The sequence below is a fragment of the Leucobacter sp. cx-328 genome (assembly GCF_014530035.1).
GTDB lineage: Bacteria > Actinomycetota > Actinomycetes > Actinomycetales > Microbacteriaceae > Leucobacter.
On record NZ_JACVMX010000004.1, the window covers coordinates 56,974 to 112,927 of the forward strand.

Sequence of the window (55,954 nt, forward strand, 5' to 3'; positions counted from 1 at the left end):
GCATCACGGATCTCAGCGAGGCGGTCACGGATCAGCTCGGGCTTGATAGGAGCCGAGTAGAGCTCGCGCATGCGATGCACTGCCTCAGTCTCGTCATCAATGCGTGCGATCTCCTCGAGCAGGGGCTCGGGGTTCTCGTGACGCGTCCAGAGGCCCTCAAGGTTCAGTACGCCGAGGCCACCCAGTCGGCCCAGCTCAATCGCCGTTGCGGGCGACATTACCGAGTCCATAGGGGCGCCGAGTACGGGAATCTCGAACTGGAATGCGTCGATCGACCATGCGGTCGACACGAGCTCTGGGTCGCGCGTACGACGGGTCGGCACAACGCCGATTTCGTCGAAGGTGTACACGCGACGGGCCCGCTTGCCCCGGCCGATCTCGATCTCGTTACTCACGATCACTCTTTCTTTCCGCGCCGCAGCGCCGGTGAAGTATTACTACTTGTAGTTCGGTGCTTCGACAACCATCTGGATGTCGTGCGGGTGCGATTCCTTGAGACCCGCTGCAGTGATACGAACGAACTGGCCGCGCTCCTTGAGCTCGTCAATCGTGCGTGCACCAACGTAGAACATCGACTGGCGAAGGCCGCCGGTCATCTGGTGTGCAACTGCGCCAACCGGGCCGCGGTAGGGCACCTGGCCCTCGATGCCCTCAGGGATGAGCTTCTCATCGCTGGGAACGTCTGCCTGGAAGTAGCGGTCCTTCGAGTACGAGGTACGCTCGCCACGGGTCTGCAGCGCGCCAAGCGAGCCCATACCGCGGTAGCCCTTGTACTGCTTGCCGCCGATGAACACGAGGTCGCCGGGGCTCTCGTCGGTGCCCGCCAGGAGCGAGCCCATCATGACAGCCGATGCACCAGCAACAAGTGCCTTCGCGATGTCGCCAGAGTACTGCAGACCGCCGTCTGCGATCACGGGAACGCCCATGGGCGTTGCAGCCTTCGCAGCCTCGTAGACTGCGGTGACCTGGGGAACGCCAACACCAGCGATCACGCGCGTGGTGCAGATCGAGCCGGGGCCAACGCCAACCTTGATCGCGTCTGCGCCTGCCTCGGCAAGGGCCTTTGCGCCTGCGTAGGTCGCGACGTTGCCGCCGATGACGTCAACGCCGGCGAATGCGGGGTCGGCCTTGATCTTTGCGATGATGTCGAGCACACCCTTGCTGTCACCGTTTGCGGTGTCAACAACGATGACATCGACGCCTGCGTCAACGAGCTGACCAGCACGCTGCCACGCATCGCCGAAGAAGCCAACAGCAGCGCCAACACGAAGACGACCAGCGTCGTCCTTGGTTGCGAGCGGGTACTGCTCTTCCTTATCGAAGTCCTTGACCGTGATGAGTCCGGTGAGCTTGCCGTTCGCATCAACGAGGGGGAGCTTCTCGATCTTGTGCTGACGGAAGATCTCCGCAGCGGCCTCACGGGCGATGCCAGCGGGAGCGGTGATAAGGGGCATGCGGGTCATTGCGTCACCGACGCGAACCTGTGCACGATCCTTTACATCGATGAAACGCATGTCACGGTTCGTGATGATGCCGAGCAGGATGCCTGCTGCGTCAACAACGGGGAGACCCGATACGCGGTACTCGCCGCAGATCGCGTCAACCTCGGCAACAGTTGCGTCTACCGTGGTCGTCACCGGGTTGGTGATCATGCCAGCTTCGCTGCGCTTTACGCGGTCAACCATCTCTGCCTGATCCTGAATAGACAGGTTGCGGTGCAGGATGCCGAGGCCGCCATTACGAGCCATGGCAACAGCCATACGGGTCTCGGTAACGGTGTCCATTGCCGCCGAAATGAGCGGAATGTTCAGGCGAATGCGACGGGTGAGCTGGGTACCAGTGTCAGCCTCACTCGGAATCACGTCGGTGTGCGCAGGCAGGAGCAGCACATCGTCGTAGGTGAGACCGGTGAACGCGAAGGGGTCACGCTGTTCCATAGAACCTCTCTCAATTGTGGCCAAGACTCGGGCCGATTTAGGAGGCTAATATGCACTCCTCACCTGTATCAGTCTAAACGACTCTGGCCTGTGCTCGGCTGGGCGTCCGCCAAGGGCGTCCTTCTGGCTTTGCGAATCATGTCCGTGACCAGGAGAACAAGCGCAATCCAGACGCCGATAAAGCCAATCCAGCGTCCGAGCGACACAGATTCGTGCAGCACCAAATAGCCGTATAGGAAGCCAATAATCGGCGTAATAAATTGCAGGAAGCCGACGTAGGTAAGCGGCAGCCTCCGTGTAGATTCGCCGAAGAGAATGAGCGGTGCAGCAGTAAAGACACCACTGATCAGCACGAGTGCAAACATACCGGCGCCATGCGAGAAGACGTTCAGGCCAACGGTCATCGCGAGAATGATGCCCTGCACGATACCGATGGGCGCCGAGATGACCGACTCAGCAGCGAGCCCGGTAATACCATCGACCGATTCAATGCGCTGATGTACGACGCCGTAGAGTCCGAACGACAGCGCAAGTCCGAGCGAGATCCAGGGGAATTTGCCGTAGGCGATTGCCGACACAACAACACCCACAAGCGCGATGGTGATTGCTGCCCATTGCAGTCTGGTGAGCTTCTCTCGCCAAAAAATCACGCCAAACAACACCGTGAGTATGGGGTTAATGAAGTAACCGAGTGACGTCTCAAGCACGTGACCAGTTACGACGCCGATGACGAAAATCTGCCAGTTCGCATACAGCAACAGTGCCGACAGCGTGTACATGCCGAGAAGTTTTGGTGTTTTGAAGATCCGCGCAAACTCTTGCCACTTACGGGCAATCGTGACCAACACAGCGCACACCAGGAGCGTAGATAATACGCGCCACGACACAATCTCGAGCGGTGAAACCACCGAGATGAGCGTGAAGTACAGGGGGAAGGCTCCCCACAACAGGTATGCGCCGATTCCATATGCTATTCCTCGGCGCGTCTCATTCACTGCACCAGTCTATAGAGGCTCTGAGTGTGCAGGTGTGGTGGAAAACATACAAAAGGCGGGGCAGTCCCACTCCGGACTGCCCCGCCTTTTAGCGCGAGTGTGCTTAGCGCTCGATGATCGCGAGAATGTCGCGCGAGTTGAGCACGAGGTAGCTCTCGAGACCAACCTTGATCTCGGTGCCGCCGAACTTCGCGTAGATGACCTTGTCGCCTACTGCGACGTCCATGGGGAGGCGGGTGCCAGCGTCAGAAACACGACCGGGGCCAACTGCCACGACCTCACCCTCAAGGGGCTTTTCCTTTGCGCTGTCAGGGATGACAAGACCCGACGCAGTGGTCTGCTCTGCCTCGACCTGCTTGATGACGATACGATCCTCGAGCGGCTTGATAGCAACCGACACGGTTGACCTCTTTCTCCAATGGAAGCGTGGTTAGTACGCTGCGCGCCCCGGAAGGAGCTCGCCTGGTAATGAGTCTACGGGCCGAATTGGCACTCTCGCAAGACGAGTGCCAATGATTCAGAGCGCGGATCGCGGACAGCGAACGACACCCCCTCGATAGAATCGAGGATCCGCATTCATGCACGCGCAGCACTGACCGAAAGAGATGCCATGTCACACACGACCACATCTGCCCCCGGCTGGCACGAACTGGCTGAACCTGCGGGTCTCAATCTGCTCGCTCGCATCGCAACTGCACACTCGGCCGGCAGCTCGCTCGACGCCATTGGTCAGCGCCTGCGCAAGGACAACATCGAACCGAGCATGATTGCCGCGGCACTCACCCAGACTGACTTGCGTGCGAAGGCCGCCGGCAAGTTCGGCCCAGTTGCGTCAGAGTTGCTCTTCACTCGGGCAGGCCTCGAACAAGCGAGCCGTGCCATCGTGAGCGATCTGCATGCGGCACGCTTCGCTGCGGCAGGCTGCACAACCGTCGCAGACCTGGGCTGCGGTCTCGGCGCCGAGTCGGTTTCATTCTTGCGTGCTGGACTTGACGTGCGGGCGGTGGAAATTGACCCGCTCACGGCGGCCTACGCCCGCCATAATCTGGCCGTGGTTGCCGCGGAACCCGGGTGCGGATCAGCAACCGTCACCGAGGCTGATGCTGAAAGCTCCGACCTCGCTGGCATTGACGCCGTGTTTCTCGACCCGGCTCGCCGCACGGCCGGACACCGCGATACGCGTCGAGTATCGCCCGATGACTATTCCCCCTCGCTCGACTTTGCTTTTGAGGCGGCACGATCCGCAATCGCGGGCGGCGTGAAGCTCGGCCCGGGTCTCCCCCGCGAGCTGCTCCCTGACGATGCGGAGGCTCAATGGGTGTCTGTCGAAGGCGCGCTCGTTGAGACGGGCGTCTGGTTCGGCGCGGCAGCGCGGCCAGGCATCCGCCGCGCTGCAACCATCATTCAGCGCAACGAGGTGCATGAACTTACCGGCGCCGAGGATGCGGCTGATGCCGAGGTGCGCGAACTCGGCCAATTTGTCTACGAGCCAGACGGTGCGGTGATCCGCGCTCGCCTGATAGGAACGCTTACGACCCAGCTACATGCCGGCATGGTGCGCGAAGGCATCGCGTACCTCACGGGTGATGCACTCGTACCGACACCGTTCGCCACAGCATTCCGCGTGCTCGAAGAGCTCCCAGCCGGTGAGAAGCAGCTCCGCAAGGAACTCGCCGCGCGCGACATCGGCACACTCGAGATCAAGAAACGCGGTGTCGATGTCGACCCGGCAAGCATGCGGAAGCGATTGAAATTGCGCGGATCCCAGTCTGCGACGATCATTCTTACGCGCGTGGCAGACCGCCACGTTGCGCTCCTTGCAGAGCGGGTGCGCTAGAGATACGCAGTCGGTGAGTGTAACTTTACGAAGCGGCCGGTTCAGCACACATCGGCGGTGAACTCGTCAGTGCAAGTACGGCAGCGCGCACGCGTGGCTCTGGCGTGATGGTGTCTCGCAGGACCGTTGACAGGATCGGCAGACCGATCAGCAGATCAAGCAAAAGGTTCGCGTCGGTGCCAACGGGAAGCTCGCCGCGCTCTACTGCGCCATTCACGATCTGCAGACCCTGCTTGCGCCGACCCGCGCCGATGCGTGCGATGTACAGCTCGAGCACATCCGGGCTCACGATGAGCGCCCAGATAGACAGCCGTGCGGTGTCACCGATCTCACGCGGGGGCGCGTTCCGCATCGTGTAGGTCACGAGGTCTTCAATGAGGTTGCCAGTGATTTCCATGGGTTCAAAGTCCGTGTAGAACTCGAGCACATCGTAGGCGAGCTCAATTTTGCTCTCCCACCGACGATAGATTGCACTGCGGCTGGTCTGTGCAGCATCAGCAACTCGATCGAAGCTCAGTGCTTCGAATCCTTCTTCAAGCATCACGTCGCGCGCAGCAAGCAGTGCACGCTCAGTGAGCTCCTGGTCCCTGGGTCGCCCACGTGTCATGCCACCCATGTTAGCCACCCCGCGAGGATGAAATTTGACGCCTAATGGTCGTTAGGAATAGAATCCGCAGCCGAACTCAGATTCGAATTCATTTCGATTCTCCCCTGAAAAATCTGAAACCACAGGTATCCACCGCAAGATCTCGCCGATTTTTCAGATATTCGGGACACTAAATCCTATAAGTACCAAATGTTTTAGATTGGTACAACCCTTGCGACACCCGTGACAATGATTTCACCACCTTCAGCGCGTCGTCGCGTCACAGCTCGAGTTACGAAACGCGAATTTCCGTAACTGGCAGCGTCGAATCGGCGCTGAATTTCAACTCCGAAGGTGCGTGGCCCGCCATCACTAGCTGCGCGCCAAGTGACGCGATCATCGCGCCGTTGTCAGTGCAAAGCGAAAGCGGCGGAACACGCAGCTCAATGCCGGTCGCTGCGCATCGCTCCGCTGCAAGCTCGCGAACCCGCGCGTTTGCGACAACGCCACCGCCGAGGAGCAACCTCGGCACGCCATACTCCTTGCACGCGTCAAGCGCCTTTGTGAGCAACACATCGGCGACTGCCTCGCGGAAGCTCGCTGCAACGTCAGCGACGGGCACCTCAACTCCCGCATCTGCTTGCTGCTCAACCCAGCGCGCAACCGAAGTCTTCAGACCAGAGAATGAGAAGTCAAAGCGATGGCGCTCGAGATCCTTCTTCTTAGTGAGTCCGCGGGGAAAGCGGATCGCGTTCGGATCCCCCTCAGCTGCTACACGGTCGATCTGCGGGCCGCCGGGGTACGGCAAGCCGAGCACACGTGCCACCTTGTCGAACGCCTCGCCTGCCGCGTCATCGATCGTCTCGCCGAGCAGCTCGACATCGCCGACCAGGTCGCGCACGAGCAACAGTGACGTATGCCCGCCAGACACGAGCAGCGCAATCGTCGGAAGCTCAAGCTCGCCAATTTTGCCCTCCATGCCGACTACGCCGCGGAGACCTTCGCCCTGCAAGAGATCGGCACCAACGTGGCCCACGAGGTGGTTGACACCGTACAGCGGCTTGCCAGTCGCAACCGACAGCGCTTTGGCCGCCGAGATGCCCACCATGAGCGCGCCAGCGAGGCCAGGGCCAGCAGTCACCGCAATCGCGTCCACCTCATCGAGGGTGAGGCCCGCCTCGGTGAGCGCCTGCTCGATCGTCGGCGTCATCGATTCGAGATGAGCGCGAGCCGCAACCTCAGGCACGACGCCACCGAATCGCGCGTGCTCATCCATCGACGAGGCAATCGCGTTTGCGAGCAGGGTGCGCCCGCGCACGATGCCAACGCCGGTCTCGTCACAGCTCGTTTCGATGCCAAGGACGACGGGCTCTGCCACGTTTGCTACGCTCTCCACGCTCATTTTCCTGTCATTTCCAGACGCATCACGATCGCGTCTACATTGCCCGGCTGGTAGTACCCGGGGCGCACCCCGATCTGCTCGAAGCCGAGTGATTCGTATAGTTTCTGGGCGACGGAGTTGTCGCCCCGCACCTCAAGGAAGATTCGCTCAACACCGCGCCTGGTGGCTTCTGCGAGCAGTTCGGCCATGATCCGCCGCCCCTGCCCGGTACCGCGAGCTGATGCGTCAACAGCGATGGTCTGAATATCGCCGTCGGGACCGACCGCGAGGAGGCCGCCATAGCCGTAGACGGTCTGTGCGTCGTCGACGAGCGCGAGGTAGTGCCGATACTCTGACTCGAGTTCGTCACGCATCGCGCTCTCGCTCCAGGTCTCCCCCGCAAACGTTGCATGCTCGATGCGCATGATGCCTGGCAGATCGGCGACGGTTGCCACGCGCAGCGTCAGCTCCCTCGGTGTTGCGAGCGCCTCGGTCACGCAACGACCCGCTTCGGCGCCGATGGCTCCTTCACGTCAGGCGCACGGAGATACATCGCACGCTCAGTCTCAAACGTGCCACCGCCAGCGAGCTTGCGGGCCGCGAGCTGAATGAGCGCGCGCGCGGGCACCACGGCGGGGACGACATCGTTCTGCTGCGACACGAGATCTGCGCGGGCGATAAGGTGCGGATCAGCGCTCCGCTCTGGCACTCCCGCCCAGTCAAGGCCGCTGTACTCGGTAATGAAGAGCTCGCGACGCTTTGCGTCTTGCACCACGCGAACGCCAGCCTGAGCTCCAGCGCCGTCAAGCGCGGCAAGCGCGACAGCATCATGGCTGCAGAGCGGCAGCAGTGGGACACCGCGGCCGACAGCGAAGGCCTGGGCGGCCGCCATGCCAACACGAAGACCGGTGAACGGGCCGGGGCCGACGCCCATGACGACGGCGGTGACCTGCTCGGGCGAGACCCCGGCATCCGCAAAGACGGCGGCGATGAGCTCGCCGATCCGCTCAATGTGGCCACGCGGATCTTCACTCGTCAACTCGACTATCCGTCCGTCACCGGTGCTGAGCGCGACGCTCGTGCCGAGGGCGGTGTCGATCGCCAGCACCGCGCCATCCTGCGGCTCAGACTGTGACACTTCGTTCCGCTCGACTCCCGCGATTTCCAGCGCGCTCATGCGATTGCTCCCTCTGCCCAGCGCGGGCCATGCCCGGTGATCGTAATGGTTCGTGCCTCGACGAGATCGTCCTCGTCCTCGTCTTCGTCATCGTCATCGACGGACCCGAGTACGGCCGCGCCTGCGCCCGGCGTACTCCCATCGGACGCACCACCGATCGGGCGTTCAATCACGATGTCGAGCCACGATTCTCGCTCACCAGCGAGCGCCGCACCCCACTCGGCAACGACGACCGAACCATCAAAGTCAAGGTCAAGATCTTCAATCTCTGCCGCATCGCCAAGACGATACGCATCAACGTGCACGAGCGGTGCGCCGCCAACGAGCGACGGGTGAGTGCGCGCGATCACAAAGGTCGGGCTCTGCACCGGACCCCGCACCCCAAGGCCCTCACCGATGCCACGTGTCAGTGTCGTCTTCCCTGCGCCGAGCGGGCCGGTGAGCAGCACGAGATCTCCCGCCCGCAACACGCGACCGAGCTTGATACCGAGTTCGTGCATGTCATCAGGTTCGGGGACTTCGATCCGCTCTGAGAATTGTTCGCTCACGCCTCGCCCCCTGCAGTGTCGACATCAACCGCAACCCGCACAACGCGGGGGCCGATGCCGGCGATGATTTCGTAGTTGATGGTGCGCATGAGGCCCGACCAGATTTCGACGGGCGGATGCCCGCGCTCAGGGTCACCGAACAGCACCACCGAATCACCGAGTGACAACCGGCCAGCGAGCGGGCCGACATCGACAATGAACTGGTCCATGCCGATACGGCCGACAATCGGCCGCGGTTCCCCCGCAACGGTGACCCATGCACCCGCGCCATTGAGCGCGCGCGGCATGCCGTCTGCATAGCCCATGGGCACGAGGGCGAGCGTTGTCGCGGTCTCGCACACGTGGTTGTATCCGTACGAGACCCCGGTGCCAGCGGGAACCCCGCGCAGTGCGACAATCTCTGACCGCAGCGTCATCGCGGGAACGAGCCCCAACTGGGCCGAAGTCTTGTCTGCGAACGGACTCAGGCCGTACGCGGCGACGCCGACGCGCACCGTGTTGTACCGGAGGTGTGGCGAGCTGAACGATGCGGCACTCGCCGCGAGGTGTTGCATTTCAGGGTCTACCCCGTGCTCCGCAAGCAGCGCGATTGCGCGCTCGAAACATGCCGCCTGGCCGCGATCATTCTCGTCACCCGCGTTTGCGAGGTGGCTGAAGATTCCGCGCACTCGCAGAGTGCCAGCTGCTTCGAGTTCGGCCGCACGCGCGAACATTTCAGGCCAGTCTTGCTCCTGCACGCCATTACGGCTCAGGCCGGTATCGACCTTGAGGTGTACCGTCGCCAATTTTCCGGTGTCGCGAGCGGCCTGCGCGATCGCATCGAGCTGGCACAGGCTATTCACACCAAGTTCAATTCCGGCGTCGACGCCGGCAAAAAAATCAGTTCGCGGGCCGTGCAACCAACACAGCAACGGGTCTGCAAAACCCTGCTCACGAAGCGCGAGCGCCTCCTCGAGATCAGCAACTCCGATCATGACTGCGCCCCCGGCCATTGCAGCTTCGGCCGCAATGAGCGCTCCGTGACCGTAGCCACCTGCCTTCGCCACAACGATGACGTTTCCGCCGGTGAGTTCTCGCATGCGCGCAACATTGTGGCGGATCGCATACGTCGAAATCTCAGCGACTCGCATCGAGCCTGTTCTCATTCGTCGTCTCCGTCCGAGTCTTCAACTGTGGGCAGCTGCCCACCCTCCAAGACAACAAATGCGGTGGCCATGCCACCGTCGTGTGTCAGTGAGAGGTGAACCGTGTCGGCCCCGCGCTGGGCCAGTACGCGGTTGAGCCCCGCCGTTCGCGTGAACGTCGGGGCCGTCTTTGGAATGCGTGGCACTTCAAGGTCGTGCCACGAAAGGTCATGCGATCCGCCAAGCGCTTTGATCAATGCTTCTTTGGCAGCGAATCGCGCTGCGCGCGAGGCGAGTTCTAGCTCCTCCTCGCGCGCAGTGAAAAGACGAGCGTTCAGTTTCGGCGCCCGGTCAAGCTGCTGCTCGAAGCGAGCAATGTCGACTGTGTCGACGCCGATGCCCTGAATCACTCGTCTCTCCTTTGCGTGGATTACTCGACCGTAACCGACTTCGCGAGGTTACGCGGCTGATCTACGTCCAGGCCCTTCGCGGTCGACAGTTCGAGCGCGAACCACTGCAGCGGCACAACCTGCAAGATCGGGTCAAAGAGCGCGTCCGACAGCGGAATGCGGATCACGTCATCAGCAAACGGCAGCACCGCGGTGTCACCAGTCTCAACGATTGCGATCACGCGTGCCCCACGTGCACGGATCTCCTGAATGTTCGAGACCACCTTCGCATGCATAAGCGGCGACGTGCGCGGGCTCGGCACGAGCACGAACACCGGCTGACCGTGATCGATGAGCGCGATCGGGCCGTGCTTGAGCTCGCCAGCAGCGAAGCCTTCAGCGTGGATGTAGGCGATCTCCTTGAGCTTCAGTGCACCCTCGAGTGCCGCGGGGTAGCCCACATGGCGACCGAGGAAGAGCACCGAGCGGGTGTCTGCCATCCAGTGTGCGAGCTGTGCGATCTGCTCGTGCGTCGCGACTGCTTCCCGCATCTTCTCGGGAAGCGCCTCGAACTGCGCGAGTGCTTCAGCCTCGTCAGCAGCACTCAGCGTGCCACGGATGTGACCAAACTGCAGACCAATGAGGTACAGCGCGGTGATCTGCGCAACAAATGCCTTCGTCGAAGCCACTGCGACCTCGGGGCCGGCGTGCGTGTAGACCGCAGCGTCTGATTCACGGGGAATCGTCGCACTCTGGGTGTTGCAGACCGAGACGGTCTTTGCGCCACGTTCAATGGCGTACTTCACTGCCATCAGCGTGTCCATGGTCTCACCCGACTGGCTCACCGAGATGACCATCGTGTTCGGCGTCAGGACAGGGTCGCGGTAGCGGAACTCGTGGCTCAGCTGCACCTCAACCGGGATGCGCGCCCACTGCTCGATCGCGTACGCGCCGATCATGCCAGCGTACGAAGCCGTACCGCAGGCGATGATGATGATGCGATCGACATTCTTGATGACGTCTTCGCCGAGCGCAGCAATCTCAGGGATCTCAACGTGACCGGTCTCAATGCGGCCGCGGAGCGTGTTCGCAATTGCCTCGGGCTGCTCATGGATTTCCTTCGCCATGAAGGAGGACCAGCCGCCCTTGTCAGCGGCGTTCGCGTCCCACTCAACCTCGAACTCACTGAACTCAACCGGCTTGCCGGCGAAATCGGTGATACGAACCGCGTCTGCGGTAATGATCGCGATGTTGTCTTCATCTACCGCGACTGCACGACGGGTGGACGACACGAACGCTGCGACGTCAGAGCCGAGGAAGTTCTCTCCCTCGCCAAGACCAACGACGAGCGGCGAGTGATGGCGTGCTGCCACGATCTTGCCCGGCTCGTCCTGGTGCAGCGCCAGAAGCGTAAAGGTGCCGTGCAAGCGCTTTACGACCACGCGGAACGCAGCCTCAAGATCGTGCTGGCGCTGGTACTCAAGACCGAGCAGTGCAGCGACGACCTCAGAGTCAGTCTCGCTGGCAAGCTCGCAGCCTGCTTCGAGCACCTCTGCGCGAAGCTCCGAGAAGTTCTCGACGATGCCGTTGTGAATCAGGGCGAGACGACCGTTGTCGCCCAGGTGCGGGTGTGCGTTCACATCGGTGGGGCCACCGTGGGTTGCCCAGCGAGTGTGACCGATGCCGGTCGAGCCTGCAGCGAGGGGATCATCTTCGAGCACCTCGATGAGTCGAGCAAGCTTGCCCGACTTCTTTCGCACTGACACACCATCATCTGCATCGATGACAGCGACGCCCGCGGAGTCATACCCGCGGTACTCAAGACGACGAAGGCCGGTGATCAGTGCGTCGACCGTACTATTTGGTCCGACGTATCCAACGATTCCACACATACCGTTATTTTAGTGGCACGATGGTGAACAATGAATGAGCACGCACACCCGAGAACCAAGCCCATCGACGTGAGCTTGCATACCCAGGCGCTGATCCGCCCGGATCTCACCTCGCCATTTACTGAAATTGGGCGCGCGGAGTGGGCCCGCCTTGCTGGTGAAACCAAGCTACCGCTTACCCAGGAAGAGGTCGATTCATTTCGTGGCCTCGGTGAGCCGCTCGACCTTGCGGAGGTCGCAGACGTCTACCGCCCACTCTCGAGACTCATAAATTTGCACGCGATCGCCGCGCGCGAACGACACAAATTGACACGTCAAGCATTCCTGCATCGTGAGGAAGAGCAGCCCACACCCTTCGTCATCGGCATCGCTGGCTCGGTCGCTGTCGGCAAATCGACCGTTGCGCGACTGCTGCGTGAGCTCCTTGCCCGCTGGCCAGAGACGCCGAACGTCGACCTCATCACGACCGACGGATTCTTGTACACCAACGACGAACTTGAGCGACGCGGTATCGCGGATCGCAAGGGCTTCCCCGAATCCTACGATCGTCGTGCACTGCTGAAGTTTGTCACTCAGGTGAAGGCCGGCGTTCCTGAGGTCAAGGCCCCGCACTACAGCCACCTGATCTACGACATCGTCCCCGACGAATTTACGGTCGTGCGTCAGCCTGACATCCTCATCGTCGAGGGTCTCAATGTGTTGCAGCCTGCAACGATGCGTCACCCGCTTGCGGTGAGTGACCTGTTCGACTTCTCGATTTACGTCGACGCGCGCACGTCTGACATTCAAACGTGGTTCCGCGATCGATTCTTGAAGCTTCGCGAAAAGGCATTCTCTGACCCTCGTTCACACTTCCGCCCATTCGCAAAGGTCGACGACGCAACCGCGCACGCGCTTGCTGATTCCTTTTGGAAGGACATCAACGAGCCAAACTTGATGACGAATATCCGCCCGACTCGCGCACGCGCCACACTCGTGCTCCGCAAGGAGCGCGACCACCGCGTGCAGAAGGTGCTGCTGCGAAAGCTGTAGGGATCATTCGCGTTATTTGCGCTGTGTGTGGGCAAACCCCTCGAGATTGGCCAGTTTTCGCGAGATTGCCCGTTTCACACGCAAGAAAGGGGCCGTTTCGAGAGAAACGGCCCCTTTCGAGGTATCGAGCACCAGAATGGCGCCAAAATCGCAAGCGCCAGGCTAGATAGCGAGGCGCTCCTTCACGACAGCGGCAAGATCATCAGCGAGCTGATGAGCCTGCTCCTCTGTGGTTGCCTCAACCATCACACGCACGACGGGCTCAGTACCCGACGGTCGCAACAGCACACGGCCTTCGCCGGCGAGGATGAGTTCAGCTGCGCGAACTGCCTGCTGAACCACTTCATCGCCAGCAACCTTCGCGCGGTCAACGCCACGAACATTCACAAGCACCTGCGGGTACACGGTCATGCAGGCCGCGAGCTCAGCAAGCGTCTTGCCGGTGCGCGCGAGTTCTGCAGCGATGTGCATACCCGTGAGAATTCCGTCACCGGTGGTGGCGAACTCGCTCATGATGACGTGACCGGACTGCTCGCCGCCCAGGCTGTAACCGTGCTCGTTGATCGCTTCGAGAACGTACCGATCGCCGACCCCGGTCTCAACCACATCAATGCCGTTGTCAGCCATCGCAAGCTTCAGGCCGAGGTTCGACATCACGGTCGCTACAAGAGTGTTCTTCTTGAGCTTGCCACGGGCCTCCATCGAGAGAGCGATGATTGCCATGATCTTGTCACCGTCGATGACATTGCCATCAGCGTCAACAGCGAGGCAACGATCCGCGTCACCGTCGTGAGCGATACCGAGGTCGGCACCGATTTCACGGACCTTCGCCTGCAACGGCTCAAGGTGGGTAGAACCGACACCGTCGTTAATGTTGTAGCCATCGGGATCATTACCGATCACCGTGACGTTGGCGCCAGCGGCAGCAAAAACGTCTGGCGAAATACCAGATGCCGCGCCGTGCGCGCAGTCGAGAACGACGTTGAGGCCCTTAAGGCTCACACCATCGAGTGTGCCGAGCAGGTGCACGAGGTATCGATCCTCGGCGTCTGCGAAGCGGCGGATCCGCCCAACTTCACGACCGGTTGCGGCGGGAGCGGGCTGCGCAAGCGCTGCCTCAATCTCGTCTTCGATCGAGTCGTCGAGCTTCTTGCCACCACCGGCGAAGAACTTGATCCCGTTATCTGCCGCAGGATTGTGCGACGCCGACACCATCACGCCAAAGTCAGCGTCAGTATCGGCTACGAGATAGGCAGCGGCTGGGGTGGGAATGACTCCCGCGTCCAGCACGTCGACGCCGGCCGCCGCGAGGCCTGCCGAGACTGCGGCCGAGATGAACTCGCCTGAGACTCGGGGGTCGCGCGCAACGACGGCGATAGCACGACGGCTCTCGGCCCGGGCGTGACGCCCAAGGACGAGAGCCGCCGCGTGCGCGAGGCGCAGGGCAAGGTCGGCAGTGACATCCACGCCGGCCAAGCCCCGCACCCCATCAGTGCCAAATAGGCGTCCCATGAAGGGGAATACTCCTGCTTAACGCTTCGAGTACTGAGGCGCCTTACGGGCCTTCTTCAGACCAGCCTTCTTGCGCTCCTTGATACGAGCGTCACGGCTGAGGAAGCCCGCCTTCTTCAGGGTCGGGCGGTTGTGCTCTGCGTCGATCTCGTTAAGCGCGCGAGCGATAGCGAGGCGGAGTGCGCCTGCCTGACCCGAGGGGCCGCCACCGACGATGCGTGCGACGATGTCGTACGCGCCACCGAGCTCAAGCACGGTGAAGGGGTCGGTGATGAGCTGCTGGTGCAGCTTGTTCGGGAAGTACTCAGCAAGGTCGCGACCGTTAACGGTCATCTTGCCTGCGCCGGGGATGAGGCGAACGCGAGCGATTGCCTGCTTACGACGGCCTACAGCTGCACCGGGAACGGTGAGTGCGGGGCGGGGGGTCGAGGCTGCGGCCGAATCGGCCGGGGTCTCGGTGGTGTAGCTTTCGACGGCCACGGTCTGCTCTTCAGTCACTGTGAAGTCTCTCTCTTAAGTCTCTGTAGGAGGCGCGTTACTGCGCGACCTGGCCGAAGTTGTAAGGGGTGGGCTGCTGAGCTGCGTGGGGGTGCTCTGCGCCGACGTATACCTTCAGCTTGCGGAACTGGTCACGGCCGAGCGAGTTCTTGGGAAGCATGCCGCGGATCGCCTTCTCAACAGCGCGGTCCGGGTTCTTGCCGAGGAGCTCGGTGTAGCTGACCGAGGTGAGGCCGCCCGGGTAACCCGAGTGGCGGTGCGCCTTCTTCTGCGCTGCCTTGTTGCCGGTGAGGACAACCTTTGCAGCGTTGATGATGATGACGTGGTCACCCATGTCCATGTGAGGAGCGAAGGTGGTCTTGTGCTTGCCGCGGAGGAGTGCGGCTGCATGCGATGCGAGGCGGCCAAGAACGACGTCGGTTGCGTCGATGACGATCCAGTCGTGCTTCTTGTCAGCTGCCTTCGGCGAGTAAGTGCGAGTCACTGTCGTGCTGCTTTCTGTCGAAATGGAGATGTTCGTGGATCCCACTCCTCTGCTCAGTCCCACGGGATTTCTCTCGGGGTGCTGAGCCGGTGGAGGGCTCACATTCGGGCACGAACTGGATATACCAGTACGCACCAAGGATCTACTTTAGCACATCAGTCTTCGAGCAAGTCACGCCGGGCACGGGTCTGCTCTGCGCGCGCAGCAAGGTCCTCGTCAGCCGGGTAGGCGATCTCCTCAAGCGAGAGCCCTTTCGCCGGCATGACGGTGAACTTGCTCGTCCGCTCACGCGCATCTCGGAGGTCACGGAGCTGTTCGCCACTGATCCGCTGCGAACCGACCGCGACGACCGAGCCTACGAGCGCTCGCACCATGGAATGGCAGAACGCGTCGGCCTCGATCCGCGCGGCAAATGCGCCATCCGAAGTTTCTCGCCAGTCAAACGTCAGCAACTCACGCACCGCTGTGGCACCCTCCCGCGCCTTGCAGAACGTCGTGAAGTCCTGGAGACCGAGCAGATCATCAGATGCCTGCTGCATGACCGCAAGGTCGAGCTCTCGGGTGAAGTCTGCCGTAAACCTGGCAGTGAGCGGATCGAGCTTCGACTGAGCCGGCCGCACACGATACTCATACCGGCGCCGAAGTGCGCCAAATCTGGCATCAAAGGCGGCAGGTACCTCGCGCACAGAATGGATCGCAACATCTGGCGCGGATCGCGACAGCACGCGATTCAGACGCCGCGCCATCGCGTTCGACTTGTTCCACTGCGCGAGTTGGGCTGCTGACACATCAATATGTGCGACCTGGCCGCGCGAGTGAACCCCAGCGTCGGTACGACCACCGACGGTCAACCGCACGTCGCCCGGTGCGACCTGAAGAATAACCGCGAGCGCCTCTTCGATCTCACCCTCGACCGTCCGCAGCCCCGGCTGCTTCGCCCAGCCAGAGAAATCTGTGCCGTCATATGCAAGGTCGAGTCGGAGTCGATGAAGCCCCGCAGAAAGATCTGTCATCCTTCGATAGTGCCAGAACAACCTTGAAGCCCCGCTCGCGCAGACAAATCGCGTAGAATAACCTGAGTCTTTTCCAGGCGAACATCTGTATGAGTATTTTTCGAGTTTCCACCCCGCACCCCCGCCACATCGGTGGACTTGACGGACTCCGCGCAATCGCTGTATTGCTGGTCCTCATTTACCACCTTGCTCCCAAGGCACTCACCGGCGGCTTCCTTGGCGTAGACATTTTCTTCGTCATCAGCGGCTTCTTGATCACGACACTTCTTTTGCGTGAGGTTCGCAAGAGTGGGCGGATCCGCCTCATCGCATTCTGGCAACGGCGCGCACGGCGGTTGCTGCCACCTTTGGCACTCGTGGTACTCGTCTCAACGACGCTGGCGTATCTTGTGGATCGAGATTTGCTTGTCAATATTGGCAAACAAATTCTGGGCACCGTCTTTTTCATCAGTAACTGGATGTTCATCGGGAACGGCACAGATTACTTCACGCAGGACACCCCTGAACTCTTCAGGAATACGTGGTCACTTGCCATTGAGGAGCAGTTCTACCTCGTACTTCCCTTGCTCGCGCTACTCCTAGTCACGCTCCGTTCACGCGCAACGCGTGGCTTGCCGTTACTCGTTCTCGGTTTCATTTCTGCTGGCTTTATGGCCGGCATGGCCGCCGATGGCATCGACCCGACACGCATTTACTTCGGCTCAGACACGCACAGCTTCGGACTCCTCTTCGGTGCAACACTCGCAGTCTTCGCAGAGCCGCGTACAGGCGGTGACGCTGCTTCCCCACTCGGCCGCGGCGGCCAGCTCCTGACGACGAGCATCGCCGTGCTGTGCGGTGGCGCGTTCCTGTATCTTGCATTCACTGTCAGGGAGGCCTCGCTCGAGAGCTTCACTGGTGGGTTCCAGCTCGCAACATTGCTCGCGGTCGCAATCATCTGGGCGATCACCCGCCCCGGCGCAGTCGCGGGACGGGTGCTTGACTGCGCTCCCCTGCGCTGGATCGGCGAGCGTTCCTACGGCATCTACCTGTGGCATTGGCCGCTGCTGCTCATCGTGACGGCTGCCCTGAAGAACGTGTTTGGCGGATCCGCGCCCCTCGCACTGATCATCATCATCACCGCAACGGCAACATTCGGCCTTGCCGCCCTTTCTTACACGTATGTGGAGCAGCCAGTGCGTCGTTCTGGAATTCGTAGCGCATTCCGCATCATGCGGCTACGTGCGTCACGCACGACCCGCCAATCGATCATCGCAATCGCGGTGCTGACGGTGGTCATTGTGTCGGTACCGATGACCGCGGTCGCGGTTGCAGTCGCACCTACGCGCACAACCTCCGCCGAGGTCATTGCGCGCGGTGAAGAAATGCTCAAGCAGCAGCAAGCATCCGCTGAGGCACAGGCGGCTGCAGATGCGAAAGCAGCGGCAGAAGCGGCAGAAACGGCAAAGGGCAAACCGGGCGCAACATCATCCGGCGCCAAGCCCGCCACAAAGGATCCCAAAGATCCCAAGAAATCACAGCCAAGGCCCGCGCCCGTTCCTATCGAGGTCACCGGAGCCGACATCACGGCCGTCGGCGACTCGGTTATGCTCGCTAGCTTGCCCGAGCTGAGCGCACGATTCCCCGGCATCGCCGTTGACGCGGCAGTCTCTCGCGGCATGGGTGTTGGCGCAGATCTCATCGAAGCGCAGGCAGCCAATGGAACGCTTCGTTCCGTCGTGCTTGTCGGCCTCGGAACGAACGGCCCGGTAGACCATGACGATATGGTGCGGATCACCAAGGCTGCAGGCAATGACCGCTTCGTCGTGTTCGTCGATGCTCACGCTGACCGCGACTGGATCGCCCAGGTGAACCAGGATCTCGAGGGATTTGCCGCCGAGCGTCCCGGGGTGGTCACCGCTCCGTGGACCGAGATGGTCGCCGGCGTCCCTGATGCCCTCGCGGGAGACGACATTCACCCGAACCCGCGCGGCGGCGAAATCTACGCTGACGCGGCCCAGAAGGCGTTTGACGACATGTTTTCGCCCGGCGAAGCTCGCGGCTGGAGCGTTCCGCGCAGGTAAGTGATTCTCAGCCGTGGTTGGATAGCACCATGGCTGATTCACTACCCACCGATGCGCTCGAGTTCGCGCACCGGCTCTTCGATGCTGCACGCGCGGGCAATGCCGAGCTTCTGCTGACCGCGATCGACCAGGGCGTCCCCGCTGATCTCACCGACCCCAGCGGAAACACGCTGCTCATGCTTGCCGCGTACAACGGCCACGCCGAGCTCACCGACGGGCTTGCTGTGCGCGGTGCCGATGTCAACAGACTGAATGACCGCGGCCAGAGTCCGCTCGCAGGCGCCGTGTTCAAGCGCAGTACCGATGTTATCTCCGCACTGATCGATCGAGGGGCGGATCCAGACGCAGGTACCCCGTCAGCACGCGCGACGGCCGAAATGTTTGGCGTCGAGCTGCCTGACGTACGTTAGGAACTCCACAACATACACAAAGGCCGCAATCCTTCTCGAAGGATTGCGGCCTTTGTGTATGAGGAGGAAAGCTTACTCAGCCTTCTCCGCTGCAGCCTCAGCTGCGGGTGCCTCTTCGACAACCTCTGCCTCAACAGCAGCAGGAGCCTCTTCGACAACCTCGGCTGCGGGTGCAGCCTTCTTTGCCTTGGGCTTCGGGTTGACGGGCTCGAGGACGAGCTCGATCACTGCGAGGGGAGCGTTGTCGCCCTTGCGGAAACCGGTCTTGATGATGCGGGTGTAACCACCCTGGCGCTCAGCAACGAGGGGTGCGATCTCAGTGAAGAGCTCGTGCACAACCGAGTTGTCGAGGATCTGACGCATGACGCGACGGCGTGCGTGCAGGTCGCCGCGCTTTGCGAACGTCACGAGACGCTCAGCGACGGGCTGCAGGCGCTTAGCCTTGGTCTCAGTCGTCTGGATGCGCTTGTGCTCGAAAAGCTGCGCAGCCATCTGGTTGAGCATCAGACGCTCGTGAGCGGGTCCGCCTCCGAGGCGGGGGCCCTTGTTGGGCTTAGGCATGTGTGTACTCCAAGTAAATTTCGATCAGCGCGAGACGCTTAATCGTTAGTTAACGTCGTCTTCGTAGCTGTAGAACTGTGCGCCGTCAAAGCCGGGCACTGCGTCCTTCAGCGAGAGGCCCATCTCGGTGAGCTTGTCGCGCACCTCGAATACTGACTTCTGACCGAAGTTGCGGATGTTCATGAGCTGGGCTTCCGAGAGCGCTACGAGTTCGCTCACGGTGTTGATGCCCTCACGCTTCAGGCAGTTGTAGCTGCGAACCGAAAGGTCGAGATCCTCGATGGGGATCGACAGTTCGCTTTCAGCAACAACCTCGACCGGTGCCGGACCGATCTCGACGCCCTCAGCCTGCACGTTCAGCTCGCGTGCAAGACCGAACAGCTCGACAAGCGTCGAACCGGCCGATGCAATTGCATCACGGGGGCTGATAGCGGGCTTCGACTCAACGTCAACAACGAGGCGATCGAAGTCGGTGCGCTCACCTGCACGAGTTGCTTCAACTCGGTAGGTAACCTTGAGCACCGGCGAGTAGATCGAGTCAACCGGAATACGGCCAACCTCTGCATCGTCGTTACGGTTCTGAGCCGCCGAAACGTAGCCGCGGCCACGTTCGATGGTGAGCTCGAGCTCGAACTGTGCATCGTCATTCAGCGTGGCGATGACGAGTTCCGGGTTGTGAACCTCAACGCCAGCAGGCGCCGAGATGTCAGCAGCGGTAACCTCGCCCGCACCAGTCTTGCGGAGGTACGCGGTGATCGGCTCATCGTGCTCGCTCGAAACTACGAGCGCCTTCACGTTGAGGATGATCTCGGTGACGTCCTCAGTCACGCCGGGAATGGTCGTGAACTCGTGGGCAACGCCCTCGAAGCGGACGCTCGTCACAGCTGCGCCAGGAATCGACGACAGCAGGGTGCGGCGGAGCGAATTGCCGAGGGTGTAACCGAAGCCTGGCTCCAGCGGTTCAATGGTGAACCGCGAACGGAACTCAGAGATTGATTCTTCAGTCAGAGTGGGTCGCTGTGCAATGAGCACTGTGTGATCCTTTCGCCGGAGTCCGCTATATGACTCACGCGGTAAAGAGAGAGGGAAATGTGTAAGTAATGCTGTGAGTCAACCGAAGTTGACTCACACCCGCTGCACGCAGCGGAAGGCGCTACTTATACGCGGCGACGCTTCGGGGGACGGCAGCCGTTGTGAGCCTGAGGGGTCACATCGTTGATCGAACCAACCTCGAGGCCTGCTGCCTGGAGCGAACGAATCGCGGTCTCGCGGCCCGAGCCGGGGCCCTTGACGAAGATGTCAACCTTCTTCATGCCGTGCTCCTGCGCCTTACGCGCAGCAGACTCAGCAGCAAGCTGAGCAGCAAACGGAGTCGACTTACGCGAGCCCTTGAAGCCCACGCCGCCCGACGATGCCCAGCTGATCACAGCACCGGTGGTGTCAGTGATCGAAACGATGGTGTTGTTGAACGTCGACTTGATGTGGGCCTGGCCCTGTACAACGTTCTTCTTATCCTTGCGGCGCGGCTTGCGCGCTGCGGCCTTAGGTGCAGCCATTGAGAATTCTCCTGAAAACTATCTGTGATGGTCCGGTGAACCGGCTATTACTTCTTCTTGCCGGCGACGGTACGCTTCGGACCCTTACGGGTACGTGCGTTCGTCTTGGTGCGCTGACCATGCACAGGCAGGCCCTTGCGGTGACGAAGGCCCTGGTAGCTGCCAGTCTCAACCTTGCGGCGGATGTCTGCTGCGACCTCGCGGCGAAGATCGCCCTCAACCTTGAAGTTGCCCTCAATGTGGTCGCGCAGAAGCACGAGCTGGTCGTCAGTGAGATCACGAACGCGGATGTTGCCGTCGATACCGGTCTCAGCAAGCGTCTTAAGCGCGCTGGTGCGGCCGACGCCGTAGATGTAAGTGAGTGCAATCTCAACGCGCTTCTCGCGCGGGATGTCTACTCCTGCAATACGTGCCATGTGTTGGCTCTCCTTGGCGGTAGTGGAGGTATGGTGCGCGTTGGGGGTTCGGGCCTCCAACCCGAGGTGTCCCCCACCCAAGTACTTGCGTACTCAGACGGGATCTTCAACGCGCGGTTCAATGTTGAATTATGAATGGTCCACGAAAGCAAATGACGATCGCTCGTCATGCATCGCAACCAGCGAGGGAATTAACCCTGGCGCTGCTTGTGACGGGGGTTGCTCTTGCAGATCACCATGACACGGCCGTGGCGACGGATCACCTTGCAGTGCTCGCAAATCGGCTTGACGCTGGGCTTAACCTTCATGATTTCCTTAAGGGTTCGCTGTCTTCGTACCTACGAGGATTCGTAGGCCGTTACTTCCGAGAGACCTACTTGTAGCGGTAGACGATACGACCACGGGTCAGGTCGTACGGCGTCAGCTCTACGATCACGCGGTCCTCAGGGAGGATTCGGATGTAGTGCTGGCGCATTTTGCCGGAGATGTGCGCGAGGACCTTATGGCCGTTCGTCAATTCAACCCTGAACAGTGCGTTCGGGAGTGCCTCGACAACCTGGCCCTCGATCTCGATGACGCCGTCTTTTTTCGCCATAGCCTCACTATCGCTTAGTAGATGTACTCGTCTGCGAATGCTCCACACCGTTTTCGCGATCACGAAAACAGGCGCAAAGCACCAAAGAACAAGAATAGCCGGGCGCGCCGGGTTTGTAAACCCGAGGGTGCCAGTCCTCGGCGAGTCGCACTTTCAGACCCGCCCGAATCCAGTAGCAAACAGAGGAAGCCCCGCTCGTTACCAAGCGGGGCTTCCTCATAAATGCAAGCGGGATTGCGTTGCGTTAGGCGATCGGAACCGGCGTAATGCCGAATGGTGCGAGCCCTGCAGCTCCGCCGTCTTCGGCGGTCAACACCCAGATGCCACCTTCGTGACGCGCGACGCTGTGTTCCCACTGGGCGCTCAAAGAGCCGTCTTTGATTGTGACGGTCCAGTCATCGTCCTGAATTGTGGTCTCGATCGTTCCAGCCGAAATGATTGGTTCAATCGCGACACAGAGACCTGGCTTCACTGCGGGTCCACGGCCCGGGCTAGGCACGTTAAACACGGGGGGATCTTCGTGCATGCTCCGTCCAATGCCGTGCCCGATGTACTCTTCGAGCACGCCGTACTTGCTGTTCGCGTGAACATACTCCGAGACAGCTTCGCCCACTTCATTGAGATGAGAAGCACGCGCAAAGCGAGCGATCCCCTCCCACATCGCATTGTGAGTGACCTCTGAAAGGCGCTGGGCGTGCTTTGTGCGCGCCTCGTCCTTCGGGTCCGGGATCACGACGGTGATCGCAGCGTCGCCGTTCCAGCCGTTGACATCAGCTCCAACATCGAGCGATACAATATCGCCGGCTTGGAGCGGACGATCAGTCGGAATAGCGTGGACGACGTCGTCATTCACGTTTGCACAAATGGTGTGGCTATACCCCGGCACCAGCTGGAAGTTCGGGACTCCCCCAGCATCGCGAATCGTCTTCTCAGCGATCGCATCAAGTTCTAGGGTGGTGACACCCTCTCGTGCGTTCGCCGTGAGGGCGTCGAGTGCCAGCCGTGTCACACGACCAGCTTCAACCATGAGGCGAAGCTGTGCCGGCGATTTGTAGATCGAACGGCGGATAATTCCTCGACGTGCCATTGACTAGCGACCCAGCTGTGCAGTCAGGCCCGAGGCAATACGCTCTGCGACCTCGTCGGGAGTACCCATGCCATCAACGGAAACGAGAATGCCACGCTTCGAGAACAGCTCGATGAGCGGTGCAGTCTGCTCCGCGTACACGTTCTGGCGGTGTCGAATGACCTCTTCGGTGTCATCCGCACGACCCTCAAGTTCGGCACGCTTCAACAGACGAGTCACGACCGCGTCAACGTCTGCCTCGAGCAACACAACTGCGTCAAGCGAGTCGCCCTCAAGCATGCCATCTAGCGCCGTGACCTGATCGACGGTACGGGGGTATCCATCGAGCAGGAAGCCTGCTGCGGCATCCGCCTGGCCGAGGCGGTCTTCAACGATTTCGTTGGTCAACGAATCAGGAACGAGCTCGCCCGATTCGATAATTGCCTGCACGCGCTTGCCAAGCTCAGTGCCGCCCTTAATGTTCGCGCGGAAAATGTCGCCGGTCGAAATTGCCGGAACGCCATAGGTCTCAGCGATCTTTCCTGCCTGGGTGCCTTTGCCTGCACCGGGAGGGCCGATGATGAGGAGTCGAGTTGAAGTCATTTACTTAAGAAGCCCTTCATAGTGACGCTGCTGCAGCTGTGCGTCGATCTGCTTGACGGTTTCAAGACCCACACCGACGATGATGAGGATCGAAGCACCACCGAACGGGAAGTTCTGGTTGGCTCCGAAGAACGACAGAGCGATCAGCGGGATGAGCGCGATGATGCCGATGTAGATCGAACCAGCCGTCGTGATTCGGGTGAGTACGTAGTTCAGGTACTCAGCCGTGGGGCGGCCAGCGCGGATACCGGGGATGAATCCGCTGTACTTCTTCATGTTGTCCGCGACCTCTTCAGGGTTGAAGGTGATCTGAACGTAGAAGAACGTGAAGCCGATGATGAGCAGGAAGAATACGACCATGTAGAGGGGCTGGTCACCGGTGACCAGGTTTGTCTGGATCCAGACAACCCACGCCTTGGGGTCTTCACCCGCAGCGGGCTGGTTGAACTGCGAGATCAACATCGGGAGGTACAGAATTGCCGAAGCGAAGATCACGGGGATAACGCCCGCCATGTTCACCTTGATCGGGATGTAGGTGCTGCTGCCACCGTACGTGCGGCGACCAACAACGCGCTTCGCATACTGAACAGGAATCCGACGCTGCGACTGCTCGACGTACACAACTGCGGCAACAATGATGAGGCCGATTGCGATAACGAAGAAGAAGACCTCCCAGCCGCGCTGTTCCTTGATGACCCAAAGAGCGTTCGGGAACGTTGCAGCAATAGAGGTGAAGATAAGTAGTGACATACCGTTGCCGATACCGCGTTCGGTGATGAGCTCGCCGAACCACATAATGAGGCCGGTACCCGCGGTCATCGTAAGGATCATGATGAGGGTTGCCCACCACTCGTTCGAGACGAGATTTTCACACGCCTGATTCGCGTTGCCGAGCAGCTGTCCCGACTTCGCAACCGTGATCAGAGTGGTCGACTGGAGAACTGCGAGACCAATGGTGAGGTAACGCGTGTACTGCGTCATCTTCGCCTGGCCTGCCTGGCCTTCCTTGTGGAGTGCCTCGAAGTGAGGAATCACCACGCGGAGGAGCTGCACAATAATCGACGCCGTAATGTACGGCATGATGCCAAGGGCGAAGATGGACAGCTGCAGCAGAGCGCCACCGCTGAACAGGTTGATCATGTCGTACAACCCGTTTGCATTCTCCCCTGCCGCAAGGCAGGCCTGAACGTTGGCAAAGTCAACGAACGGTGCGGGGATGAATGAACCCAAACGGAAAAGCGTGACAATGCCGAGCGTGAAGAGAATCTTCCGCCTTAGATCGGGGGTTCGAAAAATTCGTCCGATCGCACTGAACAAGATCTGCCTCCTGGCCTGTCGGTACTGGCTCACGCCAACACGACGATCACCGACTCAACAGCCTACACTGCAGCCGGGTCGTTTCGCTTAATGATTCGGTTGTTTGGCAACCAAATGACAAAAGAAAAGCGGGGGAATTCCTCGCACGAAACTTCGCACAAGGGATTCCCCCGCAAATAACTTCCTACATATAGAAAGTTACTTTACCTCGCCGCCTGCGGCAACGATCTTTTCGCGTGCCGAAGCCGACACCTTGTCAACGTCGATGACGAGCTTGACCGAGAGGTCACCGTCGCCAAGGACCTTGACGGGCTGGTTCTTGCGAACCGCACCCTTTGCAACGAGATCTGCAATCGTGACGTCGCCACCCTTGGGGTACAGCTCAGCGAGCTTAGCAACGTTCACAACCTGGTACTCGGTGCGGAACGGGTTCTTGAAGCCGCGGAGCTTCGGGGTGCGCATATGCAGCGGCATCTGGCCACCCTCGAAGCCTGCACGGACCTGGTAACGAGCCTTGGTACCCTTGGTACCACGGCCAGCAGTCTTACCCTTCGAAGCCTCGCCACGACCCACGCGGGTCTTGGCCTTCTTCGAACCAGCTGCGGGGCGAAGGTGGTGTGCCTTCAGAACCTCGCCGCGCTCAATGTTCTCGCTCATGCGTCGATCTCCTCAACCTGTACCAGGTGAGCAACTGCACGAACGTAACCACGGTTAGCTACGGTATCCTCACGAACGACCGACTGGCCGATCTTCTTGAGGCCGAGGCTACGCAGGGTGTCGCGCTGGTTCTGCTTCTCACTGATAACGGACTTCGTCTGCGTAATCTTCAGGCTCTTAGCCATTACGCACCTGCCTTTGCCTTAGCTGCAGCGTCGGCCAGAGCCTTCGCTTCGGCGCGCACGAGGCGAGCCGGTGCGACACGGTCAAAGTCAAGGCCACGACGAGCTGCGACGGAGCGGGGCTCCTCGAGCATCTTCAGTGCCTCAACGGTCGCATGCACGATGTTCAGGGTGTTCGACGAACCGAGCGACTTGCTCAGTACGTCGTGGATGCCAGCGCACTCGAGTACGGCGCGGACGGGGCCACCGGCGATAACACCGGTACCAGCAGCTGCGGGGCGGAGCAGGACAACGCCTGCTGCTGCCTCACCCTGCACGGGGTGCGGGATGGTGCTGCCAACGCGGGGGACGCGGAAGAAGTTCTTCTTTGCCTCTTCGACACCCTTCGAAATTGCGAGGGGCACCTCCTTGGCCTTACCGTAACCGACACCAACGGTGCCGTTACCGTCGCCGACGACGACGAGAGCGGTGAAGCTGAAGCGACGACCACCCTTGACGACCTTCGAAACACGGTTGATGGTGACGACGCGCTCGAGGAACTGGCTCTCGGTGCGCTCGCGACCGCCGCGCTCACCACGGGTGCCGCGATCGCGGCTACCGCGACGCTGCTCACGAGGCTCGTTGCGGTGATCCTCAGTCTTGGTTTCCACGACCGGGGTCTCAGCAGCCACTTCCTGCTCCTTCGTTTCGTTGCTCACAGGGTCAGCCCCCCTTCGCGAGCGCCTTCGGCGATCGCAGCGACACGGCCGGCGTACTTGCTGCCACCGCGGTCGAAGACCACTGCGTCAACGCCTGCTGCCTTTACACGCTCAGCGAGGATTTCGCCTACCTTGCGTGCCTTAGCGGTCTTGTCGCCCTCGAAAGCGCGAATGTCCGCTTCCATGGTCGAAGCCGATGCGATGGTGAAACCCTTCGAATCGTCAATGACCTGGACGAAGACGTGACGCGACGAGCGCGTTACGTTCATGCGGGGGCGCACCTCGGTGCCAACAACCTTCTTGCGAAGGCGGCTGTGGCGGCGGAGGCGGGCAGCGGTACGGCCCTTAGCGCGAGTGATGTTAGCGGCCATGGTTACTTACCAGCCTTTCCAGCCTTGCGGCGAACGTTCTCGCCCGCGTAGCGGATGCCCTTACCCTTGTAGGGCTCCGGCTTCTTCAGCTTGCGAATGTTAGCAGCAGCCTCACCGACTGCCTGCTTGGAGATACCACTGACCGAGATCTTCGTGGTGCCCTCTACTGCGAGCGTGATGCCTGCAGGAGCAGCGAAGACGACGGGGTGCGAGAAGCCGAGCGCGAGCTCGAGATCGCTACCCTTCAGCGCGACGCGGTAACCGGTACCAACAACCTCAAGCTGCTTGGTGTAACCAGCGGTTACGCCAACGATGTTGTTGTTGATAAGGGTACGGGTGAGGCCGTGCAGTGCACGTGACTCGCGCTCGTCGTTGGGGCGCGTAACCAGAATCTGGCCGTCCTCAACTGCAACGCGAATGGGCTCTGCAACGGTGAGCGTGAGCTCGCCCTTTGCGCCCTTGACCGTGACCTGCTGGCCATCGATCTTGACATCTACACCACCGGGAACGGTGATGGGAAGCTTACCGATACGTGACATTCTGGCTTACCACACGTAGGCCAGCACTTCGCCGCCCACGCCCTTCTGCTCGGCCTCGCGGTCCGTGAGGAGCCCCGAAGAGGTGGACAGGATCGCAATACCGAGACCGCCAAGAACGCTCGGAACCTCGGCTGAACCTGCGTATACACGCAGACCGGGCTTCGAGACACGCTTGATGCCTTCGATCGAACGCTCGCGGTTGGGGCCGTACTTCAGCTGCATGGTGAGGGTGGTGCCGACGCGTGCGGCCTCAACCTTCCAGTCAGCGATGTAGCCTTCGCGCTTGAGGATCTCTGCGATCCGCTCCTTGAGCTTTGAGCCGGGGAGCGAAACGTCATCGTGATGTGCGCTATTTGCATTGCGCAACCGGGTCAGCATATCTGCGACCGGATCAGTCATCGTCATAATTGACTCTGCTTTCTCGCCTGGTATCGGGGGCCGTTACACGACCACCGACCTGGGTGACGCGGGAAAGGTGCCCGGGAGAATTCCCGGGCACCAAGCCCACTTGGACTATTCAGTTATTAGGCCTTGAACGGGAAGCCGAGCGCCTTAAGCAGCGCGCGACCCTCGTCGTCGGTCTTTGCCGAGGTCACGACAGTGATGTCGAAACCGCGTACACGATCAATCTTATCCTGATCGATCTCGTGGAACACACTCTGCTCGGTCAAACCGAAGGTGTAGTTGCCGGCGCCATCAAACTGCTTCGCCGAAAGACCGCGGAAATCGCGGATACGCGGCAGAGCGAGGTTGATGAGACGATCAAGGAATTCCCATGCACGGTCACCACGGAGGGTAACGTGCGCACCAATAGCCTGGCCTTCGCGCAGCTTGAACTGTGCGATCGACTTACGGGCCAAGGTGACCTTGGGCTTCTGACCGGTGATCTTCTGGAGGTCTGCGATAGCGCCCTCAATCACCTTGCTGTCGCGAGCTGCCTCGCCGACGCCGGTGTTAACGACAACCTTCACAACGCCAGGCACCTGCATAACGTTCTCGAACTTGAACTCCTCGAGGAGTGCAGGAACGATCTCGCCGCGGTACTTCTGCTTCAGACGGGGCTGAACCTTAGTCTCAGTCATTAGAGGGCCTTCCCTGACTTCTTCGCGTAGCGAACACGGACGGTCTTCTTCACGCCGTTCTTCTCAACCTCTTCGACGCGGAAACCAACGCGAGTCGGCTTCTTGGTCTCGGGGTCGACAACTGCGACGTTCGACACGTGGATCGGAGCCTCGACGGTCTCAATGCCGCCTTCCTTCGTTCCACGCTCCGACTGGCCGACGCGGGTGTGCTTGGTGACGAAGTTAACGCCCTCAACCACTACACGGTCAGTTTCGGTCAGAACCTCAATGACGCGACCCTGCTTGCCGCGGTAGCCACCGCGCTCCTGGGTCGGGCCCGAGATGACCTCTACGAGGTCACCCTTCTTGATCTTGTTAGCCATATGGACTAGATCACCTCCGGTGCGAGCGAGACGATCTTCATGAACTTCTTGTCGCGAAGCTCACGGCCGACCGGCCCGAAGATACGGGTGCCGCGGGGCTCCCCGTCAGCCTTCAGAATGACGGCAGCGTTCTCGTCAAAGCTAATGTACGAACCGTCAACACGACGGGTCGACTTACGCGTACGAACGACAACAGCCTTTACGACGTCGCCCTTCTTGACGTTGCCACCGGGGATTGCGTCCTTGACGGTCGCGACGATCGTGTCGCCGAGGCCGGCGTAACGACGACCCGATCCACCGAGTACGCGAATAGTGAGCAACTCCTTGGCACCGCTGTTGTCGGCAACCTTGAGTCGCGATTCCTGCTGAATCACTTGCTACTCCTTCAATCAGTAAGCCGCGAGGCTTACTTCGCCTTCTCGAGAATCTCTACGAGGCGCCAGCGCTTCGAAGCGCTGAGCGGACGGGTCTCGTGGATAACCACGAGATCGCCGATGCCTGCAGTGTTCATCTCGTCGTGAGCCTTAACCTTCGACGAGCGGCGCAGGACCTTGCCGTAGAGGGGGTGCTTCACACGGTCTTCGACCTCAACGACGATGGTCTTGTCCATCTTGTCGCTGACGACGTAACCACGGCGGGCCTTGCGGTAGCCGCGCTGTTCCTGTTCGATCTCAGCCATTGTTAGGCCTCCTTCGTGTCAGCGGCGGCGTCCGCCTGCTCGGTCTTCTTAGTGCTCTTCTTCGCCTTAGCCTTTGCGGGAGCAGCAACGGGGGTAACCCGAATGCCGAGCTCACGCTCACGCAGAACGGTGTAGATGCGAGCAATGTCGCGCTTCACCTGACGAACACGGCCGTGGCTTTCAAGCTGGCCGGTGGCCGACTGGAAGCGAAGGTTGAAAAGCTCAGCCTTAGCCTTCTTGAGCTCTTCTGCCAGGCGCTCGTTCTCGAACGTATCCAGTTCGGTGACTGCCAGTTCCTTGGTACCGATCGCCATTACGCGTCGCCCTCCTCACGCTTGATAATGCGGGCCTTGAGCGGAAGCTTGTGAATCGCGCGGGTCAGTGCCTCGCGTGCAAGCTGCTCATCGACACCTGCGACCTCGAAGAGGACGCGGCCCGGCTTGACATTGGCAATCCACCACTCCGGTGAACCCTTACCTGAACCCATGCGGGTCTCGGCAGGCTTCTTGGTGAGGGGACGGTCAGGGTAGATGTTGATCCACACCTTGCCACCACGCTTGATGTGACGGGTCATCGCGATACGAGCGGACTCGATCTGACGGTTCGTCACGTAAGCGGGGGTGAGAGCCTGGATACCAAACTCACCGAAGGTGACCTTGGTTCCGCCCTTTGCCTGGCCGCTACGGCCGGGGTGATGCTGCTTACGGTGCTTTACTCGACGGGGAATCAGCATTGTTACTTCTCCGCTCCTGCTGCAGCGGGTGCAGCCTCAGCCTGCTGAGCGTTACGAGGCGCACGGCGGCGATCGCCGCGGTCACGCGACGGCTTCTGTGCTGCCTGCTCGCGAGCAAGTTCCTTGTTGGTGAGGTCACCCTTGTAGATCCAGACCTTCACGCCGATACGGCCGAAGGTGGTCTTAGCTTCGTAGAAACCGTAATCGATGTTCGCACGAAGGGTGTGCAGCGGCACGCGACCCTCGCGGTAGAACTCCGAACGGCTCATCTCTGCGCCGCCAAGACGGCCCGAGACCTGAATACGAACGCCCTTGGCACCAGCGCGCTGTGCGCCCTGGAGGCCCTTGCGCATTGCACGGCGGAATGCAACACGAGCAGCGAGCTGCTCTGCAATACCCTGTGCAACGAGCTGAGCGTCAGCCTCGGGGTTCTTGACCTCGAGGATGTTCAGCTGGATCTGCTTGCCGGTGAGCTTCTCGAGGCCAGCGCGGATGCGCTCTGCCTCTGCGCCACGACGGCCGATGACGATACCGGGACGTGCAGTGTGGATGTCCACGCGTACACGGTCACGGGTGCGCTCGATCTCGATGCGCGAAACACCTGCACGGTCAAGCGTGTCAGTCAGGTAGCTGCGGATCTTGATGTCCTCGGCAAGGTAGTCAGCATAACGCTGGCCCTTCTTGGTCGAGTCCGAGAACCAACGCGATACGTGATCAGTGGTTACCCCGAGGCGGAAGCCATAGGGATGAATCTTCTGGCCCATTTACTTGGCTCCCTTCGATGCGGCAACCGCGTCAGCCGTCTGAAGAATGACGGTGATGTGGCTGGTCCGCTTGTTGATACGGAACGCGCGACCCTGTGCACGGGGGCGGAAACGCTTCAGCGTTGCTCCCTCGTCCACGAAGGCACGTGCCACAACGAGCTCGTCTTCGTTGAAGCGCAGGTTTTCCTTCTCGGCCTTGACACGCGCGTTAGCGACTGCCGAGGCGACGAGCTTGAAAATGGGCTCCGACGCTGCCTGGGGTGCGAACTTGAGGATCGCAAGTGCTTCCTCAACGTTCTTGCCACGGATCAGGTCAACAACGCGACGGGCCTTCTGGGGGGTGATGCGGATATGACGCACGCGTGCGATCGATTCCACCATTTCTCTTCCTCCTTCACGTCGCCGCTTAGCGGCGACGGCCCTTCTTGTCGTCCTTCACGTGGCCACGGAAGGTACGAGTCGGGGCGAACTCGCCCAGCTTGTGACCAACCATGGTTTCCGTTACGAACACGGGAATGTGCTTACGACCGTCGTGCACTGCGATGGTGTGACCCAGCATTGCGGGGATGATCATCGAGCGGCGCGACCAGGTCTTGATCACGTTCTTGGTGCCAGCTTCGTTCTGTACAACCACCTTGTTCAGCAGGTGGTTATCGACGAAGGGGCCCTTCTTGAGACTACGAGGCATCTTCTACTCTCTCCTACCTGCCGACTAGCGCTTCTTGCCAACAGTACGGCGACGCACGATGAGCTTGTCGCTTTCCTTGTTCGGATGGCGCGTACGGCCTTCCTTCTGGCCCCACGGGGTAACCGGGTGGCGGCCACCCGAGGTGCGGCCTTCGCCACCACCGTGCGGGTGATCTACCGGGTTCATGACAACACCGCGGACGGTCGGGCGAACGCCCTTCCAGCGCATACGGCCAGCCTTGCCCCAGTTGATGTTCGACTGCTCGGCGTTACCTACCTCGCCGATCGTTGCGCGGCAGCGCAGATCGACGTTGCGGATCTCACCCGAGGGGAGACGAAGCTGAGCGTAGGGGCCGTCCTTAGCGACGAGACGCACCGACATACCAGCCGAGCGAGCGAGCTTAGCGCCGCCGCCGGGACGGAGCTCGATAGCGTGAATCACGGTACCGGTGGGGATGTTCTTCAAGGGCAGGTTGTTACCCGGCTTGATATCTGCACCCGCGCCAGCCTCGACGATGTCGCCCTGCTTGAGCTTGTTCGGAGCGATGATGTAACGCTTCGTGCCGTCCACGTAGTGCAGCAGCGCGATGCGCGCGGTGCGGTTGGGATCGTACTCGATGTGCGCAACCTTGGCGTTGACGCCGTCCTTGTCATGGCGACGGAAGTCGATGACACGGTACTGGCGCTTGTGGCCACCGCCGATGTGGCGGGTGGTGATACGACCCTGGTTGTTGCGGCCGCCGGTCTTGGGGAGCGGGCGAAGCAGCGACTTCTCAGGGGTGGAGCGGGTGATCTCAGCGAAATCAGCAACGCTCGAGCCACGACGACCGGGGGTCGTCGGCTTGTACTTGCGAATAGCCATTATGTTTCCTCTTCGCCCTTCTACAGACCGGCCGTGAAGATGTCGATCGAGCCCGACTGAAGGGTGACGATGGCGCGCTTGGTGTCCTTGCGCTTGCCAATGCCGAACTTAGTGCGGCGGGTCTTGCCCTTGCGGTTCAGGGTGTTGATCTTGTTGACCTTCACGCCAAAGACCTGCTCGATAGCGAGCTTGATCTCAGTCTTCGTCGCGGTGGGCTGTACCTCAAAGGTGTACTGGCCGTTCGCGTCGATGAGGCTGTAGCTCTTCTCCGAGACGATGGGACGGATGATGACGTCGTGTGAAGACTTGTTCAGGCTCACTTCGTTTCCTCCTTGGCGGTGCGACCAGCGACGAATGCGTCGAAGGCTGCCTTGGTGAAGACGAGGTCATCGCTGACGACCACGTCGTAGGCGTTGAGCTGATCCTGGAACAGGACGTGGACGTTCTGCAGGTTGCGAACGCTCAGCGCGGTCAGCTCGTCTTCACGAGTGACAACGACGAGAACGCGGGTGCCAGGAGCAACAGCTGCGAGGAACTCGCGTGCGCTCTTGGTGCTCGGCTTGCCCTCGATGCCGAAGCTATCAACGACGTGCAGACGGTTGCCGCGAACGCGGTCCGAAAGCAGGCCGATGAGTGCAGCTGCGATCATCTTCTTGGGGGTGCGCTGTGCGTAGTCACGGGGAACCGGACCGTGCACAATGCCGCCGCCGCGGTGCTGAGGCATACGGACCGAACCCTGACGAGCGCGGCCGGTACCCTTCTGCTTGAACGGCTTGACGCCCGAACCGGAGCGTTCGCCACGGTTCTTGACCTTGTGGGTGCCCTGACGCGCAGCTGCGAGCTGAGCGGTGACAACCTGGTGGATCAGCGGGACGTTGGTCTCGGCGCCGAAGATAGCCTCGGGAAGCTCAACCGAGCCTGCCTTCTTGCCCTTCGCGTCGAGGATCTCGAGCTTGGTAGCGGTAGCCATGAACTACGCCCCCTTCACTGCGTTGCGGACGAATACGAGACGACCGCTTGCACCGGGAACAGCACCCTTAACGAGGATGAGACCCTTTTCAGCGTCGATCGCCTGAACCGTAAGGTTCTGGACGGTGACACGGTCGCCACCCATACGGCCGGCCATCTTCTGACCCTTGAACACGCGACCAGGGGTCGCAGCGCCGCCGACAGAACCGGGCTTACGGTGGTTACGGTGCTGACCGTGCGATGCGCCAACGCCAGAGAAGTTGTGGCGCTTCATGGTGCCCGCGAAGCCCTTACCCTTCGAAGTACCTACAACGTCGATCTTCTGACCGGTGGTGAAGGTTGCATCGATGGTGAGCTCCTGGCCGAGAGCGTACTCAGCTGCATCCGCAGTGCGGATCTCAGTGAGGTGACGGCGAGGCGTGACGCCTGCCTTCTCGAAGTGACCAGCCGAAGGCTTGTTTACCTTGCGGGGGTCAATCTGGCCAGCTGCGATCTGAATCGCGCTGTAGCCGTCGAGCTCCGGGGTGCGGATCTGGGTAACAACGTTAGGTGCTACCTCGATTACGGTCACAGGAACAACGTTGCCGTTCTCGTCCCAGACCTGAGTCATACCGAGCTTGGTGCCCAGGAGACCCTTCACGTTACGTACTGCAGTCATGAATCGATCCCCCCTTAGAGCTTGATCTCGATGTTGACATCGGCCGGAAGATCGAGACGCATGAGCGAATCGACGGCCTTGGGCGTGGGATCGACGATGTCGATCAGACGCTTGTGCGTGCGCTTCTCGAAGTGCTCGCGGCTGTCCTTGTACTTGTGAGGCGAACGGATAACAGCGATCACGTTCTTCTCAGTGGGGAGCGGCACGGGGCCGATAACAGTTGCGCCTGCACGGGTGACCGTATCAACGATCTTCCGAGCGGAGCTGTCGATGACCTCGTGGTCATACGACTTCAGTCGAATGCGGATCTTTTGTCCCGCCATGTGACTCTCTACTTTCTACTTGCGTCGTACTCAGGGCAAGCCCTAAGCATTGGACGTCTTGCGTACCAGCGCCCTGGCAATACGGCGTCTTTCAACGCTGTGCGTGCTGGGTCTCTGTTCACCTGTCAAAACCACACTCAACATGTGGCCTCGCAACGCACCGCTCTCACCAAAGTGATGACGGGCCTTACAAGTCTTGTTCGCTCCCTACGGCGCTTCGCCTCAATTAGTTGAGGTGCCTACACACAGCCAGGCAGTGATTCTTGAATAACCAAGAAGTACTGAACCTGTATATTCTCGCACGCCGCACGCAATGAATGCAACCCGGGCGTGTCGTGTGTCGCAAGCCTTCAGGAGATCCTCAGGATCCGCGCCACCATGCGCTTGTCAGCGCGCAGGGAGCAGTTTGGGAAGGGCGAGATATACACCCAAAACAGCGATGCCAGCGATGAGCAGAAGCGCTGTGCCAAGGAGGCCGGTAAAGCACGAAATCAGGCCGAGGCCTGCGGCTACCAGCGAGCACAGTGCAGCGATACCGGATGCCTGCGCGTGCGTGTAGCCAAGCTGCTGAATCCGCTGGTAAACGTGCTCCTTGTGGGGTTCATCCCACTTTTTGCCAGCCCGCACCCGCTTCACGAGCGTGACGCCAACATCCCCAAAGCAGATAATCATCGGACCGATGGTCGCGAGTAACGGAACCCCAGCAAGCAACGCAGCAAAGCTCGTCACTGCAGTGGCGCCACCAAGCAGGTAGCTCCCGACGTCACCGAGAAACGCACCGGTCTTACTGAAGTTCCATGGCAAGAATCCCGCATAACCAGCGGCAAGCACACCACCACTCACGGTGAGCCACCACTCACCTACAATCGCGCCTGCCGCCGCAAATGCGAGACCGGCAATCACCCCGTGGAACCCGCTTATGCCGTTGAGCCCATCAACAAAGTTCGCGACGTTGATGTAACTCGAAATAAAGAGCACTGCATAGATGACCAGAATTACGAGCGTCACCATTGACACGTCAGTTACAGGCATTCCTGCCACCCAGGTGAAGGCCACTCCCCCGGAGCGTTCTGCGGAGGTGACCAATGCAATCGCTGAGCCAGCAGCGATCGCAAGCAAGACCGCGCTGCGCACGGGAACACTCAGGCCCTTCAGGTCCTCCCGAAGGCCGAGCAGACCACTCAACACCGCGCCAAGGCCGATGACGAGAAGTGAATACCAGCCTGGGTGATCCGCGCCCTGCGAAATCAGCCCAACCCCATACCCGGCTGCCATCGCAATGAGCACCGCAAGGCCGAGCCCACGCAAGACCGGTCGGACGTGCGAAGAACGCGCGTTCGGAACGTCCATGATTCCAAGCTTCATGAGCATTGGTTTCACCGCGAAGGGCAACAGGAGCGAGAGGACGAGCGTGGTGGCTGCTGCGATGGCGGCGGATCCGGCGAAGGTCATTGCACTCGTTCTTCTGCGGCCGAGGTCAACGACATGCGTGCCACCCAGCCTTCATGATCAAGGTTCATGGGGTCGAGCACACCAACGTGGGCATGCGAAATCTTGGGATGGAATGGGCGTGAGTCCCCCTCACCATCTGCAACAAGGATCTCATGCATCTTTTCCCCATGGCGAAGCCCAGTGAATACGATCTCGACCTGCTTGCCCGACTGCGCAATCATGCGCTTCGCAACATCGAGAATGCTGACGGGTTCGCCCATGTCAAGAATGAGGACTTCACCTGGACGGCCAATACCGCCAGCCTGCAGCACGAGCTGCGAGGCCTCGGGAATGGTCATGAAGAAACGAGTGACCTCCGGGTGCGTGACGGTGAGCGGCCCACCAGCTTCAATGAGCTTGCGGAACGTTGGCAACATCGAACCCCGACTACCGAGCACGTTGCCAAAGCGGACAGACAGGTAACGCTTGCCGGTTTCCTGTGCCATCCAGCCAGTCAGCTTCTCAGCCACGCGCTTCGAATGTCCAAGCACGCTTGTCGGGTTCGCTGCCTTGTCGGTCGAGATATTCACGAAAGTACCGACGTCAGCAGCCTGCGCCGCGCGGAGCACGTTCAGTGTGCCGAGCACGTTTGTCTTCCAAGCCTCATCTGGATACTGCTCAAGCATCGGGAGGTGCTTGAGCGCAGCAGCATGAAACACGACATCTGGCTTGCGCTCGAGCATGATCGCCGTGAGAGCTTCCGCATCGCGAATATCTGCAAGTACTACATCATTCGTGTCGAGCAGGCCATGCCCGCTGATGGAGAGCTGCGCCTCCTGCAGTGCAGTCTCATCTCGGTCGAGCATGATGAGCTCGCCGGGAGCGAAGGCAACCAGCTGACGGCAAATTTCCGAACCGATTGAACCGCCGGCCCCCGTTACGAGAACCCGCTTTCCCTGGATGTACTTCGCAATTGGCGAAGCATTCAGGCGTACCGGGTGACGACCGATGAGGTCTTCAATGGAGAGTTCACGCACGTTTGAAATTGAAGCAGAGTTGTTCAAGATCTGATCAAGCGGCGGAAGCACAAGCACATTCAGGCCGTAGCGATCAGCTGCGTCGTCTACGCGACGGAGCATCGCAGCATCTGCATCACCGATGCAGACCATAAGCGTCGTCGCTCCCGTCTGCTTCACGGCCTTACCGAGTTCGTCTAGTGTCGCTAGGACCCCAACGCCTCGCACAACCTGATGCCGCTTTGTCGGGTCATCATCAACGAAGCCGACGGGAAGGTATGAGGCTTTCGCATCGGTCAGCAAGCGCTTTGCAGTCTGGACACCGAGGTAGCCGGCACCATACAAGAGCACCTTCTCCGCGCGTGCGCCTGGCTTCAGGCTTCGTTCAGCGTGCAGACGAACGAAGTATCGGCTCACGCCCATAATGCTGAACGTGATCGGGGCTGCAATGATCACAGTACTGCGCGGGATCCCGTTGCCGTAGCCCACCCAATACCCGAATGTCCAAGAGACAACCATCACCGCGGTCACGCAGAAGACGAGCGCGCGCACCTCATCAAAGCTGCCGACCTCATAGCGATTTCGGTACAACCAGAACGCCCAACCACCGATGAGCTGCAGCAAGACAGCCACAGCAATCAGCGCGCTTGTCCAACCCCAGTGGATACGTTCGAACTGAAAATCAAATCGGAGCACGAGGGCAGCAATGATTGCAATTGCCCAGGCGAGTGCATCACACAGGAACAACACTCCATACGTCCGAAGAAAATGTGTCATACGACCGGTTGGCGTTTCGCGCACACGCACCCCTTTTCGATTCGACAGTTAGGCCGATGCCTATTCATCAACTCTACCGCTCAGACAAAGCAAAACCCCCGAGAGGCGAGCCTCTCGGGGGTTTTGTCAATCAGTCAGAGTGAAATTACTCGACGATCTTGGTGACGGTGCCTGCACCAACGGTGCGGCCACCCTCACGGATAGCGAAGCCGAGGCCCTCTTCCATAGCGATGGGCTGGATCAGCTCAACAACCATGTCAGTGGTATCGCCGGGCATAACCATCGGCTTGTCCTCGGGAAGGGTGATAACACCGGTCACGTCAGTCGTACGGAAGTAGAACTGGGGACGGTAGTTCGTCTCGAACGGGTTGTGACGGCCGCCCTCATCCTTCTTGAGGATGTAAGCGGTGCCCTCGAACTTGGTGTGAGGGGTGATCGAACCGGGTGCAACAACAACCTGGCCGCGCTCAACGTCTTCACGCTTGGTGCCGCGGAGGAGGAGGCCACAGTTCTCGCCAGCCCAAGCCTCGTCGAGCTGCTTGTGGAACATCTCGATACCGGTAACGGTGGTCTTCTGCGTGGGACGCAGGCCAACGATCTCGACCTCAGAGTTGATCTTCAGGGTGCCACGCTCTGCACGGCCGGTAACGACGGTGCCACGACCGGTGATCGTGAAGACGTCCTCGACGGGCATAAGGAACGGCTTGTCCTTGTCACGTACGGGGTCGGGGATGTTCTCGTCGACAGCTTCCATGAGCTCAACGATCGAGTTAGCCCACTTCTCGTCACCCTGGAGTGCCTGGTAGCCCGAAACGCGGACGACGGGGACGTCGTCTCCGGGGTAACCCTGCTTCGAGAGCTCCTCACGGACCTCCATCTCGACGAGCTCAAGCATCTCTTCGTCCTCAACCTGGTCGCACTTGTTCAGTGCAACGAGGAGGTAAGGAACGCCGACCTGCTTTGCAAGGAGGATGTGCTCCTTGGTCTGAGCCATCATGCCGTCAGTAGCAGCAACCACGAGGATCGCGCCGTCCATCTGAGCAGCACCGGTGATCATGTTCTTGATGTAGTCGGCGTGGCCGGGTGCATCAACGTGAGCGTAGTGACGCTTCGGGGTCTCGTACTCAACGTGCGAGATGTTGATGGTGATGCCGCGCTGGCGCTCCTCGGGAGCCGAGTCGATCGTTGCGAAGTCGCGCTGAACGTTGGTCTCCGAAGGGAACTTGTCAGCAAGGGTCTTCGAGATCGCAGCGGTAAGAGTGGTCTTACCGTGGTCAACGTGACCGATGGTTCCGATGTTAACGTGCGGCTTGGTCCGCTCGAACTTGGCCTTCGCCACTATGGTCCTCCTCAGGACGTAGTACACAGAGCTCCTCCGACGGTTTCGGAGGCTCCGGGTACAGGTTTATGTGTTTATGTTACAAGCTCTGGGCGCTCAGCGCGACCTGAGCCGTAGATCAGGGGCGAGTTTCTTACTCGCCCCTGATCACAGGCGAGAGTTACTCGCCCTTAGCCTTCTGAACGATCTCTTCGGCTACTGCCTTCGGCACCTCAGCGTAGGAGTCGAAGGTCATCGAGAACACGGCACGACCACTGGTCTTCGACCGGAGGTCACCGATGTACCCGAACATCTCTGAAAGCGGAACAAGCGCGCGGATAACCTTCACGCCACTCGCATCTTCCATCGACTGGATCTGGCCACGACGCGAGTTGAGGTCGCCGATAACATCGCCCATGTACTCCTCAGGAGTACGAACCTCAACTGCCATCATCGGCTCAAGCAGCACGGGCTGAGCCATGCGAGCTGCTTCCTTGAACGCGATCGAGCCAGCAATCTTGAACGCCATCTCCGACGAGTCAACGTCGTGGTAAGCGCCGTCAAGCAGGGTTGCCTTGACATTGACAACGGGGAAGCCAGCGAGGATGCCGTACTGCATTGCATCCTGGATACCAGCGTTGACCGAAGGAATGTACTCGCGGGGAATACGGCCGCCGGTGACCTTGTCTTCGAACTCGTAGATCTTGTCGCTGTTTTCCTCTGCATCGAGAGGAGCGATAGCGATCTGGACCTTTGCGAACTGACCCGAACCACCGGTCTGCTTCTTGTGAGTGTAGTCGTACTTCTCAACCGTCTTGCGGATGGTCTCGCGGTACGCAACCTGGGGCTTGCCCACGTTAGCCTCAACCTTGAATTCGCGCTTCATGCGGTCAACAAGAATGTCGAGGTGGAGCTCGCCCATACCCGCGATAACGGTCTGGCCGGTCTCAGCGTTGAGGCTCACGCGGAACGTGGGGTCCTCTTCGGCAAGCTTCTGGATAGCCGTGCCGAGCTTCTCCTGGTCACCCTTGGTCTTAGGCTCAATAGCGACCTCGATGACGGGCTCAGGGAAGGTCATCGACTCGAGAACCACCTGGTTTGCGGGATCGCAAAGGGTGTCACCGGTCGTGGTGTCCTTGAGGCCAATAACCGCGTAGATGTTACCTGCGGTGAGGTTATCTACGGGGTTTTCCTTGTTGGCGTGCATCTGGAAGATCTTGCCGATGCGCTCCTTCTTGCCCTTGGTCGAGTTCACGACCTGAGCACCGGAGTCAAGCTGGCCCGAGTACACGCGAACGTAGGTCAGACGACCGAAGAACGGGTGAACTGCAACCTTGAAGGCGAGAGCCGAGAAGGGCTCGTCTGCCTGAGGCTTACGGGGGATAACGATCGTCTCGTCGCGGGGATCGTGAGCTTCGATAGCACCGATGTCGAGCGGGTTGGGGAGGAAGTCCACAACTGCGTCGAGCACGGGCTGGATGCCACGGTTCTTGAACGCCGAGCCACAGTACACGGGGTACAGCTCGTTGTTCACAACAAGCTTGCGGATGCCGCCCTTGATCTCATCGATGGTGAGGTCTTCGCCACCGAAGAACTTCTCGAGGAGTGCGTCATCAGTCTCTGCGGCGGTCTCAACGATCTTCAGGCGGTACTCTTCAGCCTTTGCCTGGAGGTCAGCGGGGATCTCGCGAGTCTCGTAGTTTGCACCGAGGGTAACGTCGCCCTTAGCGTCGCCTTCCCAAACGAATGCCTTCATCGAAAGGAGGTCGACAACGCCAACGAAGTCGCTCTCCGAACCGATGGGGAGCTGCATAACGAGCGGCTTCGCACCGAGGCGGCTGACGATGGTGTCTACGGTGAAGTAGAAATCAGCGCCCATCTTGTCCATCTTGTTGACGAAGCAGATGCGGGGAACGCCGTACTTGTCAGCCTGACGCCAAACGGTCTCCGACTGGGGCTCAACGCCCTCCTTACCGTCGAACACTGCAACAGCGCCATCGAGAACGCGGAGCGAACGCTCCACCTCGACGGTGAAGTCGACGTGACCCGGGGTGTCAATGATGTTGATCTGGTTCTTGTTCCAGAAGCAGGTAACAGCGGCCGACGTAATCGTGATGCCGCGCTCCTTCTCCTGCTCCATCCAGTCAGTGGTCGCGCCGCCGTCGTGGGTCTCGCCCAGCTTGTGGTTCACACCCGTGTAGAACAGGATGCGCTCGGTCGTGGTGGTCTTGCCAGCATCGATGTGAGCCATGATGCCGATGTTGCGGACCTTGTTCAGGTCCGTGAGCACGTCTTGTGCCACAGGGGTCTCCTCCGGGTGGGGATGAACGTTCGAAAGTGCGGGAGCGGTTCGCTCCGCAGGTGGCGGATCGGGCCGGTGAGGCACCGATCCGCCACCTGGGTGCTACCTGCTGATTACCAGCGGTAGTGAGCGAACGCGCGGTTCGACTCAGCCATCTTGTGAGTGTCCTCACGACGCTTTACAGCGGCGCCGAGGCCATTCGATGCGTCGAGGATCTCGTTGGTGAGACGCTCGGTCATCGTGTTCTCACGACGAGCCTTTGCGTAGCTGGTGAGCCAACGCAGTGCGAGGGTGTTCGCACGGTGCGGCTTTACCTCAACGGGCACCTGGTAGGTCGAGCCGCCAACACGACGCGAACGTACCTCAAGGGTGGGACGCACGTTGTCGAGCGCCTTCTTGAGTACGGTCACGGCATCCTGGCCGCTCTTCTCTGCGACGGTCTCGAGTGCACCGTAAACGATGCGCTCTGCGAGACCCTTCTTGCCGTCAACAAGAATCTTGTTGACGAGCTGGCTTACGATCGGTGCGCCGTATACCGGATCGGCGACGACGGGACGCTTAGGAGCGGGACCTTTACGAGGCATTACTTCACCTTCTTTGCACCGTAGCGGCTACGAGCCTGCTGGCGATCCTTGACCGCCTGCGTGTCGAGCGCGCCGCGCACGATCTTGTAACGAACACCGGGGAGGTCCTTAACACGACCACCGCGAACGAGCACCATCGAGTGCTCCTGGAGGTTGTGGCCCTCACCGGGGATGTACGCAGTTACCTCGGTACCGTTCGAAAGCTTCACACGAGCGACCTTACGCATCGCCGAGTTCGGCTTCTTAGGGGTGGTGGTGTACACACGGGTGCACACGCCGCGCTGCTGAGGGTTCGCCTTCAGAGCGGGCGCCTTGGTCTTCGAGACCTTCGGCGTCCGGCCCTTGCGAACCAGCTGCTGAATAGTAGGCACTGATTCTCCTAGTTAGTCCTGCACGGTGACAGGAATGCTTCACATGGTTGAGCATGCGTACTTGCTTGCACAAGCACTGAGCTGCTGCCCCTCCTGGCCCACAAAAGTGGATCATAAGAGGCTGAGTGCAGCTATGCCGTGGGGGTTTCATCTCGGACGAGATGAGGGACCCACAGTGTGCGCCACCCTCGTCCGCATGCGAGCATGCGAATAACGGCGGTACACACCTCGTTCCACTTTACGGGCGATTGGTCAGATTCGCAAGATTCCGCGGCGTTAGGCGGGCGGTTCTAGGTGCTTTGCCAGCTCTTCGAGCAGCGCCTCAACCTGCGGCTCAACAAACCTCGCGATTGCGCCCCGAACATCGGGTCGGTGTGTCACGAGCGCGGCGCAAACTGCGTTGCCGGTATCGACGGCGACGCGATCCGCAACGACCAGCTCCTGCCGCAGCGCGTCGCGCTCTTCGCGAGTCATTGGGGGCCGCGGAAGCGCTACGCTCCCCCGGTCTTGCTCAGCGAGTTCTCCCATGGTGAAGAGGAATGGCTGGCCGTCATCTCCGGGCTCCGGGTCAGGATCGACGCCATCAAACTCTGGGTCAAGCCCAGCGAGCGGATCGTAACGCGGAGCTGACCATTCTTCAGCACCCTGAAGCTCGGCATACAGCGCCGGCAATGCCGCCTCGGTAAACTCATCGACACGACGATCAATGATCTTCTGCATACGCGCGACGAGTGCGTGCGTCACCTGGTGGGGCGTGGAATCGGGAATGCCCGCTGCCGTAATCAGCGGGGAGCCAATGCACCGTCGGCAAATGCGCGCGCGACCCTTGTGTACCGGCGGGGCCCATTTCGGGACCCAGCGGAGCCAGGCGGCGATGGCATCAGTGACATCTTGCTCAACGGTGCGGGAATTCATTCTGCCCGCTCGTCTCGTTCCCACGGCCAACGAGGCGGTGGCAACTCGGTGTAGACCCTGCGCACGAGCACAGCCCAGAACGCAAGGCATGACACGAACCAGATGGGCACGAGCACCCATGCGTAAACGCTGAGCCAGGTCTCCTCGATCTGCAGCCTGCCTAGTGTGCCCCCGAGGCACCACACAAGATACGCGAGCAGCGACCCAACGAACATCGTCGTCCATGCAGGCGTCACTCGCCCTCGCAATAGCGCGAGCGCCTGTTGCCACATTGCTGCAGCGAGCACCACGAGCGCAATTGCGACAAGCACGGGTGCGAGCCACCGCGGCACGCTTTCCGTCTGCACCGGGGATGCGGATCCGAGCAAGCTCGTGAACCCCCACACCGCGACGAGCAGCGCCACGGCGACAACCAAACACGCGGCAATGAGCCCGCGGACGTATCCACGGGTCACGCCGCGTCTTGGTTGAGGTGCCATCACTACTTTGAGTTCACCTCTGCGAGGGCGACGTCGTATTCGTCAAGCAGCTCTGCGTTACGGTTGCGCACGCGGCGACCACGGAAACCAATCCACGCACCGAACCAGACAGTAACTTCACGGGCCACGATACCCGCGGCAATCGCCGGCATAGTAAATCCGTACTGCTCAATAATGGCGAACGGATCTGTGCCAATCCCAATACCGAGACCGAAGCGTGCGTACAACGCAGCGCCTGCAGTTGCCGCAAGCCAAGTCGCAACGCCAACGAAGACGCCAAAGACAATGTATGCCCACCAGCCAGCACGGCCGACGATCAACACGAGCAATGCAAGAGCAGCGAAGAATCCGAAGACTGCAGCCTCGAAGCCCCAGTTCTGCAGCAGCGGGAGAAGGCCCTCACTCAGGTACGTCGAGGGCGGGAACTGCGGCGCTTGCCAGGCTGCATACACGCCCGTGAGCACCAGACCGAAACCAACCATGGCGACAAGTGAAATGAGCACACCTACGCCGCGGTTACCACGCAGATCTGGCGGCATCGGGGTCTGCATGTACAGGGCAGCCATGGGGTGCTCTGCACTGATGCGGATCTCCCCGTCGCGCTCGGAGATCGTCATAGCTTCGGGATCCGCCACGTCCGCTTCCGCAGCGGCACTCGGCAGTTCTTCGACCTCGACCACCTCAGGCATCACAGAGGTAGCTGCCGACGCGGACACCACACCGGCGGTTGACGCGTCATCTGCGCGCGGCAAGTCCATTTCAGTTGCAACCTCGGAAAGCTCTTCACGACGTCGAAGTTCAACCTCGTCTACCGTGAGGGGCGTCTGCGGATCCGCCGAAACACGATCGGTTGACGCATCAACCGGCGTGACGGATGCTGCAAGTGACTGATCTGCCGATTCCTCAGTGGCAACCGCACGTGCGCGCTGGACTGCCTCAAGAACCTGGTTCTCTTCGACGACGTCCTCTGCAACGGGTGCGCCGGGGTTCGGCTTCTCGTTCTCAGTCATCGGTGCTCCTCACTGGTGGGGATCGCACCACGCACAAATGCGGGCACGGTGATATGGCAAATACCGTACTCTGACCAACCGGCATTCCGCGATCAGCGCGCCGTAGCGTTACCAAAAAACGAGAACGGCCCCGGTCACTGCGTGCGCAGCGGACCGGGGCCGTCATCTAGAACTTCTTAGCTGAAGTTACCGGGGTTGAACTCGTCAGAGGTGAAGCTGTCGAAATCAACGAACGAGAAATCGTTCTCATCGAACGTGCCCTCGCCAGCGAATACGCGGTTCGGGTAACGTTCTGCCTTTGCCTCTTCAGTCGGCTCAACGTCGACATCGCGGTAGGTGCTCAGGCCGGTACCAGCCGGGATGAGCTTACCGATGATGACGTTCTCCTTCAGGCCGACGAGCGGATCCTTCGATCCCTCCATCGCTGCCTGGGTGAGGACGCGAGTGGTCTCCTGGAACGAAGCAGCCGACAGCCACGACTCGGTTGCGAGCGACGCCTTGGTGATACCCATGACCTCGGGACGTGCGGTAGCCGCACGCTTGCCCTCGATGAGCGCCTCGCGGTTGATGCGCTGGTAGCTTGCACGGTCAACGAGCGCTCCAGGGAGGAGCTCGGTGTCGCCGTGATCGACGACGGTGACCTTGCGGAGCATCTGGCGAACGATGACCTCGATGTGCTTATCGTGGATCGGCACGCCCTGCGAACGGTAGACGCCCTGAACACCCTCAACGAGGTACTTCTGGACCGCACGCTCACCGGGGATGTGCTTGCCGTTCTGGGTCGAACCAACCTGCAGGATGTCCTTGGGGTCAAGGGTACCTGCGAGGAACGGCTGGCCGAGCTCGACGTGATCGCCGTCTGCAACGAGCAGGGTTGCACGCTTCAGAACGGGGTATGCCTTGACCTCGGTGCCATCGTCAGGAGTGAGCAGTACGCGACGCGACTTCTCGGTGTCCTCGATAGCGATGCGGCCTGCAGCCTCTGCGATCGGCGATGCACCCTTGGGGGTACGTGCCTCGAAGAGCTCTTGGACACGGGGCAGACCCTGGGTGATATCTGCTGCCGATGCCGAACCACCGGTGTGGAACGTACGCATGGTCAGCTGAGTACCGGGCTCGCCAATCGACTGTGCAGCGATAATGCCGACTGCCTCGCCGATGTCGACGCGCTGACCGGTCGCAAGCGAACGGCCGTAGCAGGTTGCACAAACGCCAACTGCCGACTCACAGGTCAGAACCGAACGTACCTTAATCTCGGTGACGCCAGCTGCAACGAGCTGCTCGATTGCGACGTCGCCCACGTCCGAGCCACCTGCGAGGACGACAGCGCCGTCTTCTGCAAGTGCATCGGTTGCAAGGGTACGTGCGTAGACCGAGTTCTCAACGTTCTCGTCACGGACGAGGACGCCGTTTGCGTCTGCCTCTGCGATTGCGAGGTCGAGACCCTTCTTCGTGCCACAGTCTTCTTCGCGGATGATGACATCCTGCGAAACGTCGACGAGACGACGGGTCAGGTAGCCCGAGTCAGCGGTACGGAGAGCGGTATCAGCAAGACCCTTACGTGCACCGTGGGTCGCGATGAAGTACTCCGCAACCGACAGGCCCTCACGGTACGAGTTGATAATCGGGCGAGGAATAATCTCACCCTTCGGGTTCGACACCAGGCCACGCATACCCGCGATGTTACGGATCTGCAGCCAGTTACCACGTGCACCCGACGAGACCATGCGGAAGACCGTGTTGTCCTCGGGGAATGCGTCGCGCATTGCCTGAGCAACCTCATCGGTAGCCTCGGTCCAGATGTCGGTGAGTGCCTTGTGACGGTCAGCGTTGCTGATCATACCGAGGTCGTAGTCGCGCTGAACCTTTGCGGCGCGCTTCTCGTGACCTGCGATAATCTCTGCCTTGTTCGACGGCGTGATGACGTCAGACAGTGCAACGGTGACACCCGAGCGCGATGCCCAGTGGAAGCCTGCATCCTTGATGCGGTCCAGAGTCGCGGCAACCTCGGTCTTGGGGTAGCGCTCAGCGAGGTCATTCACGAGACCCGAGAGTGCGCCCTTGTCAGCAACGCGCTCGAAGTACGGGTAGTTCGCGGGAAGGGCCTCATTGAAGATCGCACGACCAAGCGTGGTCTCAACCAAGGTCGGCTTCTCCATAGTCACGCCCGACGCATCGGTGTAACCGATGAGGCGGAGCTTGACGGGAGCGCCGAGGTCGAGGGTGCCCTCGTCCATAGCAAGGATTGCCTCGGAGATGGTACCGAACGCACGACCAGCGCCCACAGCCTTCGGCTTGAGGGTGGTGAGGTGGTGCAGACCGATGATCATATCCTGCGAAGGCAGAGCAACCGGACGGCCGTCCGAAGGCTTCAGGATGTTGTTCGATGCAAGCATGAGGACGCGTGCCTCAGCCTGTGCCTCTACCGAGAGGGGCAGGTGAACAGCCATCTGGTCACCGTCGAAGTCAGCGTTGAACGCTGCACACACGAGCGGGTGAAGCTGGATTGCCTTGCCCTCAACGAGCTGCGGCTCGAACGCCTGGATGCCGAGGCGGTGCAGGGTCGGTGCGCGGTTCAGCAGAACCGGACGCTCGCGGATGATCTCCTCGAGTACGTCCCAGACCTCCGAGCGCGCGCGCTCGACCATACGCTTTGCAGCCTTGACGTTCTGTGCGTGTGACAGATCCATCAGGCGCTTGATCACGAACGGCTTGAAGAGCTCGAGTGCCATCTGCTTGGGCAGACCACACTGGTGCAGCTTCAGCTGCGGGCCAACGACAATAACCGAACGGCCCGAGTAGTCAACTCGCTTGCCGAGCAGGTTCTGACGGAAACGACCCTGCTTGCCCTTGAGCATGTCCGAAAGCGACTTGAGCGCACGGTTACCGGTACCGGTAACGGGGCGACCACGACGGCCGTTATCGAACAGTGCGTCAACGGCTTCCTGAAGCATGCGCTTCTCGTTGTTCACGATGATCTCGGGAGCACCGAGGTCAAGGAGGCGGCGCAGACGGTTGTTGCGGTTGATCACGCGGCGGTACAGATCGTTGAGATCCGAGGTCGCGAAGCGGCCACCGTCAAGCTGCACCATCGGACGCAGCTCGGGCGGGATAACCGGGACGACGTCGAGCACCATTGCAGCGGGGCTTGCGCCAGTCTGCAGGAACGAGTTGACAACCTTCAGGCGCTTGATGGCGCGGATCTTCTTCTGACCCTTGCCCTCAGCGATCTGGAGGTGGAGCAGCTCGCTCTCAGCGGCGAGGTCGAATGCTTCAAGGCGCTTCTTGATTGCTTCTGCACCCATGAAAGCGTCGAAGTAATCGCCGTAGCGGTCCATGAGCTCGATGAAGACAGCGTCTTCAGCGCGGAGATCGCCAACCTTGAGGTTGCGGAACTCTTCCCAGACGCGCTCAAGGCGAGCGATGTCCTCGTCGAAGCCCTTACGGATAAGGGTCATGTCCTTCTCAGCCGACTGCTCGGCGCGACGGCGCTGATCAGCCTTCGCACCCTCAGCTTCGAGTGCTGCAAGGTCAGTCTCCGACTGCTGCATACGCTTCGAGATAGCAATATCGCGCTGATCTGCGAGTGTACGCAGCTCGTCGCGAAGCTCTGCCTCGAGCTCTGCAAGGTCTTCGTGACGGCCCTCTTCATCGATATCGATGACCATGTACGCAGCGAAGTAGATGACCTTCTCGAGGTCCTTCGGAGCCATGTCGAGGAGGTAACCGAGACGACTCGGAACACCCTTGAAGTACCAAATGTGGGTAACAGGAGCTGCAAGCTCGATGTGCCCCATGCGCTCACGACGAACGCTCGACTTGGTGACCTCTACGCCACAACGCTCACAAACGATGCCCTTGTAACGGACACGCTTGTACTTGCCACACGCGCATTCCCAGTCACGCGAAGGACCGAAGATCTGCTCACCGAACAGACCGTCCTTCTCGGGCTTCAGGGTGCGGTAGTTGATGGTCTCAGGCTTCTTGACCTCGCCGTGGGACCAGCTGCGGATGTCGTCGGCGGTCGCCAGACGGATCTGCAGTTCATTGAAACTCGTACCTTCGAGCAAAGTTGTTCTCCTTGGTAGCTTTTGTCTGGCCCGGCTTAGATCTCGTCGACAGACGAGGTCTCGAAGCGGGATGAAAGGTTAATGCCGAGCTCTTCCGCGGTGCGGTGAGCCTCATCGTCGTTGTCACGGAGGCTGACGACCTGGCCGTCAGCACCGAGTACCTCAACGTTCAGGCAGAGCGACTGCATCTCCTTCATGAGAACGCGGAACGACTCGGGCACGCCCGGCTCCGGAATGTTCTCACCACGGACAATCGCCTCGTAGACCTTGACGCGACCGAGGATGTCATCCGACTTGACGGTCAGGAGCTCCTGGAGGGCGTATGCAGCACCGTATGCCTCAAGTGCCCACACCTCCATCTCACCGAATCGCTGGCCACCGAACTGCGCCTTACCACCGAGCGGCTGCTGGGTGATCATCGAGTACGGACCGGTCGAACGAGCGTGAATCTTGTCGTCGACGAGGTGGTGCAGCTTCAGGATGTACATGTAGCCGACCGAGATCGGGTACGGGTACGGCTCGCCCGAACGACCATCGAACAGACGGGTCTTACCGGTCGAGTCGATGAGGCGAACGCCATCACGCGTGGGAAGGGTCGAGTCGAGGAGTCCTGCGATCTCGGCCTCCGAAGCGCCATCGAACACGGGGGTCGCAACCTTGGTGTTCGGAGCAGCTTCGCGTGCCTCTTCCGAGAGCTTTGCAGCCCACTCAGGCATGCCGTCGATCTTCCAACCCTGCTTGGCGATCCAGCCGAGGTGAACCTCGAGGACCTGGCCGAAGTTCATTCGACCCGGGATACCGAGCGGGTTGAGGATAACGTCAACCGGGGTGCCGTCTTCCAGGAAGGGCATGTCCTCGATCGGGAGGATCTTCGAGATGACACCCTTGTTGCCGTGACGGCCTGCAAGCTTGTCGCCCTCGGTGATCTTACGCTTCTGAGCGATGTAGACAACCACGCGCTGGTTGACGCCCGAGCCGAGCTCGTCGTCGTTATCAGCGTCGAATACCTTCACCGCGGTGACGGTACCTGCAACACCGTGCGGAACCTTCAGCGAGGTATCGCGAACCTCACGGCTCTTCTCGTTGAAGATCGCGCGAAGCAGGCGCTCCTCAGCGCTGAGCTCGGTCTCGCCCTTCGGGGTGACCTTACCGACGAGGATGTCGCCGGGGCTGACCTCAGCACCGATGCGGATGATGCCGCGCTCGTCGAGATCCTTCAGCGACTCCATGCTTGCGTTGGGGAGGTCACGGGTGATCTCTTCCTTACCAAGCTTCGTGTCACGAGCATCGATGTCGTACTCTTCGATGTGGATCGACGAGAGGGTGTCGTCCTTCACCAGGTTCTGGCTCAGGATGATCGCGTCCTCGAAGTTGTGGCCTTCCCACGGCATGAACGCTACGAGGAGGTTCTTGCCGAGTGCGAGCTCACCGTTCTCGGTTGCCGGGCCATCAGCGATGACCGAGCCAACCTCGACGCGTTCGCCAGCCTTGACGATCACGCGGTGGTTGTAGTTCGTGCCCTGGTTCGAACGGTCGAACTTACGCATACGGTAAGTCTTCGATCCGCCCTCATCGTTGATGACAGTGACGGCGTCAGCCGAAACGTCCTCAACGACGCCAGCCTGGAGCGCGGTGATCACGTCACCAGCATCGATGGCTGCGTAGCCCTCCATACCGGTACCAACGATCGGCGACTCGCTGCGAAGCAGCGGGACAGCCTGACGCTGCATGTTCGCGCCCATGAGTGCGCGGTTCGCATCATCGTGCTCGAGGAACGGAATCAGCGACGTAGCGACCGAGACCATCTGGCGCGGCGAAACGTCCATGTAGTGAACGCGAGCTGCGTCAACGAGCACAACCTCGGAGCCACGGGGGCGAGCGAGGACCTGCTCCTCAGCGAAGCGGCCGTCCTCGGTGAGGGGTGCGCCTGCCTGAGCGATGAGGAACTCGTCCTCTTCGTGTGCGGTGAGGTAATCGACCTGGTCGGTGACCTTGCCGTCAACGATGCGACGGTACGGGGTCTCGATGAAGCCGAAAGCGTTGATGCGCGCGAAGGTTGCGAGTGCACCAATCAGACCAATGTTCGGGCCCTCAGGAGTCTCAATCGGGCACATACGGCCGTAGTGCGACGGGTGAACGTCTCGAACCTCAACACCTGCGCGGTCACGCGACAGACCACCGGGGCCAAGTGCCGACAGACGGCGCTTGTTGGTGAGGCCTGCGAGGGGGTTGTTCTGGTCCATGAACTGCGACAGCTGCGAAGTTCCGAAGAACTCCTTGATAGCTGCGAGCACGGGACGCGTGTTGATCAGCGTGTTCGGCGTGATCGCTTCGATGTCCTGCGTGGTCATACGCTCGCGAACAACGCGCTCCATACGGCTCAGGCCGGTACGGACCTGGTTCTGGATGAGCTCGCCGACAGCGCGAACGCGACGGTTACCGAAGTGATCGATGTCGTCGGTGTCGAGGCGGTTGTCGAAGACTTCGCCCTCACGGACGCCGGGAAGGGTTTCGGTGCCTGCGTGCAGACCAACAAGGTACTTGATGGTGCTGACGATGTCTTCAAGCGAGAGTACCGAGTCGGTAATCGGTGCGTCGATGCCGAGCTTACGGTTGATCTTGTAACGACCAACCTTCGCGAGGTCGTAACGCTTTGAGTTGAAGTAGCTGTTGTCGAGCAGTGCGCGTGCGGCCTCGATAGCAACCTGCTCGCCCGGACGCTGCTTGCGGTAGATGTCCTTGAGGGCATCTTCCTGCGTGACGATGTCTTTGTTGTCCTTCGCAAGCGTCTCGGTGATCGAGTCGTAGCCTGCGAACTCTTCCAGGATCTCTTCGGCAGACATGCCAAGAGCCTTGAGGAAGACGGTGACCGACTGCTTGCGCTTACGGTCGATACGCACGCCAACCTGGTCGCGCTTATCGATCTCGAACTCGAGCCATGCACCACGGCTCGGGATCACACGTGCAGTAAAGACGTCCTTGTCACTGGTCTTTTCGGGCGTGCGCTCGAAGTAGACACCAGGGCTACGGACGAGCTGCGAAACAATAACGCGCTCGGTGCCGTTGATAATGAAGGTGCCCTTGTCGGTCATGATGGGGAAATCACCCATGTAGACCGTCTGGCTCTTCAGAACCTGAGTCTCGGTGTTGTAGAAAGCAGCCTCGACGTAGAGGGGTGCGGAGTAGGTCTTGCCTCGCTCCTTGCACTCTTCAATCGTGAACTTCTTCTCATCGAGAATCGGGTTCTCGAACGAGAGCTGCATAGTGCCTGCGTTGTCCTCGATAGGCGAGATCTCTTCAAAGATCTCTTCGAGGCCACTGCGGAGCGCGACGTCGTCGCGCCCTTCGGCCTGTGCTTCAACGAGGCGTGTCTTCCACGCTTCGTTGCCGACGAGCCAGTCAAAGCTCTCGAGCTGCAGTGCCAGCAGATTAGGCACCGACAGCGTGTCGGAAATCTTGGCGAAGGACAGACGCGTGTGATTGCGTCCATTCTTCGGATTGGTGGATGACGATGCGTTGCGCGCAGCAGCCAAGGAAGTACCTCCGTGAGCCCCGTCGGGCCGGTTGACCTGGTCTTGCGAGAAATGCAACGGAATCACTCGTTCGGGGCTATTTGCGCGTAAAGCGCCAACTCCCGGAACCTCCCACTATATGAAGGCACACTGGTGTCCGTAGTGCAAACAACGAGTTTATCACCAGAAATTTCACTTGTCTACCGAATGTGTGTATATTGACCTGATCACTTTCCGGCTCAATCCGGGTGTTCCAAAGGTTTGCCGAGTATCGTTCCAGGATGTCAAGCGTTCAAGATCCGCGCCCCGCAATATCGCTCCCCCGTGCCGCTTCCCGCGATCCGCGGCCATTTCCGCGCGCGGCATTGCCCATCGCGGTCGCCGCAATTGCGCTTGTCTGCGGCTTCGGCGCCTACCTGTTGATTGGCGGATCGGGCCCAACCCCGGTCGACGACTGGTGGTTGTCCGTGACAACCATTGACGCGTCCAGCCCTGCTGCCGCGCTGGCAAGGTTCCTTGCGATCGTGGGCGGTTCGACGGGTGTCATTATTCTCGGCGCCGTGCTGATCGTACTGCTGTGGGTGTTTCGGCAGCGACGATCCGCGCTCATGTTGGCGACTGCGCTCCTACTCGGGGTAGCCATGTCAGAGGTATTGAAGCGGATCTTCGAGCGCGCGCGACCAGGCGATCAGCTGTTCCCGACGACCGGATTCTCGTACCCCTCAGGACATTCGATGGGCGCGGCAACGCTTGCGATCTCACTCGCGATTATCGTCACGTGCTTCATCGGGGCGAGCCGCAGCGTGCTCGCAGTCACCTGGTTCGTCGCCGGCGCATGGGTCGTGCTGATGATGTGGAGTCGTGCCGCACTGCACGCGCACTGGCTCACCGACACCCTCGGTGGCATGCTGCTCGGCTTCGCAGCCGCGCTACTTGCGGGCTGGCTGTGGTCCGATTCTGGGGTTCTCGGCCGCCGCAATATGGTTGAGGGATGAAGCTTCCGGATCCTGTCACGCTGAGTTCAGGGCTCACCGCCGCAATTGAAGAGGACGAGTGGGTCCCGGGCGCGGTGCAACTTGTCGTTGACGGTACCCCGCAGTCGCACGTGAACCTGCGAGACCCGGCTGACCTGTTCTATGAATACATTCGGCGGATCGGCCACGTCATCGATCTGTTCAAGCCGAGCGGCCAGCCCATCTCGGCGTTGCATCTCGGCGGTGGCGCATTCACTCTTCCGCGCTACGTCGAGGCAACTCGACCGGGAAGCCGACAGCAGATCATCGAGCTCGAGGGCGCGCTCGTCGACCTCGTGCGCGAGGCTGCTCCCCTGCCGCAGCGGGCAAGCATCCGCGTGCGTCGCGGTGACGCGCGTGCCATGCTCGCAAAGCTGCCAGCAGGTATGCAGGGCGCGATGGATCTCATCGTCGTCGATGTGTTTGCTGGCGCCCAAACGCCCGCGCACATTTCGAGCGTCGAGTTCTATGACGCGCTGAAACCGTTCCTCGCACCCGGTGGTGTGGTCGTTGTGAACGCCGCAGACGGTGCTGGTCTGCCGTTTGTGCGCGGCCAGGCAGCGACGCTCGCCGATCGGTTCTCGGTCGTGGCTGCGATCGCTGAGCCGCAGGTGCTCAAGGGTCGACGTTTCGGCAATGTCGTATTTGTCGCTTCTGATGGCTCGCCTGACCTATCGCCCGGCCTGGAATGGCTGCCTCGCCTGCTTGCCGGCGGCCCGTTCCCCGCGAGCATGCTCGTCGGCCCCGAGTTCGCCGCGCTTGCTGCCAAGGCGAAAGTTGTCACTGACGCGACGGCCTTCGACTCCCCCGCGCCACCCGAGGGTATCTTCGGCTAATGGCGTTGCTGGCTGAGGTTCGCGCGCTGGCCGAGGCACTCATCGCGGAGCACCTCGGGGTGCGCGGTGGTGCTGGTTCTGGTGCTGGCGCTGGTTCAGGCCTTGGCGGCGTGCGCGGGTTGATCGGGCGTCTGGGATCCCGGACACCAGCCGCAGTTCCCCCCGCGGCACCATGGACTTTCGATTTCGACCGCGCGAAACGACGTGCGGGGTTGTGTAATTTCACCGATCGGCGGATCACCGTCTCCCGATACCTCGCCGAGAAGTACGAGCTGGAAGAGGTGCGGCAGATTCTGCTGCACGAGGTCGCGCACGCTTTGGTCGGCCCTGACGTCGGACATGGCCCACAATGGCGATCTACTGCCGCGTCGATTGGGTACACAGGTGGCCGGACGCACGACGGTGAGATCGCGCACGAGCAAGCGCCCTGGGTGGGGCAGTGCCCTGCGGGGCATGAGTTCTTCCGGTTCAGAAAGCCAACGCGACCCTCGTCATGCACCAAGTGCGCAAGTGGGTATTCACCCGAGCACGGGATTCGCTGGCGGCGACGATAGTCTGCGCTGTCGGTGACACGTCGCCAGTTTCCCGTCAATCCCGCGAAACCCGCTTCGTCTGCCAACCCCGCCAAACTGACCGTTTCTGCCGAAACTTGCCGTTTCACACGTATGAAAGGGCTGTTCTCGGGAGAAACGGTCGATCTCGTGGGGCTTGGGGCGACAACACGCTTAAGCGCGTGCCACGGCGCTCCAGAGCGGCTCAATGCAACGCCAACGCGGCTCAGGTTGTGAGACAACCGTGCGGCCGCAGGCCGCGCCCTTTCCATAAGAGAGCGGCGCAGCATGCGCCACGTAGTCGTCTCCTTCGCCTAACCATTGTGGTTGGCGGATCCTACGCAGCGGCCCGGGCGCAGTAATGCTTCGGTGCGGAGAAGGCTTGGACCGCGCCGACCACCGCCTACCACCCGACGGTAGCGAGCGCCTGTCGCACGAGATTGCCACGACCGCCTGGCAGGTCGGCAAACGTCGCATCAGAAATTGCCTCGGCCGGCGAAAGCCAAGCGATCTCGAGCGCGTCCTGCCGGGGCTCACACGAGCCCGTCACCGGAACCACATAGACGAGTGACACGGCGTGCTGACGCTCGTCAACGTAACGCGAGATACCCGGCATCGGGAAGTACTCGGCAATCTGCGCGGGAACAAGCGCAGTTGGAATCTGCGGGAACGCCATCGGACCGAGGTCGTTTTCGAGGTGGCGGAAGAGTGCCTCACGAATTGTCTCACCGTAGCGCACGCGGCCCGAGACGAGCGCGTGACCGAGCCGCCCTTCAGGGGTACTTCGCAGGAGCAGCCCAACTTCGGTGACGTTGCCATAGCCGTCGAGTCGCACGGGCAACGCCTCAACATAGAGCATCGGCATGCGACCACGCACGAACGCGAGCTCAGCCTCATTTAGCCAGCCGGGATTCTCCATACTGCGCGGAGCACGCTCCGGTTCAGTCGGTTCCTCAGGACGGTCTGCGGTGTCAATCGCCATGGCCCCATTCTGCCAGGGACCTCTGCCAAGCACAGCTATCATTTACGGGTGGCTGCGAACAATACTCAGGGAACCGAACAGATCATCCGCGTGAGTGCGGTGGTGATGCGCAATTCTGCAGGCAACGTCTTGCACGTGCGTAAGCGGGGAACCGACATGTTCATGCTTCCCGGAGGTAAGCCAGAGGCGGGCGAAACCGCTGACGTGACTGCCGTGCGTGAGATTGCTG

65 protein-coding genes (2 of these 65 running past the window's edge) are annotated in these 55,954 nt (G+C 60.6%); 8 read left to right on the forward strand and 57 right to left on the reverse strand.

From position 1 onward, the window contains the following. From ICL81_RS06995 to groES, 4 genes are all read right to left on the reverse strand, one after another. Window positions 1–395, reverse strand: partial view of a GuaB3 family IMP dehydrogenase-related protein gene (locus ICL81_RS06995; RefSeq protein WP_188034217.1) — the beginning only. It extends 727 nt beyond the left edge of the window; only the first 395 of its 1,122 coding nucleotides appear in the window; its start codon is at window positions 393–395; the stop codon falls past the left edge of the window. Between the two features lie 42 nt (window positions 396–437). Further along, on the reverse strand, window positions 438–1,937 hold the full coding sequence (guaB, locus tag ICL81_RS07000) for an IMP dehydrogenase (RefSeq protein WP_188034218.1): 1,500 nt from the start codon (window positions 1,935–1,937) through the stop codon (window positions 438–440). Window positions 1,938–2,005: 68 nt separating this feature from the next. After that, window positions 2,006–2,932: an EamA family transporter RarD gene (rarD, locus tag ICL81_RS07005; protein ID WP_188034219.1), complete on the reverse strand. Its 927-nt coding sequence runs from the start codon at window positions 2,930–2,932 to the stop codon at window positions 2,006–2,008. A 103-nt stretch (window positions 2,933–3,035) separates the two neighbouring features. Beyond that, a complete protein-coding gene (groES, locus tag ICL81_RS07010; RefSeq protein ID WP_188023809.1) occupies window positions 3,036–3,332 on the reverse strand; it encodes a co-chaperone GroES in 297 nt (98 codons plus the stop codon). A gap of 210 nt (window positions 3,333–3,542) precedes the next feature. Here groES and ICL81_RS07015 point away from each other — a divergent pair, with 210 nt between their 5' ends. Beyond that, window positions 3,543–4,769 (forward strand): class I SAM-dependent methyltransferase, encoded by a 1,227-nt coding sequence (locus ICL81_RS07015; protein ID WP_188034220.1) that lies wholly within the window; start codon window positions 3,543–3,545, stop codon window positions 4,767–4,769. A 25-nt stretch (window positions 4,770–4,794) separates the two neighbouring features. Here the strand turns inward: ICL81_RS07015 and ICL81_RS07020 are convergent, their stop codons facing one another. From ICL81_RS07020 to glmS, 8 genes are all read right to left on the reverse strand, one after another. Continuing rightward, the gene (locus ICL81_RS07020; protein WP_188034221.1) at window positions 4,795–5,376 is read right to left on the reverse strand and encodes a TetR/AcrR family transcriptional regulator; all 582 of its coding nucleotides are present in this window, start codon (window positions 5,374–5,376) and stop codon (window positions 4,795–4,797) included. 271 nt (window positions 5,377–5,647) lie between these two features. Beyond that, window positions 5,648–6,751, reverse strand: a complete 1,104-nt coding sequence (gene tsaD, locus ICL81_RS07025) for a tRNA (adenosine(37)-N6)-threonylcarbamoyltransferase complex transferase subunit TsaD (protein ID WP_353055456.1) — start codon at window positions 6,749–6,751, stop codon at window positions 5,648–5,650. Window positions 6,752–6,753: 2 nt separating this feature from the next. Then, window positions 6,754–7,233 carry a ribosomal protein S18-alanine N-acetyltransferase gene (gene rimI, locus ICL81_RS07030; RefSeq protein WP_353055457.1) on the reverse strand — a complete coding sequence of 160 codons (480 nt, stop codon included), beginning with the start codon at window positions 7,231–7,233 and terminating at the stop codon, window positions 6,754–6,756. Continuing rightward, entirely contained in the window at window positions 7,230–7,913 is a 684-nt protein-coding gene (tsaB, locus tag ICL81_RS07035) for a tRNA (adenosine(37)-N6)-threonylcarbamoyltransferase complex dimerization subunit type 1 TsaB (RefSeq protein ID WP_188034223.1), read from the reverse strand. The genes rimI and tsaB overlap by 4 nt, the downstream gene beginning before the upstream one ends. Beyond that, entirely contained in the window at window positions 7,910–8,413 is a 504-nt protein-coding gene (tsaE, locus tag ICL81_RS07040; protein ID WP_188034335.1) for a tRNA (adenosine(37)-N6)-threonylcarbamoyltransferase complex ATPase subunit type 1 TsaE, read from the reverse strand. Before tsaE ends, tsaB begins: the two co-directional genes overlap by 4 nt. A 44-nt stretch (window positions 8,414–8,457) precedes the next feature. After that, entirely contained in the window at window positions 8,458–9,606 is a 1,149-nt protein-coding gene (gene alr, locus ICL81_RS07045; RefSeq protein WP_251381913.1) for an alanine racemase, read from the reverse strand. Then, window positions 9,603–9,995 (reverse strand): holo-ACP synthase, encoded by a 393-nt coding sequence (locus tag ICL81_RS07050; RefSeq protein ID WP_188034224.1) that lies wholly within the window; start codon window positions 9,993–9,995, stop codon window positions 9,603–9,605. The genes alr and ICL81_RS07050 overlap by 4 nt, the downstream gene beginning before the upstream one ends. Before the next feature lie 20 nt (window positions 9,996–10,015). Continuing rightward, window positions 10,016–11,866 carry a glutamine--fructose-6-phosphate transaminase (isomerizing) gene (glmS, locus tag ICL81_RS07055; protein WP_188034225.1) on the reverse strand — a complete coding sequence of 617 codons (1,851 nt, stop codon included), beginning with the start codon at window positions 11,864–11,866 and terminating at the stop codon, window positions 10,016–10,018. Between the two features lie 30 nt (window positions 11,867–11,896). On the opposite strand from glmS, the gene coaA reads away from it, so the two are divergent. After that, entirely contained in the window at window positions 11,897–12,898 is a 1,002-nt protein-coding gene (gene coaA / locus ICL81_RS07060; RefSeq protein ID WP_188034226.1) for a type I pantothenate kinase, read from the forward strand. 162 nt (window positions 12,899–13,060) lie between these two features. Here coaA and glmM read toward each other — a convergent pair whose 3' ends face one another. The 4 genes from glmM to truA all read right to left on the reverse strand — a co-directional run bounded on the left by glmM (window position 13,061) and on the right by truA (window position 16,405). Next, window positions 13,061–14,410, reverse strand: coding sequence for a phosphoglucosamine mutase (gene glmM, locus ICL81_RS07065; RefSeq protein ID WP_188034227.1), 1,350 nt, complete (start codon window positions 14,408–14,410; stop codon window positions 13,061–13,063). A gap of 18 nt (window positions 14,411–14,428) precedes the next feature. Beyond that, window positions 14,429–14,908 carry a 30S ribosomal protein S9 gene (gene rpsI, locus ICL81_RS07070; RefSeq protein WP_188034228.1) on the reverse strand — a complete coding sequence of 160 codons (480 nt, stop codon included), beginning with the start codon at window positions 14,906–14,908 and terminating at the stop codon, window positions 14,429–14,431. 37 nt (window positions 14,909–14,945) lie between these two features. Further along, window positions 14,946–15,392 carry a 50S ribosomal protein L13 gene (gene rplM / locus ICL81_RS07075; protein ID WP_188023819.1) on the reverse strand — a complete coding sequence of 149 codons (447 nt, stop codon included), beginning with the start codon at window positions 15,390–15,392 and terminating at the stop codon, window positions 14,946–14,948. Between the two features lie 155 nt (window positions 15,393–15,547). Beyond that, window positions 15,548–16,405 carry a tRNA pseudouridine(38-40) synthase TruA gene (truA, locus tag ICL81_RS07080; protein WP_188034229.1) on the reverse strand — a complete coding sequence of 286 codons (858 nt, stop codon included), beginning with the start codon at window positions 16,403–16,405 and terminating at the stop codon, window positions 15,548–15,550. Between the two features lie 89 nt (window positions 16,406–16,494). On the opposite strand from truA, the gene ICL81_RS07085 reads away from it, so the two are divergent. Both ICL81_RS07085 and ICL81_RS07090 read left to right on the forward strand, forming a co-directional pair. Then, a complete protein-coding gene (locus ICL81_RS07085; protein WP_188034230.1) occupies window positions 16,495–18,468 on the forward strand; it encodes an acyltransferase family protein in 1,974 nt (657 codons plus the stop codon). A gap of 29 nt (window positions 18,469–18,497) precedes the next feature. After that, window positions 18,498–18,878 carry an ankyrin repeat domain-containing protein gene (locus tag ICL81_RS07090; protein WP_188034231.1) on the forward strand — a complete coding sequence of 127 codons (381 nt, stop codon included), beginning with the start codon at window positions 18,498–18,500 and terminating at the stop codon, window positions 18,876–18,878. Window positions 18,879–18,950: 72 nt separating this feature from the next. On the opposite strand, the gene rplQ is transcribed toward ICL81_RS07090, so the two are convergent. The 40 genes from rplQ to ICL81_RS07290 form a co-directional block, all read right to left on the reverse strand. After that, on the reverse strand, window positions 18,951–19,439 hold the full coding sequence (gene rplQ / locus ICL81_RS07095) for a 50S ribosomal protein L17 (protein ID WP_188034232.1): 489 nt from the start codon (window positions 19,437–19,439) through the stop codon (window positions 18,951–18,953). Between the two features lie 45 nt (window positions 19,440–19,484). Then, window positions 19,485–20,471 carry a DNA-directed RNA polymerase subunit alpha gene (locus ICL81_RS07100; protein WP_188023824.1) on the reverse strand — a complete coding sequence of 329 codons (987 nt, stop codon included), beginning with the start codon at window positions 20,469–20,471 and terminating at the stop codon, window positions 19,485–19,487. A 125-nt stretch (window positions 20,472–20,596) separates the two neighbouring features. Beyond that, window positions 20,597–20,995, reverse strand: a complete 399-nt coding sequence (gene rpsK, locus ICL81_RS07105; RefSeq protein WP_188023825.1) for a 30S ribosomal protein S11 — start codon at window positions 20,993–20,995, stop codon at window positions 20,597–20,599. 47 nt (window positions 20,996–21,042) lie between these two features. Next, on the reverse strand, window positions 21,043–21,411 hold the full coding sequence (gene rpsM, locus ICL81_RS07110) for a 30S ribosomal protein S13 (RefSeq protein WP_188023826.1): 369 nt from the start codon (window positions 21,409–21,411) through the stop codon (window positions 21,043–21,045). 191 nt (window positions 21,412–21,602) lie between these two features. Beyond that, entirely contained in the window at window positions 21,603–21,719 is a 117-nt protein-coding gene (gene rpmJ / locus ICL81_RS07115) for a 50S ribosomal protein L36 (RefSeq protein WP_188023827.1), read from the reverse strand. 65 nt (window positions 21,720–21,784) lie between these two features. Beyond that, complete coding sequence (gene infA, locus ICL81_RS07120) at window positions 21,785–22,006, reverse strand: translation initiation factor IF-1 (RefSeq protein WP_188034233.1); 222 nt, start codon at window positions 22,004–22,006, stop codon at window positions 21,785–21,787. 244 nt (window positions 22,007–22,250) lie between these two features. Next, window positions 22,251–23,093 (reverse strand): type I methionyl aminopeptidase, encoded by an 843-nt coding sequence (gene map / locus ICL81_RS07125; protein WP_188034234.1) that lies wholly within the window; start codon window positions 23,091–23,093, stop codon window positions 22,251–22,253. A gap of 3 nt (window positions 23,094–23,096) precedes the next feature. Next, the gene (locus ICL81_RS07130; protein ID WP_188034235.1) at window positions 23,097–23,675 is read right to left on the reverse strand and encodes an adenylate kinase; all 579 of its coding nucleotides are present in this window, start codon (window positions 23,673–23,675) and stop codon (window positions 23,097–23,099) included. Beyond that, entirely contained in the window at window positions 23,676–24,992 is a 1,317-nt protein-coding gene (gene secY, locus ICL81_RS07135) for a preprotein translocase subunit SecY (protein ID WP_188034236.1), read from the reverse strand. Window positions 24,993–25,190: 198 nt separating this feature from the next. After that, window positions 25,191–25,649, reverse strand: coding sequence for a 50S ribosomal protein L15 (rplO, locus tag ICL81_RS07140; protein ID WP_188034237.1), 459 nt, complete (start codon window positions 25,647–25,649; stop codon window positions 25,191–25,193). Continuing rightward, window positions 25,646–25,834, reverse strand: a complete 189-nt coding sequence (gene rpmD, locus ICL81_RS07145) for a 50S ribosomal protein L30 (protein ID WP_188034238.1) — start codon at window positions 25,832–25,834, stop codon at window positions 25,646–25,648. Before rpmD ends, rplO begins: the two co-directional genes overlap by 4 nt. Continuing rightward, entirely contained in the window at window positions 25,834–26,529 is a 696-nt protein-coding gene (gene rpsE / locus ICL81_RS07150) for a 30S ribosomal protein S5 (protein ID WP_188023833.1), read from the reverse strand. Before rpsE ends, rpmD begins: the two co-directional genes overlap by 1 nt. Then, a complete protein-coding gene (gene rplR, locus ICL81_RS07155; RefSeq protein WP_188023834.1) occupies window positions 26,526–26,900 on the reverse strand; it encodes a 50S ribosomal protein L18 in 375 nt (124 codons plus the stop codon). The genes rpsE and rplR overlap by 4 nt, the downstream gene beginning before the upstream one ends. Before the next feature lie 2 nt (window positions 26,901–26,902). After that, window positions 26,903–27,439 carry a 50S ribosomal protein L6 gene (gene rplF, locus ICL81_RS07160; protein WP_188023835.1) on the reverse strand — a complete coding sequence of 179 codons (537 nt, stop codon included), beginning with the start codon at window positions 27,437–27,439 and terminating at the stop codon, window positions 26,903–26,905. A 6-nt stretch (window positions 27,440–27,445) separates the two neighbouring features. Further along, the gene (gene rpsH / locus ICL81_RS07165; RefSeq protein ID WP_188034239.1) at window positions 27,446–27,844 is read right to left on the reverse strand and encodes a 30S ribosomal protein S8; all 399 of its coding nucleotides are present in this window, start codon (window positions 27,842–27,844) and stop codon (window positions 27,446–27,448) included. Between the two features lie 119 nt (window positions 27,845–27,963). Further along, window positions 27,964–28,521 (reverse strand): 50S ribosomal protein L5, encoded by a 558-nt coding sequence (rplE, locus tag ICL81_RS07170; protein WP_188023837.1) that lies wholly within the window; start codon window positions 28,519–28,521, stop codon window positions 27,964–27,966. Next, window positions 28,521–28,883, reverse strand: a complete 363-nt coding sequence (rplX, locus tag ICL81_RS07175) for a 50S ribosomal protein L24 (RefSeq protein ID WP_188023838.1) — start codon at window positions 28,881–28,883, stop codon at window positions 28,521–28,523. The genes rplE and rplX overlap by 1 nt, the downstream gene beginning before the upstream one ends. 5 nt (window positions 28,884–28,888) lie before the next feature. After that, complete coding sequence (rplN, locus tag ICL81_RS07180; RefSeq protein WP_188023839.1) at window positions 28,889–29,257, reverse strand: 50S ribosomal protein L14; 369 nt, start codon at window positions 29,255–29,257, stop codon at window positions 28,889–28,891. Between the two features lie 32 nt (window positions 29,258–29,289). Continuing rightward, window positions 29,290–29,562 carry a 30S ribosomal protein S17 gene (gene rpsQ, locus ICL81_RS07185; RefSeq protein ID WP_188023840.1) on the reverse strand — a complete coding sequence of 91 codons (273 nt, stop codon included), beginning with the start codon at window positions 29,560–29,562 and terminating at the stop codon, window positions 29,290–29,292. 2 nt (window positions 29,563–29,564) lie between these two features. Next, window positions 29,565–29,876: a 50S ribosomal protein L29 gene (gene rpmC / locus ICL81_RS07190; RefSeq protein ID WP_188034240.1), complete on the reverse strand. Its 312-nt coding sequence runs from the start codon at window positions 29,874–29,876 to the stop codon at window positions 29,565–29,567. Next, entirely contained in the window at window positions 29,876–30,295 is a 420-nt protein-coding gene (gene rplP / locus ICL81_RS07195) for a 50S ribosomal protein L16 (protein ID WP_188023842.1), read from the reverse strand. The genes rpmC and rplP overlap by 1 nt, the downstream gene beginning before the upstream one ends. 2 nt (window positions 30,296–30,297) lie before the next feature. Continuing rightward, window positions 30,298–31,059 carry a 30S ribosomal protein S3 gene (gene rpsC / locus ICL81_RS07200; protein ID WP_188023843.1) on the reverse strand — a complete coding sequence of 254 codons (762 nt, stop codon included), beginning with the start codon at window positions 31,057–31,059 and terminating at the stop codon, window positions 30,298–30,300. Continuing rightward, entirely contained in the window at window positions 31,060–31,440 is a 381-nt protein-coding gene (rplV, locus tag ICL81_RS07205) for a 50S ribosomal protein L22 (protein ID WP_188034241.1), read from the reverse strand. A gap of 25 nt (window positions 31,441–31,465) precedes the next feature. Beyond that, entirely contained in the window at window positions 31,466–31,747 is a 282-nt protein-coding gene (rpsS, locus tag ICL81_RS07210) for a 30S ribosomal protein S19 (RefSeq protein WP_025133706.1), read from the reverse strand. 24 nt (window positions 31,748–31,771) lie between these two features. After that, window positions 31,772–32,608, reverse strand: coding sequence for a 50S ribosomal protein L2 (gene rplB, locus ICL81_RS07215; RefSeq protein ID WP_188023845.1), 837 nt, complete (start codon window positions 32,606–32,608; stop codon window positions 31,772–31,774). A 20-nt stretch (window positions 32,609–32,628) separates the two neighbouring features. Beyond that, window positions 32,629–32,928, reverse strand: coding sequence for a 50S ribosomal protein L23 (rplW, locus tag ICL81_RS07220; RefSeq protein WP_188023846.1), 300 nt, complete (start codon window positions 32,926–32,928; stop codon window positions 32,629–32,631). Beyond that, the gene (gene rplD / locus ICL81_RS07225) at window positions 32,925–33,578 is read right to left on the reverse strand and encodes a 50S ribosomal protein L4 (protein ID WP_188023847.1); all 654 of its coding nucleotides are present in this window, start codon (window positions 33,576–33,578) and stop codon (window positions 32,925–32,927) included. Before rplD ends, rplW begins: the two co-directional genes overlap by 4 nt. A gap of 3 nt (window positions 33,579–33,581) precedes the next feature. After that, window positions 33,582–34,235, reverse strand: coding sequence for a 50S ribosomal protein L3 (gene rplC, locus ICL81_RS07230; RefSeq protein ID WP_188023848.1), 654 nt, complete (start codon window positions 34,233–34,235; stop codon window positions 33,582–33,584). Window positions 34,236–34,249: 14 nt separating this feature from the next. Continuing rightward, window positions 34,250–34,558, reverse strand: a complete 309-nt coding sequence (rpsJ, locus tag ICL81_RS07235; RefSeq protein ID WP_010156393.1) for a 30S ribosomal protein S10 — start codon at window positions 34,556–34,558, stop codon at window positions 34,250–34,252. A 387-nt stretch (window positions 34,559–34,945) separates the two neighbouring features. Next, window positions 34,946–36,010, reverse strand: coding sequence for a UDP-phosphate alpha-N-acetyl-D-fucosaminephosphotransferase (locus ICL81_RS07240; RefSeq protein WP_188034242.1), 1,065 nt, complete (start codon window positions 36,008–36,010; stop codon window positions 34,946–34,948). Continuing rightward, complete coding sequence (locus tag ICL81_RS07245) at window positions 36,007–37,806, reverse strand: nucleoside-diphosphate sugar epimerase/dehydratase (RefSeq protein ID WP_353055459.1); 1,800 nt, start codon at window positions 37,804–37,806, stop codon at window positions 36,007–36,009. Before ICL81_RS07245 ends, ICL81_RS07240 begins: the two co-directional genes overlap by 4 nt. A gap of 121 nt (window positions 37,807–37,927) precedes the next feature. Continuing rightward, on the reverse strand, window positions 37,928–39,121 hold the full coding sequence (tuf, locus tag ICL81_RS07250) for an elongation factor Tu (RefSeq protein WP_188023850.1): 1,194 nt from the start codon (window positions 39,119–39,121) through the stop codon (window positions 37,928–37,930). Window positions 39,122–39,281: 160 nt separating this feature from the next. Further along, window positions 39,282–41,402, reverse strand: coding sequence for an elongation factor G (gene fusA / locus ICL81_RS07255; protein ID WP_188034243.1), 2,121 nt, complete (start codon window positions 41,400–41,402; stop codon window positions 39,282–39,284). A 113-nt stretch (window positions 41,403–41,515) separates the two neighbouring features. Next, the gene (gene rpsG, locus ICL81_RS07260; protein WP_188023852.1) at window positions 41,516–41,986 is read right to left on the reverse strand and encodes a 30S ribosomal protein S7; all 471 of its coding nucleotides are present in this window, start codon (window positions 41,984–41,986) and stop codon (window positions 41,516–41,518) included. Continuing rightward, window positions 41,986–42,357 carry a 30S ribosomal protein S12 gene (gene rpsL / locus ICL81_RS07265; protein ID WP_046456180.1) on the reverse strand — a complete coding sequence of 124 codons (372 nt, stop codon included), beginning with the start codon at window positions 42,355–42,357 and terminating at the stop codon, window positions 41,986–41,988. Before rpsL ends, rpsG begins: the two co-directional genes overlap by 1 nt. Window positions 42,358–42,633: 276 nt before the next feature. Then, entirely contained in the window at window positions 42,634–43,272 is a 639-nt protein-coding gene (locus tag ICL81_RS07270; RefSeq protein WP_188034244.1) for a spermidine/putrescine ABC transporter substrate-binding protein, read from the reverse strand. Continuing rightward, entirely contained in the window at window positions 43,269–43,727 is a 459-nt protein-coding gene (locus tag ICL81_RS07275) for a hypothetical protein (protein ID WP_353055460.1), read from the reverse strand. Before ICL81_RS07275 ends, ICL81_RS07270 begins: the two co-directional genes overlap by 4 nt. 26 nt (window positions 43,728–43,753) lie before the next feature. Further along, window positions 43,754–44,761: a hypothetical protein gene (locus ICL81_RS07280; protein ID WP_188034246.1), complete on the reverse strand. Its 1,008-nt coding sequence runs from the start codon at window positions 44,759–44,761 to the stop codon at window positions 43,754–43,756. Between the two features lie 176 nt (window positions 44,762–44,937). Next, window positions 44,938–48,831 (reverse strand): DNA-directed RNA polymerase subunit beta', encoded by a 3,894-nt coding sequence (locus tag ICL81_RS07285; RefSeq protein WP_188034247.1) that lies wholly within the window; start codon window positions 48,829–48,831, stop codon window positions 44,938–44,940. A gap of 35 nt (window positions 48,832–48,866) precedes the next feature. Continuing rightward, the gene (locus ICL81_RS07290; protein WP_188034248.1) at window positions 48,867–52,364 is read right to left on the reverse strand and encodes a DNA-directed RNA polymerase subunit beta; all 3,498 of its coding nucleotides are present in this window, start codon (window positions 52,362–52,364) and stop codon (window positions 48,867–48,869) included. Window positions 52,365–52,624: 260 nt separating this feature from the next. On the opposite strand from ICL81_RS07290, the gene ICL81_RS07295 reads away from it, so the two are divergent. From ICL81_RS07295 to ICL81_RS07305, 3 genes are read left to right on the forward strand one after another with little or no spacing between them, the layout of a single operon-like run. Next, the gene (locus ICL81_RS07295) at window positions 52,625–53,338 is read left to right on the forward strand and encodes a phosphatase PAP2 family protein (protein ID WP_188034249.1); all 714 of its coding nucleotides are present in this window, start codon (window positions 52,625–52,627) and stop codon (window positions 53,336–53,338) included. Continuing rightward, a complete protein-coding gene (locus ICL81_RS07300; RefSeq protein ID WP_188034250.1) occupies window positions 53,335–54,192 on the forward strand; it encodes a spermidine synthase in 858 nt (285 codons plus the stop codon). Before ICL81_RS07295 ends, ICL81_RS07300 begins: the two co-directional genes overlap by 4 nt. Beyond that, window positions 54,192–54,746, forward strand: coding sequence for a SprT-like domain-containing protein (locus tag ICL81_RS07305; protein ID WP_188034251.1), 555 nt, complete (start codon window positions 54,192–54,194; stop codon window positions 54,744–54,746). The genes ICL81_RS07300 and ICL81_RS07305 overlap by 1 nt, the downstream gene beginning before the upstream one ends. 400 nt (window positions 54,747–55,146) lie before the next feature. On the opposite strand, the gene ICL81_RS07310 is transcribed toward ICL81_RS07305, so the two are convergent. Further along, window positions 55,147–55,725: a DUF4916 domain-containing protein gene (locus ICL81_RS07310; RefSeq protein ID WP_188034252.1), complete on the reverse strand. Its 579-nt coding sequence runs from the start codon at window positions 55,723–55,725 to the stop codon at window positions 55,147–55,149. A 48-nt stretch (window positions 55,726–55,773) separates the two neighbouring features. Here ICL81_RS07310 and ICL81_RS07315 point away from each other — a divergent pair, with 48 nt between their 5' ends. Beyond that, window positions 55,774–55,954, forward strand: partial view of an NUDIX domain-containing protein gene (locus ICL81_RS07315; protein WP_353055461.1) — the 5' end (the start) only. Its footprint extends 260 nt past the window's final position; 181 of the gene's 441 nt are visible here — the first part of the coding sequence; the start codon lies at window positions 55,774–55,776; the stop codon falls past the right edge of the window.

Bases quoted from the DNA above. Each gene is read 5' to 3' on its own strand.
- ICL81_RS07270 (WP_188034244.1), bottom strand. From the start codon at position 43,272: ATGAATTCCCGCACCGTTGAGCAAGATGTCACTGATGCCATCGCCGCC.
- rpsG (WP_188023852.1), bottom strand. From the start codon at position 41,986: ATGCCTCGTAAAGGTCCCGCTCCTAAGCGTCCCGTCGTCGCCGATCCG.
- rplQ (WP_188034232.1), bottom strand. From the start codon at position 19,439: ATGCCTAAGCCCAACAAGGGCCCCCGCCTCGGAGGCGGACCCGCTCAC.
- glmS (WP_188034225.1), bottom strand. From the start codon at position 11,866: ATGTGTGGAATCGTTGGATACGTCGGACCAAATAGTACGGTCGACGCA.
- rpsS (WP_025133706.1), bottom strand. From the start codon at position 31,747: ATGCCTCGTAGTCTCAAGAAGGGCCCCTTCGTCGATAACCACCTGCTG.
- rplR (WP_188023834.1), bottom strand. From the start codon at position 26,900: ATGGCCGCTAACATCACTCGCGCTAAGGGCCGTACCGCTGCCCGCCTC.
- rpmD (WP_188034238.1), bottom strand. From the start codon at position 25,834: ATGGCTAAGAGCCTGAAGATTACGCAGACGAAGTCCGTTATCAGTGAG.
- rpsM (WP_188023826.1), bottom strand. From the start codon at position 21,411: ATGGCACGTATTGCAGGAGTAGACATCCCGCGCGAGAAGCGCGTTGAG.
- ICL81_RS07015 (WP_188034220.1), top strand. From the start codon at position 3,543: ATGTCACACACGACCACATCTGCCCCCGGCTGGCACGAACTGGCTGAA.
- rplB (WP_188023845.1), bottom strand. From the start codon at position 32,608: ATGGCTATTCGCAAGTACAAGCCGACGACCCCCGGTCGTCGTGGCTCG.
- coaA (WP_188034226.1), top strand. From the start codon at position 11,897: ATGAATGAGCACGCACACCCGAGAACCAAGCCCATCGACGTGAGCTTG.
- ICL81_RS07090 (WP_188034231.1), top strand. From the start codon at position 18,498: ATGGCTGATTCACTACCCACCGATGCGCTCGAGTTCGCGCACCGGCTC.
- rplE (WP_188023837.1), bottom strand. From the start codon at position 28,521: ATGACTGAGACTAAGGTTCAGCCCCGTCTGAAGCAGAAGTACCGCGGC.
- alr (WP_251381913.1), bottom strand. From the start codon at position 9,606: ATGAGAACAGGCTCGATGCGAGTCGCTGAGATTTCGACGTATGCGATC.
- guaB (WP_188034218.1), bottom strand. From the start codon at position 1,937: ATGGAACAGCGTGACCCCTTCGCGTTCACCGGTCTCACCTACGACGAT.
- ICL81_RS07240 (WP_188034242.1), bottom strand. From the start codon at position 36,010: ATGACCTTCGCCGGATCCGCCGCCATCGCAGCAGCCACCACGCTCGTC.
- rpsK (WP_188023825.1), bottom strand. From the start codon at position 20,995: ATGGCTGCACCTAAGGCCGCAGCGCGCAAGCCGCGCCGCAAGGATAAG.
- rpmJ (WP_188023827.1), bottom strand. From the start codon at position 21,719: ATGAAGGTTAAGCCCAGCGTCAAGCCGATTTGCGAGCACTGCAAGGTG.
- rplD (WP_188023847.1), bottom strand. From the start codon at position 33,578: ATGGCTACCGCTACCAAGCTCGAGATCCTCGACGCGAAGGGCAAGAAG.
- rplO (WP_188034237.1), bottom strand. From the start codon at position 25,649: ATGAGCGAGAACATTGAGCGCGGCGAGGTTCTGAAGGCACACCACCTT.
- map (WP_188034234.1), bottom strand. From the start codon at position 23,093: ATGGCACGTCGAGGAATTATCCGCCGTTCGATCTACAAATCGCCGGCA.
- ICL81_RS07310 (WP_188034252.1), bottom strand. From the start codon at position 55,725: ATGGCGATTGACACCGCAGACCGTCCTGAGGAACCGACTGAACCGGAG.
- rplC (WP_188023848.1), bottom strand. From the start codon at position 34,235: ATGACTGCAGTACGTAACGTGAAGGGTCTCCTGGGCACCAAGCTCGGT.
- rplF (WP_188023835.1), bottom strand. From the start codon at position 27,439: ATGTCACGTATCGGTAAGCTTCCCATCACCGTTCCCGGTGGTGTAGAT.
- rpmC (WP_188034240.1), bottom strand. From the start codon at position 29,876: ATGGCGATCGGTACCAAGGAACTGGCAGTCACCGAACTGGATACGTTC.
- ICL81_RS07300 (WP_188034250.1), top strand. From the start codon at position 53,335: ATGAAGCTTCCGGATCCTGTCACGCTGAGTTCAGGGCTCACCGCCGCA.
- glmM (WP_188034227.1), bottom strand. From the start codon at position 14,410: ATGGGACGCCTATTTGGCACTGATGGGGTGCGGGGCTTGGCCGGCGTG.
- rpsH (WP_188034239.1), bottom strand. From the start codon at position 27,844: ATGACGATGACTGATCCGGTCGCAGATATGCTGACCCGGTTGCGCAAT.
- ICL81_RS07130 (WP_188034235.1), bottom strand. From the start codon at position 23,675: ATGACTTCAACTCGACTCCTCATCATCGGCCCTCCCGGTGCAGGCAAA.
- rplP (WP_188023842.1), bottom strand. From the start codon at position 30,295: ATGCTGATTCCCCGTCGAGTAAAGCACCGTAAGCAGCATCACCCCGGC.
- rplV (WP_188034241.1), bottom strand. From the start codon at position 31,440: ATGGTGGAATCGATCGCACGCGTGCGTCATATCCGCATCACCCCCCAG.
- rplX (WP_188023838.1), bottom strand. From the start codon at position 28,883: ATGGCTAACAAGATCAAGAAGGGTGACCTCGTAGAGGTCATCTCGGGC.
- ICL81_RS07020 (WP_188034221.1), bottom strand. From the start codon at position 5,376: ATGACACGTGGGCGACCCAGGGACCAGGAGCTCACTGAGCGTGCACTG.
- ICL81_RS07295 (WP_188034249.1), top strand. From the start codon at position 52,625: ATGTCAAGCGTTCAAGATCCGCGCCCCGCAATATCGCTCCCCCGTGCC.
- tsaB (WP_188034223.1), bottom strand. From the start codon at position 7,913: ATGAGCGCGCTGGAAATCGCGGGAGTCGAGCGGAACGAAGTGTCACAG.
- rpsQ (WP_188023840.1), bottom strand. From the start codon at position 29,562: ATGGCTGAGATCGAACAGGAACAGCGCGGCTACCGCAAGGCCCGCCGT.
- rpsJ (WP_010156393.1), bottom strand. From the start codon at position 34,558: ATGGCGGGACAAAAGATCCGCATTCGACTGAAGTCGTATGACCACGAG.
- infA (WP_188034233.1), bottom strand. From the start codon at position 22,006: ATGGCGAAAAAAGACGGCGTCATCGAGATCGAGGGCCAGGTTGTCGAG.
- ICL81_RS07280 (WP_188034246.1), bottom strand. From the start codon at position 44,761: ATGACTGAGAACGAGAAGCCGAACCCCGGCGCACCCGTTGCAGAGGAC.
- rpsC (WP_188023843.1), bottom strand. From the start codon at position 31,059: ATGGGCCAGAAGATTCATCCCTATGGCTTCCGCCTCGGGGTAACCACT.
- ICL81_RS07305 (WP_188034251.1), top strand. From the start codon at position 54,192: ATGGCGTTGCTGGCTGAGGTTCGCGCGCTGGCCGAGGCACTCATCGCG.
- tsaE (WP_188034335.1), bottom strand. From the start codon at position 8,413: ATGCACGAACTCGGTATCAAGCTCGGTCGCGTGTTGCGGGCGGGAGAT.
- truA (WP_188034229.1), bottom strand. From the start codon at position 16,405: ATGACAGATCTTTCTGCGGGGCTTCATCGACTCCGACTCGACCTTGCA.
- ICL81_RS07085 (WP_188034230.1), top strand. From the start codon at position 16,495: ATGAGTATTTTTCGAGTTTCCACCCCGCACCCCCGCCACATCGGTGGA.